The organism is Agromyces sp. NPDC058110 (assembly GCF_042884735.1).
Lineage (GTDB): Bacteria > Actinomycetota > Actinomycetes > Actinomycetales > Microbacteriaceae > Agromyces.
Genome location: NZ_JBHVTI010000002.1, coordinates 111001 through 167218, shown reverse-complemented (window position 1 = coordinate 167218; position 56218 = coordinate 111001). Strand labels below are relative to the sequence as shown.

Sequence of the window (56218 nt, the reverse complement as noted above, 5' to 3'; positions counted from 1 at the left end):
GGTGCTCGCCTGCCTCGTGCGACTCCGCACGCCCGACTACGGGTACGCGCTGCTCGAATCACTGAACGGCCTCGGCATCCTCGTCGACGCGAACACCCTCTACCCGCTGCTGCGGCGCCTCGAGAAGCAGGGGCTGCTCACGAGCGAGTGGAACACCGACGAAGCGAGGCCACGCAAGTTCTACCGCACGAGCCCCACCGGCGACGCCCTCGCAGTCGCCCTCATGACCGACTGGCGCCGCATCGACGACGCCCTCACCGGGCTCACCGGCCCGGCCGCATCGACTGGAGACGCATCATGACCGAGCTCACCGACCGCTACCTGTTCGCGGCGACCCGCAGCCTGCCGGCCGCCCAGCGCGAGGAGCTGTCCCGCGACCTCGCCGAGCGCATCGCCGACACGATCGACGCGCGCATCGAGGCGGGCGCCTCGACACCCGACACCGCGGAGCGCGATGCGCTCGTCGAGCTCGGGCACCCCGCGGCCCTCGCGGCGACGTACAGCGACCGGCCGCTCATGCTGATCGGGCCGCGCTACTACCTCATCTGGAAGCGGCTGCTGGTCTTCCTCGAGTCGTTCGTGCCGGTCACGGTCGCGGCGGTCGCGGCCTTCGGCATGGTCATCGGCGGCGCCGGGTGGGAGGTCATCGGCCAGGCGGTCGGCATCGCCATCACCGTGGCCGTGCAGCTGGCGTTCTGGGTCACGCTCGTGTTCGCGTTCATCGAGCGCTACGGCGCCAGCACGGGCACCGACGTCGACGAGGCCCTGTCGTGGACGCCCGATCAGCTGCCGCAGTTGCCCGAGGTCCGCCGCCCGCACCGGCGCGCCGACCTCATCGCCGCGCTCGTGTGGCTGGCGATCGCCGCGGGGTTCGTCGTCTGGCAGCAGTTCGGCGCCGTGTGGATCGACGGCGAGCGCACCGACGTCCCGCTGCTCGACCCCGCCCTGTGGTCGTTCTGGCTGCCGTACCTCCTGGTGCTGCTCGCGCTCGAGGCCGCGTTCGCCGTGTGGATCTACCGCAGCGACTGGAACTGGGCCAACGCGGCCGTGAACGTCGTGCTGAACGCGGCGTTCGCCATCCCCGCCGTGTGGCTCTTCGTCGAGGGCCGCCTGCTCAGCCCCGAGTTCGTCGAGCTCGTGCAGCCGCACCTCGACGCCGACGCGCAGTGGGTGCTCTCGGTGATCTTCGTCGCCGCGGTCGTCGGGGTCTGCGCGTGGGACTGCATCGACGGCATCATCAAGGCCGCCAAGGGCGGCGGGCGCGGCACGCTCGACTTCCCGGGCAACCGCAGCGTGCGCTCGCAGTCGCAGGTCTGAACGCCGAGCGCGCGACGAGGGGCGGATGCCGCGGCATCCGCCCCTCGTTCCGTGCTCAGGCTCCGGATGCGGGCGACGACGCAGCGCGGCAGTCGACCGACGCGCCGGGCGGGCGCCCGCGGCATCCGGAGTTGTGCCGTGCTCCCTACTTCGGCCCCATGCGGATGGCGCCGTCGAGGCGGATCGTCTCGCCGTTCAGCATCGGGTTCGCGATGATCGAGCGCACGAGGGCCGCGTACTCGGCGGGCGAGCCGAAGCGCGACGGGTGCGGGATCTGGGCGGCGAGCGAGTCCTGGATCTCCTGCGCCATGCCGGCCATCATGGGCGTCTCGAAGATGCCGGGCGCGATCGTGACGACGCGGATGAGCAGCTTCGACAGGTCGCGCGCCAGCGGCAGGGTCATCGCCGCGACGCCGCCCTTCGACGCCGAGTAGGCGGCCTGGCCGATCTGGCCGTCGAACGCGGCGACCGACGCGGTGTTGACGATCACGCCGCGCTCGGCCGTCTCGGGGCCGCCCGGCACCTGGCCGACGGTCGGCTCGGTCTCGGCCATCGCCGCCGCCGCGAGGCGCGTCACGTTGAACGTGCCGATGAGGTTCACGCGGATGGTGCGCTCGAACACGTCGAGCGGCGCGGGTCCCTCTCGCCCGACGGTGCGATTGCCCGTCGCGATGCCCGCGCAGTTCACGGCGACCCGCAACGGTCCCAGAGCGGATGCCACGGCCACGGCCGCCTGCACCTCGGCCTCGTTCGCGACGTCGGCCGCGACGAAGTGCGCGCGATCGCCGAGCTCGGCCGCGGCCTCCTCGCCGCGGGGGCCGGGCAGGTCGACGAGCACGACGGACGCGCCGGCGTCGAGCAGCGTGCGTGCGGTGGCCCGGCCGAGGCCGGAGGCCCCTCCGGTGACGATGGCGGATGCGCCTTCGAGGTGCATGTGTGCTCCGTTCTCCGAGATCGATCGGTCGCGGATGGTCGCCTTCGGGTCGGTGTTCCGACCATTCGCGACCGTTCGACCGTCTCGTCGGGGTGGGTGGTGGGTGGTGGGTGGAACGTTCAGATGCGTTCGATGATCGTGGCGTTGGCCATGCCGCCGCCCTCGCACATCGTCTGCAGGCCGTAGCGGCCGCCGGTGGCCTCGAGCTGGTTCACGAGGGTCGTGAGCAGACGCGTGCCCGACGAGCCGAGCGCGTGGCCGAGGGCGATGGCGCCGCCGCGGGGGTTGAGCTTCGCGGCATCCGCCCCGGTCTCGGCGAGCCAGGCGAGCGGTACCGACGCGAACGCCTCGTTGACCTCGTAGGCGTCGATGTCGTCGTGCGAGAGACCCGCGCGCTCGAGCACCTTCGCGGTCGCCGGGATGACGCCCGTGAGCATGTACAGCGGGTCGCTGCCGACGACCGAGAACGCCCGGAACCGCGCCCGCGGCGTGAGCCCGAGCTGCTCCGCGGCATCCGCGCTCATGATCAGCGCGGCCGACGCGCCGTCGGTGAGCGGTGACGAGTTGCCCGGCGTGATGCGCCAGTCGAGGTCGGGGAACCGCTCGGCGAGCGCGTCGGTGCGGAACGCGGGATTGAGCCCGGCCAGGCCTTCGGCCGTCGTGCCGGCACGCACGGTCTCGTCGGCGAGGCCGTCGACGCCCGGCACGGGCACGACCTCGGTCGCGAATGCGCCCGACTCCCCCGCAGCCGCAGCGAGCGCGTGCGAGCGAGCGGCGTACGCGTCGAGGTCGCCGCGCGAGAAGCCCCACTTCTCGGCGATGAGCTCGGCCGAGACGCCCTGGTTCACGAGCCCTTCGGGGTACCGGCCGGCAAGGCGCGAACCGTACGGGTTCGCGCCCGCCGCGCTCGACCCGAGGGGCACCCGGCTCATCGACTCGACGCCGCACGCGATGACGATGTCGGCCTGGCCCGACATCACGGCCTGCGCGGCGAACGTCGCCGCCTGCTGGCTCGATCCGCACTGGCGGTCGATCGTCGTGCCCGGCACGTGCTCGGGGAACCCGGCGGCCAGCACGGCGTTGCGGGTCACGTTGTACGACTGCTCGGCGACCTGGCTGACGCATCCGCCGATGACGTCGTCGACGAGGCCGGGGTCGAGGTCGTTGCGGTTCACGAGCGTGTCGAGCACGCCCGCGAGCAGGTCGACGGGGTGCACGCCCGAGAGCATGCCGCCCGGCTTGCCGCGCCCGACGGGAGTGCGGATCACATCGACGATGACGGCTTCGGCGCTCATGCGTGCAAGCCTACGTCCGGGCCGACGCGACGACGGATTCCCCGAGGGCGGCTCAGCTCGCGGGCGGTCCTCCAGAACGACGGATGCCGCGGGCCCGACGTGGGCTCGCGGCATCCGCTGCACTTCGAATGCGCCCGGCGGCGCGGCGGATCAGCCGGCTACGAGCTCGGCTGCGGCCTCGGCGTCGCCCAGGTCGAGCGCGGCGTCGAGCGCGGCGAGCACGACGGGCTCGCGCACGGGCAGCACGACCGGGTGGGTGCCGGCCATCTTCTCGATGACGCGCACGACCTGGCACGAGTAGCCGTACTCGTTGTCGTACCAGACGTAGAGCACCGCGTCGGTGCCGTCGGCGATCGTGGCGAGCCCGTCGACGATGCCCGCACGGCTCGACCCCACGAAGTCGGTCGAGACGACCTCGGCCGACTCGATGTAGTCGACCTGCTGGCGCAGCGGCGACGTGAGCGAGACCTGGCGGAGGTAGCGGTTGATCTCGTCCTTCGAGGTGGGGCGATCGAGCTGGAGGTTCAGGATCGCGAGCGACACGTCGGGCGTGGGCACGCGGATCGCCGATCCGGTGAGCTTGCCCGCGAACGAGGGCAGCGCCTTCGCGACGGCCTTGGCCGCACCGGTCTCGGTGATGACCATGTTGAGCGCCGCCGATCGGCCGCGACGGTCGCCCGAGTGGAAGTTGTCGATGAGGTTCTGGTCGTTCGTGAACGAGTGCACGGTCTCGACGTGACCGCGAACGACGCCGTACGCGTCTTCGACGGCCTTCAGCACGGGCGTGATCGCGTTGGTCGTGCACGACGCGGCCGAGAGGATGCGGTCGGATGCCTCGATGTCGCCGTCGTTGATGCCGTGCACGATGTTCTTGAGCGCGCCCTTGCCCGGCGCGGTGAGCAGCACGCGGGCGACGCCCGTCGAGCGGAGGTGCTGCGAGAGCCCCTCCTCGTCGCGCCAGCGGCCCGTGTTGTCGACGACGATCGCGTCGTGGATGCCGTAGGCGGTGTAGTCGATCGCGGCGGGGTCGTTCGCGTGGATCACCTGGATGAGGGTGCCGTTCGCGAGGATCGTGTTGGCATCCTCGTCGACCTCGATGGTGCCCTGGAAGGGGCCGTGCACCGAGTCGCGGCGCAGCAGGCTCGCACGCTTCACGAGGTCGTTCGCCGACCCCTTGCGCACGACGACGGCGCGCAGGCGCAGGCCGTTCGCGTCGCCCGAGTGCGCGATGAGGATGCGGGCGAGCAGGCGTCCGATGCGGCCGAAGCCGTAGAGCACGACGTCGGTGCCCTGGCGTGCGGGGCGGTCGGCGTCGACGAGGACGTCGGCGAGCTCGCCGCGCAGGTAGTCGACGAGCGCGACGCGCTCGCCCTCGGGGGCGGATGCCGCGTAGCCGGTGATGAGGCGCGCGAGATCGAGCGAGGCGGGGCCGGGGGCGATCTCGCGGAGCGCCTCGAGCACCTGCATGGTGTCGACCGGGTCGAGCGCGACGTCGCCGGCCTGGCGGGCGAAGCGGTGCGCCTTCAGCAGCTCGATGGGCGAACGGTTGATGAGGCGGCGGCCGTGGATGGAGGTCACCACCCCGTGGTCGCGGTAGAGGCCGCCGATGAGCGGGATCATCCGCTCGGCGAGCTCCTCTCGGGCGGTCCATCGGGCACGGCTGGCGTCGAATTCGAGGCTCACGGGGCTCTTTCTCGGCCGCGAAGCGGGAGGGCGTCGTCGACCTGGTCGGGCGTGGACGAGCCTGCCGGTGAGCAGCATCGGCCACGGGTCACTTCAGGGGGATGCTTCGATTCTAGGCAACCATGCCTGCGGGCGTGCTGTACGGGGCGGAGACCGGTTCATACCTTCTCTGACGCGATGTATACCGATTCCGAATGCCGGTCACCGGTCAGAGGGCGGGCGCTTCGCCGCCGAGGCGTTCGGCGACCTCGGCGATCCACTCGCGGCTCCAGGCGAGCTCGCCCGAACGGAGCCGGGCGATCAGCCCCTCGACGGCCTCGAGGTCGGCGTCGAGCAGGGCGATGCGGTACCGCTCGTCGAGCTGGAACAGTTCGGGGAGCCCGAGCTCGTCGCCCGCGGCGAGCCCGTCGACGAGCGACGCGCGCTCGACGCCGAGGGCGTCGCGACGCCGCTCGAGCGCGTCGGCGACCTCGTCCGACGGCAGGAGCATCGCGAACGACAGAGCGGCCGTGAAGCCGGCCCGCTCCGAGGTGCCCGCGGAGAGGTAGTCGCGCAGCCACTCGGCGACCGTGGATGCCCCGAGGTCGGTCACCCGGAAGACCGTGCGCTCGGGGCGGCCCGCCTCGCGCTCGACCCGGTCGACGTCGATGAGCCCACTGCGCTGCAGCCGGTCGAGCACGGGGTAGAGCGAGGCGCGAGTGGGGATCGCGACGACCTCGGTCTTGCCGCGCTCCTGGAGGAGCCGGTGGAGGGCGTACGTGTGCAACGGACGCTCGGTGAGCGTCGCGAGCACGACGAGCGCGGTCGGCGACCGGCGGTTCGCGGCGGGCGGCATGACTCCATCATAGTTGCGTCGATGAATAGTTAATGATTGACTATGGGTAATACCCAACCCGACACGATTCCCACCCCCACACGAGCACACGAGACAGCGAAGGACCGACCATGGACGCGATCATCATCGGCGGCGGCGTCGCGGGCGCCGCCGCGGCACTCGCACTGCACCGCGCGGGCATCGAGACCGCCGTCCACGAGGCGAGGCCGACGCCGTCGGACGGCGTCGGCGCGTGGCTGACCCTCGCGGTCAACGGCGTGTCGGTGCTCCACGATCTGGGCGTGCGCCCCCTCACCGGCATCGAGACCCCGCGCATGCGCCTCGGCCTCGGCGACGGCACCGCGCTCACCGACTTCCCGATGGGCGAGGGCACCATGTCGGTGCGGCGCACCGAGCTGTACGGAGCGTTGCTCGAGGCCGTGCACGCCGCGGGCATCCCCGTGCACTACGGCCGCCGCATCGTCGACCTCGACACGACCGACCGCGCGACGACCGTGCGCTTCGCCGACGGCAGCACCGCGGCTGCGGCGCTCGTCGTCGGCGCCGACGGCATCGGCTCTACCGTGCGCAGGCTCATCGACCCGCGCTCGCCGAAGGCCCGCTACCTCGGGCTGCTCAACACGGGCGGCTTCGCTCGCGACGTCGACGTGCCCACCGAGCCGGGCACCATGCACATGATGTTCGGCCGCGACACGTTCTTCTCCTGGCTCGCCTCGGGCGACGGCGAGGTCTGGTGGTTCGCCAACCCGGCCCGGCGCCGAGAGCCCGACCGCACCGAGCTCGCCGGCATCTCCGGCGAGGCCTGGCGCCGCACGCTGCTCGACCTCGTCCGGCGCGACGACCCGGTCGCGACGCGCGTGCTCGAGGCCAGCGAGCCCATCCTGCCCGCCTGGCCGATGTACGACTTCCCTCGGGTGCCCGTGTGGCACCGGGGCACGACCGTGCTCATCGGCGACGCCGCGCACGCCGCGTCGCCCTCCTCAGGGCAGGGCGCGTCGATGGCGCTCGAAGACGGGCTCGCCCTCGGACTGCTCATGGCCGAGGCGGGCGGATCGGCGGCAGGCGGCAGCTCCGGCGCATCGCCGGTGCCCGCCGTGCTCGCCCGCTACGAGGCGCTGCGCCGGCCGCGCGTCGAGCGCGTCATCGCACAGGGCAAGGCGAGCAGCTCGGGCAAGGCGCCCGGTGCGTTCCGCCCCGTGCGCGACGCGATGCTGCGCGCCTACTTCTCGAAGCCGCGCGCCACGACCGACACGGCGTGGCTGTGGGAGTACCGCGTCGCCGAGTCGGTGGCCAGGTCAGGCCGGGTCAGGCCGGCGTGACGTCCTCGACGAACCGGATGTCGTACTCGGCCACGCGCTGGGGCACCCCGTCGAACGCGGCGGCGCGCGCGTCGGAGGCGAGGTAGGTCTGCTCGAGTGCGAGGAACGCCTCCTGGTCGCCCTCGGCGCTCACGGCCCAGACGAACTCGTTCGTCTCGCGCACGCCGTAGGCGAACTCGATCGCGAACCCGGCGGCGGGGCGGACAGACGGCATGGTCGAGTTCCACCACGCGACGAACGCGTCGTACTCCCCGTCGACGAGCGTGTAGCGGCGCAGCTGAATGGTCTTCACCCGTCCATGATGCCGCACGCCGGCGTTGCCCCGGTTCGCCTCGGCTCGCTAGCGTGCAGACCATGCCCGAACCCCGACGAAGCCGACGCCCCGACCCCGCGGCATCCGCCCTGCTCCGCCTCGGTGCGGTGATGCTCGCGGTCGCCGTTCCGGCCGTGCTCGTCGGGTGCACGCCCCTGCCGACCGGTCTCACTCCGTCGATCGAGGTGACCGAGCTCGGCGGGCCGTTCGAGCCGCTCGGCATCCGCGTGGTCGGTCTCGCGCCCGGGGCGAGCGTGACCCTGCACACCTCGAGCGACATCGCCTACGTTCCGCACGAGTCGACGGCGGTCTTCACGGCGGACGCCGCGGGCGTGATCGACCTCGCCCGCGACGTGCCGACCGACGGCGCCTGGACCGTCGCCGACGCGATGGCTCCCATGTACATGTTCGGCGACGGCACCGTGACGACCGCGTTCCAGGAGTACGACCGCGAGCACACGGTCGAGCTCGAGGTGCTCGAGGGCTCGGTCGACGACAACGCCGGCGGTGACGCGTCGGGCGTCGTCATCGCCTCGACGAGCGTCGTGCGCGGCGCCCCCGAGGGCGCGTTCGACATCGTCACGGCCCCGGATGCCGGCACGTCGGCGTTCTTCGCCACCCCCGGCGACCTCGACCCGGGCGACGCCCGCCCCGCGCTGCTCGTCATGGGCGGCAGCGAGGGCGGCAGCGAGAGCGCCAGGCTGCTCGCGATGCAACTCGCCGGATTCGGATACCCGGCCCTCGCGATCAGTCTCTTCGGTTCGCCCGGTCAGTCCGACGAACTGTCGGAGGTGCCGCTCGACCCGGCGCTCGCCGCGCTCGACTGGCTGCGGGCGCAGCCCGGCGTCGACCCCGACCGCGTCACCCCGTTCGGCGTCTCGCGCGGCGGCGAAGTCGCCCTCTGGCTCGCGGCGACGCAGCCCGACCTCGTGCGCGGCGCGATCATGCCCGTCGGTGCCGGTGAGCTGTTCTGCGGGTACCCCGACGTCACGCGCTCGGCGTGGACCCTCGGCAGCGAACCGCTGCCGTGCACGACCGCGGTGTCGGGCGAGCCGCCCGCGGCATCCGTCATCGACGTCTCGACCATCGACGGGCCGGTCGTGCTCGCGTGCGGCACCGCCGACGCCGTATGGCCGTCGTGCCCGCTCCAGGAGCGCACGCTCGAGCGCCTCGAGGCCGCGGGCGTCGAGACGCACGCCGTCGAAGGCGAGGGCGCGAGCCACTTCGTGGCACTGAACCCGTACCTGCCGTACTTCGAGGGCACGGATGCCGCGGCCGACTCCTCGGCGCGGGCCGCGTTCTGGACGTCCGTGGTGGAGGCGCTCGGGCCGGCCGTCTGACCGCGCGGTCGGACGAGGCCCCCGCACCGGTCGTATACTCGTCACGTCCAGGCGCGACGAACGCGCCGGTGCTCGCAAAAGGGGCACGAAGCCCGGTCGGCATCGCCGCCGGCCGCGCGAGACATATACGGAATCCGCATCGCATCCGTCCGTCTCGAAAGGCTCCGTCATGCCCTCGACCCCTGCACCCACCTCCGTCTCCGCGCACGTCGCCCACGCGCTCGCCACCCACGTCGACCACGTCTTCGGCGTGATGGGCAACGGCAACGCCTGGTTTCTCGACGCGCTCGAGCGCTCGACCGAGGCCGTCTTCACGGCGGTGCGGCACGAGGCGGGCGGCGTCGTCGCCGCCGACACCCACTTCCGCGCCTCCGGACGCATCGCGGCGGCCACGGCGACGTACGGCGCGGGGTTCACGAACACGCTGACCGCCCTCGCCGAGGCCGCGCAGGCGCACGTGCCGCTCGTGCTCGTGGTGGGCGACGAGCCGACCTCAGGCCCCCGCCCATGGGACGTCGACCAGATCGCGCTCGCGTCGGCGGTCGGCGCGCGCACCTACACGGTCGGGCGAACGGATGCCGCGGCCACGACGGTCATCGCCATCGAGCACGCCCTGTCGTACCGCGTGCCGGTCGTGCTCGCGATCCCCTACGACGTCGCCGCGATCGAGGCGGGCCCGGTGCAGGACGCGCCGGAGCTGCGCCTGCCGACGCCGCTCGCCCCGCGCGGCGAGTTCGCGGGCGGCACGATCACCGAGCTCGCGTCGGCCCTCGCCGGTGCGAGCCGCCCGTTCCTGCTCGCCGGTCGCGGCGCCTGGCTCGCCGACGCCGGCGAGGCGCTCGGCGAGCTCGCCGACGCGACGGGCGCGGTCACCGCATCGACGGCGCTCGGCCGCGGCGTGTTCCCCGACGCCACGTACGACCTCGGGGTCACGGGCGGCTTCGGCGCCGAGGGCGCCATGGCCCTCGTGCGCGAGGCCGACGTCGCGGTCGTGTTCGGCGCGTCGCTCAACCAGTTCACGATGCGGTTCGGCGAGCTGTTCGCGCCCGGCACCCGGGTGTTCCAGGTCGACGTGGCGCCTGCGGCGACGCATCCGCACGTCGCCGGGTTCGTGCGGGGCGACGCCGGCCTCGTGGCCCGCGCGATCGTCGACGAGCTGGAGGCGCAGGGTGCCGAAGCATCCGGCTGGCGCGAGTCGATCGACGCGGCGGCCCTGCGCGAGCAGCCGGTCGCGCCGAACGCCGACGGCCTCGCCGACGACGGCCGCCTCGACCCGCGCGCGGTCGCACGCCGCATCGGCGAACTGCTGCCAGAGGACCGCGTCGTCGTCAGCGACGGCGGGCACTTCATCGGCTGGGCGAACATGTACTGGCCGGTCGCCTCCCCCGATCGCATGATCATGGTCGGCACGGCGTTCCAGTCGATCGGGCTCGGGTTCCCGAGCGTGCCGGGCGCCGCCGCAGCGAACCCCGACGCGACGATCGTGCTCACGACGGGCGACGGCGGCGGCCTCATGGCGCTCGCCGACCTCGAGTCCGCCGTGCGCTCGGCGGGTGGCCGGGGCCTCGCCGTGGTGTGGAACGACGCCGCCTACGGCGCGGAGGTCAACCTCTACGGCCTCAAGGGTCTCGCACGCGAGCCCATGCTCATCCCCCAGGTCGACTTCGCGGGCCTCGCGGCGGCGGTCGGCGCCGAGGGCGTCGCCGTGCGCTCGCTCGCCGACCTCGACGCGCTCGCCCGCTGGGCCGCGACGCCCGTCGCCGAGCGCCCGTTCCTGCTGCTGGACTGCCGCATCTCGGGCACCGTGGTCGCTCCGTACCAGGAGGAGATCATCCGCGTGAACAGCTGAGCGGATGCCTCGGGGCGGGCGCCCACGCTCCGCGGCAGCCGGCCGACCCGGCGCGGGCCCTGCTTCGACTCATGAAGCCGCGCCCGCGGCATCCGTCGGGCTCAGCAGCGCGGCCACGCGCAGGAAGCGGATGAACACCGCGATCCATCCGAAGATGAGTGCGAACACGATGATCTCGAACGCCGTGAGCGTGAAGTAGCCGACGGCGAACAGCACGACCGACGCGATCATCGCGCCCGCGAAGATCCACGCCGACACGAAGTACGTGCGGGGCATGCCCCGCAGCAGCCAGCGACCGCCGAACAGCAGCACCAAGAACACGAGCGCCATGCCCGACGCCGAGAGGTTGTGCAGCACCAGGTGCAGGTCGACCGGGAAGATGCCGACGCACGCGAGCATGACGCCCATCACCACGAACAGCGTCGGCACGACGCGCACGTTCGGCGTGTGCTCCTCGCCGCGCTTGGCGGCGAGCACCCGCAGGTCGCGAGCGACGTAGACCGCGAAGGTCGTCACGAGCAGGCCGGCGCAGATGAGCGTGCCGTTGAAGACCCAGCTCGAGAGGTCGTCGTAGGTGCCGAGCTGGCTGAAGTGGTACGTCCACCACTCGGGGTCGGGAGTCGTGACCATGGCCGTGAGCGTGCCGATCGCGATGAACGACAGCATCAGCGACGACATGCGCTGCGTCGTGGTCTGCGCGGCCGACAGGTACGAGATGTACGCCGAGAGCCCGATCGTCACGGCCGAGAGCACGACCGCCCAGAAGTTCGACAGCGGCAGGCCGATGAACCCGAGCGAGAGCACGCGGAAGAGGGCGAGCACCCCGACCAGGGCCAACGCCCCGTGCGCGACCGACACCGACACCGCGTTGACCGAGAAGGTCCACGAGGGCAGCGTGCGTCGCCACTGCTGCTCGGGCAGCGAGCGCGCACGCCAGTACGAGACGGCGGATGCCGCGGCGGCCACGATGCCCGCCGCGATCGCGGCCCACGTGCCGAGCGAGTCGCCCTGGCCCGCGAGCGTCAGCACGGGCACGACCAGCGCGATGACGAGCCCGTAGAGCGCACCGCCCGCGCCAGCGCCGAGGGCGGCGAACACGGCCTCGGATTCGCTGCGTCTCGACGGCCGCGCCGGACCCGGCGTCTCGGCCGATTGGGAGATCGTCTCGGTCATGTCGGCCCCCTCTTCGGCTGAAAACTACACCCGGACGGATGCCGTGCCAAGACCCCGCGCGGCGGCCGTCGGCCATGTCTCCGGATCGCTGGCAGACTGCTCGACGTGACCGTCGAGTTCGAGTGCCGCACGTTCGTGCCGGCGTCCCCGCAGCAGGCATTCGACCGGGCACGGAGCATCGACCTGCACGTGACCTCGATGTCGCGTTCGCGCGAGCAGGCGATCGGCGGGGTCACGTCGGGCCTCATCGGCCTCGGCGAGGAGGTGACCTGGCGCGCCACGCACTTCGGCATCTCCTTCCGCATGACGAGCCGGATCACCACGATGCACGAGCCGCAGTCGTTCACCGATGAGCAGGTGCGCGGCCCGTTCGCGGAGTTCCGGCACGAGCACGGGTTCGCGGCGCAGGGCGACGGCACGCTCATGACCGACCGCGTGCGGTTCCGTGCACCCCTCGGGCCGCTCGGACGGCTGGCCGAGCTCGTGCTCGGCCCGTACCTCGAACGGCTGATCGCCCGGCGCAACGCGCAGCTCGCCGCGATCGGCGACGCGTAGGGGCGGGGCGTCGCAGCAGGGCGTCGCAGCGGGGCGTCGCAGCGGCACGTCGCGGCGGCACGGCCGGCACCGCCCTGCGCGCTTCGACGTGGCATCGTATACGATTCACTCGTCCCTCGATGAAGTGGAGTACCAGTGCTCGACCAGCCCCAGATCGACGCGATCGCCGACGAACTCGTCGCCGCCGACCGCGACCGCACCACCGTGCCGCTGCTCACCGCACGGCACCCCGGCATGACCGTCGAAGACGCCTACGCCGTGCAGCGCGTGTGGTCCGAACGCCGCATCGCTGCGGGCGCACGGCTCGTGGGCCGCAAGATCGGCCTCACCTCGAAGGTCATGCAGGTCGCGACGGGCATCACGGAACCCGACTACGGCGTGATCCTCGACGATATGGTCATCGAGTCGGGCGCCTCGGTCGAGTTCGACCGCTTCTCGAACGTGCGCATCGAGGTCGAGCTCGCGTTCGTGCTCGCGAACCCCCTCGAGGGCCCGAACACCACGATCTTCGACGTGCTCGACGCGACCGCCTACGTGGTGCCGGCGCTCGAGATCCTGAACTCGCACATCGAGCTGCAGGGCCGCACCATCGTCGACACCATCAGCGACAACGCCGCGATGGGCGCGATGGTGCTCGGCGGCCGACCGGTCAAGGTCGACGCGGTCGACCTCCGCTGGATCGGCGCGCTGCTCTCGCGCAACCAGACCATCGAGGAGTCCGGTGTCGCGGCCGCGGTGCTCGGCCACCCCGCCATGGGCGTCGCCTGGCTGGCGAACAAGCTCGCCGCGCACGGCCAGGCGCTCGGCGCGGGCGAGATCATCCTCGCCGGGTCGTTCACCCGCCCCATGTGGGTCGAGCGCGGCGACACCGTGCACGCCGACTACGGACAGTTGGGAACCGTGACATGCCGATTCGAATGACGCTCCCGCCGACGCTCGCCGAGCGCATCGCGGCATCCGACCGGCCCCTCTTCGGCGCCTGGTCGTCGGGCGGCAGCGCCGTCAACGCCGAGATCGTCGCCGGCTCCGGTCTCGACGTCGTGCTGGTCGACGCCGAGCACTCCCCCATCGGCCTCGAGTCGGTGCTCGCGCAGCTGCAGGCCGTGGCCGCTTACCCGGTCGCGCCGCTCGTGCGCGTGCAGTACGGCGACACCGTGACCATCAAGCAGTTCCTCGACCTCGGCGTTCAGAACCTGCTCGTGCCCATGTGCGACAGCGCCGCGCAGGCCGAGGAGATCGTGCGGGCCGTGCACTACCCGCCGCGCGGCGTGCGGGGCGTGGGCAGCGCGCTCGCCCGCTCGGCCAGGTGGAACCGCGTCGAGGACTACCTCGCACAGGCGTCGTCGACCATCTCGCTGTTCGTGCAGATCGAGTCGGCGACGGCCGCGGCCGACGTCGAGGCGATCCTCGCGGTCGACGGCGTCGACGGCGTGTTCTTCGGGCCCGCCGACCTGGCCGCGTCGATGGGGCTCATCGGCCAGCAGGAGCATCCGGATGTCGTCGCCGCCGTGCTGCGCGGCATCGCCGCCGCCCGCGCCGCGGGCAAGCCCGCCGCCGTGAACGCGTTCGTGCCCTCCGCCGCCGACCGCTACGTCGAGGCCGGGGCGTCGTTCGTCGTCGTCGGAGCGGATGTCGCGCTGCTCGCCCGGGCGACCGAAGCCCTCGCCGACCGGTACATCGGGTCGCCCGACGACACATCCGCCGACTCCGCGCCGCGCGCGAGCTATTGACCGGGCCGAGCGCGGGCACGCCCCGAGGCACGCCACGCCACGCCCCCGACCCACCCACCCCGACCCGCCATGCCCCTACCCCGGAACGATCCCGGAAGTCAGGAACTCGTACGCACCTCAGGCCAGAACCACTCCGAACGTCCTGAGCCCCCGCCGTTCGCCTGAATCCCGCCCTTGCACAACCCGCCAGATCGTATATCATTTGGAATATCACGAGACGAGGACGTCAATGACCACCGATGACACCGCCACCCCGGGCGCCGACGGAGTCTCCCCCCGCAGCACCCCCGGCAGCACTCCCGGCAGCACCCCGGGCACCACGCGCACCGCTGCACCCGGCGCCACCCCCGGCAAGATCATCGCCGTGCACCTCAACTACCCGTCGAGGGCCGCACAGCGCGGCCGCACGCCCGCCCAGCCCAGCTACTTCTTCAAGCCCGCGTCGTCGCTCGCGGGCACGGGCGGCACCATCGAGCGCCCCGCCGGCACCGAACTGCTCGCGTTCGAGGGCGAGATCGCGATCGTCATCGGCGAGCGCGCCCGCCACATCTCCCCCGCCGACGGCTGGCGGCACGTGGCATCGGTCACCGCGGCGAACGACTTCGGCGTCTACGACCTGCGCGCCGCCGACAAGGGCTCGAACGTGCGCAACAAGGGCGGCGACGGCTTCACGCCGCTCGGCCCCTCGCTCATCCCCGCGAGCGTCGCCGGCGAACACGGCTGGCGCGTGCGCACCTGGGTCAACGGCGCCCTCGTGCAGGAGGACACCAGCGAAACCCTGCTCTTCCCGTTCGGCCGACTCGTCGCCGACCTCTCGCAGCACTTCGCGCTCGAACCTGGCGACGTGATCCTCACGGGCACGCCCGCAGGCTCCAGCGTCGTCGTGCCGGGCGACGTCGTCGAGGTCGAGGTCGACGCACCGGATGCCGCGGGGTCGCCCTCGAGCGGACGCCTCGTCACGACCGTGACCCAGGGCGACGTGCCCTTCGGCGACTTCGGCACCAAGCCGAAGCTCGACGACGCGCAGCGCATCGAGGCCTGGGGCAGCGAGGCCGAGCACGCCGCGGCCGTCGCCGCCGGCAAGGCGAGCCCGCTCGACGCGCCACGCGCCGCGACCACCCCCGCCACTGACGCCCCAGCCACTGACGCCCCGGCCGCGAACACCCCTGCCGACGCGCCCGCCGCGGACGCGGCATCCGCCTCGCCCCTGACCGACGAACTGCGTGAGACGATCTCCGGCGTCGCCGTCGCGACCCTCTCGGTCGCGCTCCGCAAGCGCGGCTACCACGACATCTTCATCGAGGGCGTGCACGCCAACCACCCGGGCGACCGCATCGTCGGGCTCGCGAAGACGCTGCGGTTCATCCCGTTCCGCCCCGACCTGTTCGCCTCGCACGGCGGCGGGTTCAACGCGCAGAAGGTCGCGTTCGACACGGTCTCCCCCGGCGAGGTGCTCGTCGTCGAGGCCCGCGGCGAGCGCGGCACCGGAACCGTGGGCGACGTGCTCGCACTCCGCGCGCAGGTGCGCGGCGCCGCCGGCATCGTGACCGACGGCGGCGTGCGCGACTTCGAGGCCGTGGCGGAGTTCGACATCCCCGTGTTCTCGCAGGGCCCGCACCCGAGCGTGCTCGGCCGCCGCCACGTGCCGTGGGAGGTCGACGTCACGATCGCCTGCGGCGGGGCGGCCGTGCAGCCCGGCGACGTCATCGTGGGCGACGGCGACGGCGTCATCGTCATCCCGCCGCACCTGCTCGAGGAGGTCGTCGCCGAGGCCGCCGCGCAGGAGGCCGAAGACGCGTGGGTCGCCGCACGCGTGGGCGAAGGGGCATCCGTCGACGGGCTCTTCCCGATGAACGCCGCGTGGCGCGCGCGGTACGACGCCGAGCGCAGCGACGCCGCCGCCGGAGCAGGGCGAGCGGATGCCGCATCCGCACCCTCATCGCAGGCAGGCGCCCGATGAGCGGCGAGAGCAAGTCGCAGAAGGCGTACCGCTTCATCCGCGAGCGCATCGACGACGGACGCTACGTGCCGGGCTACCGCCTCGTGCTCGGCCAGATCGCGGGCGAGCTCGACATGAGCGTCGTGCCCGTGCGCGAGGCGATCCGCCGCCTCGAAGCCGAGGGGCTCGTGACCTTCGAGCGCAACGTCGGCGCGCAGGTCGCGCTCATCAAGGAGACCGAGTACCTGCACACCATGCAGACGCTCGCGCTCGTCGAAGGCGCGGCGACCGCGCTGTCGGCGCCGACGCTCACGCCCGACCACCTGCGTCGTGCGCGCGAGGTGAACGAGCGCATGCGGCAGACCCTCGACGACTTCGACCCGGTGCGGTTCACCTCGCTCAACCTCGAGTTCCACGCGGTGCTGTTCGAGGAGTGCCCGAACCCGCACATCCTCGACCTCGTGCACCGCGGCTGGAACCGCATGAAGGTGCTGCGCGACTCGTCGTTCAGCTTCGTGCCGGGTCGAGCGCACGAGTCCGTGGCCGAGCACGAACGCATCCTCGACTTGATCGCCGACGGCGCCGACGCGCTCGACATCGAGCTGTGCGCCCGCGCGCACCGCACCGCCACGCTCGACGCCGTGCTCGCCTACCAGGCCGACCACAAGCATCCGGCGCCTTCCGCCGCCGCGACCGAACCGGCCGCCGCGACCGCCTGACCTCGCCCGACCACCCTCCGAACGGAAGATCCACGATGACCGACACCACCGCGACCGACACCGCACGCGACGCAGTCCACGTGCCCGAGGGCCTGCCCGACCGCATCCGCCACTACATCGACGGCGAGTTCGTCGACTCGGTCGACGGCGACACGTTCGAGGTGCTCAACCCGGTCACGAACGAGACCTACGTGCACGCCGCCGCCGGCAAGAAGGCCGACGTCGACCTCGCCGTCGCCGCCGCGCGACGCGCCTTCACCGAGGGCCCGTGGCCGAAGATGCTGCCCCGCGAGCGCTCGCGCGTGCTGCACCGGATCGCCGACATCGTCGAGTCGCGCGACGCCCGCCTCGCCGAGCTCGAATCGTTCGACTCGGGCCTGCCGATCACCCAGGCGCTCGGCCAGGCCCGCCGCGCGGCCGAGAACTTCCGCTTCTTCGCCGACCTGATCGTCGCCCAGTCCGACGACGCGTTCAAGGTGCCGGGCAAGCAGATGAACTACGTGAACCGCAAGCCCATCGGCGTCGCGGGCCTCATCACGCCGTGGAACACGCCGTTCATGCTCGAGTCGTGGAAGCTCGGCCCCGCGCTCGCGACCGGCAACACCGTCGTGCTGAAGCCCGCCGAGTTCACGCCCCTGTCGGCCTCGCTCTGGGCCGGCATCTTCGAGGAGGCGGGCCTGCCGAAGGGCGTGTTCAACCTCGTCAACGGCCTCGGCGAAGACGCCGGCGACGCGCTCGTGAAGCACCCCGACGTGCCGCTCATCTCATTCACGGGCGAGAGCTCGACCGGCCAGCTCATCTTCGGCAACGCCGCGCCCTTCCTCAAGGGCCTCTCGATGGAGCTCGGCGGCAAGAGCCCGGCGATCGTGTTCGCCGACGCCGACCTCGACACCGCGATCGACGCCTGCATCTTCGGCGTGTTCTCGCTGAACGGCGAGCGCTGCACCGCGGGGTCGCGCATCCTCGTGCAGCGCGACGTGTACGACGAGTTCGTCGAGCGCTACGCCGCGCAGGCCTCGCGCGTGATCGTGGGGCACCCCCACGACCCGAAGACCGAGGTCGGCGCCCTCGTGCACCCCGAGCACTACGACAAGGTGATGAGCTACGTCGAGCTCGGCAAGACCGAAGGCCGTCTCGTCGCCGGCGGCGGTCGCCCCGAGGGCTTCCCGACCGGCAACTACGTCGCCCCGACGGTGTTCGCGGATGTCTCGCCCGACGCCCGCATCTTCCAGGAGGAGATCTTCGGCCCGGTCGTCGCGATCACGCCGTTCGACACCGACGAGGAGGCGCTCGAGCTCGCGAACAACACGAAGTACGGACTCGCCGCCTACGTCTGGACCAACGACCTGCGCCGCGGCCACAACTTCGCCCAGGCCGTCGAGGCGGGCATGGTGTGGCTGAACTCCAACAACGTGCGCGACCTGCGAACCCCGTTCGGCGGCGTCAAGGCCTCGGGCCTCGGCCACGAGGGCGGCTATCGCTCGATCGACTTCTACACCGACCAGCAGAGCGTGCACATCACGCTCGGCGCACCGCACAACCCGACCTTCGGCAAGGCGTGAGCCGCGGCATCCGCCCCGCTCCTGCCCCACCCGGCCGCACCCGCTTCACGCACTCGCACCGCCGCACGACCCACGCAAGGACGCTGACATGACCAACCGCGACGACATGACCCTGACCTCGTCGGGCTTCTACGTCTCCCAAGAGGCCCCGATCGAGACCTCCAACCCCTTGCCGACGCCCACCTCGCCCGCGCCCGACATCCTGCGCTGCGCGTACATGGAGCTCGTCGTCACCGATCTCGCCGCCTCGCGCGAGTTCTACGTCGACGTGCTCGGCCTCTACGTCACCGAGGAGAGCGACGAGGCGATCTACCTGCGCTCGACCGAGGAGTTCATCCACCACAACCTCGTGCTGCGCCTCGGCCCCGTCGCCGCGGTCGCCGCGTTCTCGTACCGCGTGCGCACGCCCGAGGACCTCGACCTCGCGGTCGCGTTCTACACGGAGCTCGGATGCCGCGTCGAACGCCGCCCCGACGGCTTCACCAAGGGCATCGGCGACTCGGTGCGCGTTGAAGACCCGCTGGGATTCCCCTACGAGTTCTTCTACCAGGTCGACCACGTCGAGCGGATGTCGTGGCGCTACGACCTGCACGTGCCCGGCGAGCTCGTGCGCCTCGACCACTTCAACCAGGTGACGCCCGACGTGCCGCGTGCCGTGAAGTACATGCAGGACCTGGGGTTCCGCGTGACGGAGGACATCCAGGACGAGGAGGGCACCGTCTACGCGGCGTGGATGCGCCGCAAGCCCACCGTGCACGACACCGCCATGACCGGCGGCAACGGCCCGCGCATGCACCACGTCTGCTTCGCCACGCACGAGAAGCACAACATCCTCGCGATCTGCGACAAGCTCGGCGCCCTGCGCCGCTCCGACGCGATCGAGCGCGGCCCGGGCCGCCACGGCGTCTCGAACGCGTTCTACCTCTACCTCCGCGACCCCGATGGCCACCGCGTCGAGGTCTACACGCAGGACTACTACACGGGCGACCCCGACAACCCCGTCGTCACCTGGGACGTGCACGACAACCAGCGCCGCGACTGGTGGGGCAACCCGGTCGTGCCCTCCTGGTACACGGATGCCTCCCTCGTGCTCGATCTCGACGGCAACCCGCAGCCCGTGGTCGACCGCACCGACGACTCAGAGATGGAGGTCACGATCGGAGCCGACGGCTTCTCGTACACGCGCCACGGCGACGAGGAGAAGGGCTTCAAGCTCGGCAACACCCTGTAGGCATTGGCCGCGGGCGCTCCACCGTTCCCGCCCCTCGCCCCTTGGGAGGGCGCGTTGGCAATTCAGGATGCCTCGGCGACTCGCCTGTGCGGTCGCCCGAGTCATCGGCGTGCCACCGGTTCATCCTGAATTCGCCACGCCGGCTGATTCCCATTCGCCCACCAGTGATCACCACGCCGGACGTGCATGCGGATCGCATCGAACACCTCCTCCCAGCATTCGAGCACCTGCCGGTGACTGAACGAGAGGTGGACGTACCCGACGCTCTTCAGCCATGCCCAGCGTGAGCGGTCGCGGTCGAACGACCCCGGCCCGGAATGCGGCCCCTCACCGTCGACCTCGAACACGAGCCGGTCACCGATGAGCAGATCGGCGGAGTACCCGCCCACGAGAGGCACCTGGGCCCGCACCGGCATTCCGGCCGCCGCGAGACGTTCGCGCGCGACCGTCTCGCCGACTGCTTGGCTGCCGGTGATCGAACGCTCTGCGACCAGGCGCGCACGGATGCTCACGCGAGCGAGCAGGTCTCGGAAGGCCCCGTCTTCGAGGAGCTGCGGGCGATCGGGGCGCCACTCGACGCGCTCGCGTGCCGAGTCGAGGATGCAGAGCGCTTCCAGCGCAGGCAGGCAATCCAGCACGTGCTCGAGGCAGCGCGACACCGAGACGATGGCACCCCCGGTTCGGGTCTCGAGCTCCCAATGCATCCGCACCGCCGAATTCGGCAGGCTGAGCGGCAGGCCCGTTGCCGGATGCCGAAGCCTCGCGGAGTTCGAGGGCACCTCGACGTGCAGGTCCGACGGTGGGCTGAGCACCCGGAGCCCGTGCAAGCGCGCGGCGGACACGCACGTCAACCGGCCGCCGACGCGCACGGCGCCCTTGAGTTCGGTTGCGAGGCGCGGGTCGCAGTAGACCCCACGGCGCAGCCGCTCGATCTCTCCACGGTCGACTGCGGCGGCGATTCGGCGTTCGGTGAACCCGGCCCGCACGAGGTCGGCTGTGGAAGCGACGCCGCCGGTGAGTCCGGTCAGCCGGCGCAGCTCGCTCATCGACACATCGTGAACGGGAATTGAGCGTCACGGCTCGGGTTCCAGTCGGTGAACGTGCCCGCATGGACGGCGAGGGGGTGGTGAGGACGAGTCCCGCGTCGGGAGTTCAGGATGCACCGGCAACGCGCCGTCGAGATGCCGAGTCCGCTCGGCGGGTCGCCGATGCGTCCTGAGTTGCCCGCACGCGATCAGCGCGGAGGGTCAAGCCCGGCGCGCGCAGGGTCAAGGCCCCGGCGCCTCGCCCTGCCTACCGTGGAGTCCCGACTCGATGTGGAGGAACCATGGACAGCCCGACCCCCGTGCTCGAGCAGACGCACGACGACCTGCTCGCCGAGATCACGCCGCAGGAGGGCGAGCGTCGCGACATCCTCGACCCGGCGAACGGCGAGGTGATCGGGCAGGCGCCCGTGCACTCGGTCGACGACCTCGAGGCCGCCGTCGCCCGTGCGAAGGCCGCGCAGCCCGCCTGGGCCGCGCTCGGTCATGAGCGCCGCATCGAGCTGCTCATGCAGGCCGCCGACGCGATCGACGCCGAGGCGGAGGCGCTCGCCCGCATCCTCTCGCGCGAGCAGGGAAAGCCGCTGAACGGCCCCAACGCGCGCTTCGAGGTCGGTGCGGCGTCCGGATGGCTGCGCGCCGCCGCCACGACCCCGCTCGAGGCCGAGGTCGTCTTCGACGACGGCGAGGTGCACGCCGAGCTGCACTACCGCCCGATCGGCGTCGTCGGCGCGATCGGCCCGTGGAACTGGCCGCAGATGATCACCGTCTGGCAGGTCGGCCCGGCGCTGCGCATGGGCAACACCGTCGTCGTGAAGCCCTCGGAGTACACGCCGCTCAGCGTGCTGGCGCTCATCGCGGTCATCAACCGCGTGCTGCCCGAGGGCGTGGTCGAGATCGTCACGGGCGGCCGCGACGTCGGCGCCGCACTCGCCTCGCACCCGGCGATCGGCAAGGTCATGTTCACCGGGTCGACGGCCACGGGCAAGGCGATCATCCGCAGCTCGGCCGACACCGTCAAGCGACTCACGCTCGAGCTCGGCGGCAACGACGCGGGCATCGTGCTGCCCGACGTCGATCCGAAGGCGATCGCCGAGGGCCTCTTCTGGGGCGCGTTCATCAACACGGGGCAGACCTGCGCCGCGCTCAAGCGGCTCTACGTGCACGACCACGTGTACGACGCGGTGTGCGAGGCCCTGGTCGAGGTCGCCGGAGCCATGTCGATGGGCGTCGGACTCGACGAGGGCAACGTGCTCGGCCCGTTGCAGAACCGCCAGCAGTTCGACATCGTCGACCGTCTCGTCGAGGCGGCCAAGGATTCCGGCGCCCGGGTGCTGCTCGGCGGGGAGCCCGACCGCACGCAGGTCGGCAACTTCTACCCGACCACGCTCGTCGCCGACATCGACAACGCGAACCCGCTCGTGCAGGAGGAGCAGTTCGGCCCCGCGCTGCCGATCATCCGCTACCACGACGTCGACGAGGCGATCGCGCTCGCCAACGACGTCGAGGTCGGTCTCGGGGCCTCGGTGTGGTCGAACGACCGCGACGAGGCGCGCCGGGTCGCCGCGCGCATCGAGGCCGGCACGGTGTGGATCAACTCGCACGGCACGATCCACCCCATGGTGCCGTTCGGCGGGGCCAAGCAGTCGGGGTACGGGCTCGAGTTCGGCGTCGAAGGGCTGAAGGCACTGGGAGTGCCGCAGGTCATCAACGGCTGACCCGGGGGGGGTCGGCGATCGGGGGAACAGCACCGATCCGATGGGGTGCCGACGGGCCGGGGGCGATCACGCTCCCGGCCCGTCGTCGTCGCACGCGTATCGTGGTCGGAGACCGCACCGCCGCATGGCACGAGAGGGGATCATGCCGAAGATCGTCGACCACGACGAGCGTCGACTCGAGATCGTGCACGCGACCTGGAAGCTCATCGCCGAGAAGGGCTTCCGCGCCACGACCATGCGCGAGATCGCGAAGGCGTCGGGCGTGGCCAACGGCGGGCTCGTCCCGTACTTCCGCAACAAGGAGGAGTTGATCGGGGCGACGTTCGAGCACGTCTTCGCGGCCACCAACTCGCGGTTCGCCGCCGTGCGCGCCGATCTCGAGGGGCTCCCGGCGCTGCGCGAGCTGATGCTGCAGATCTTCCCGCTCGACCAGGAGCGGGTGCTCGAGGCGCGCATCGTCATCCCGTTCTGGGAGTACGCGGCCAACGAGCCCGACCTGCTCGCGCTGCACGAGCGCACGATGGACCAGTGGCGCGTCGAGCTCGGCGACCATCTCTCCGACGCCAGGCGGCTCGGGCAGGTGCGGGCCGACGTCGACGTGCCCGTCGCGGTCGACCACCTCATGACCATGGTCGATGGCGTGCAGGTGATCGCCGTGGTGCTGCCGACCAGCGCCGACCCCGAGCGCCTCACGCGCATGCTCGACGGGTACCTCGACCTGCTGCGCTGATCACGGCCGGTCGCGTCCGCTCGGCCGCACCCGGCGGCTCCGTCCGGGCGACGAGCGAGTGCGACGGCGCTGTTCGACCAGCTCACAACGCCGCGCGTTCGGCCGCGGTGACTCCGGCACGACCGCGAGGACGAGGGCGGATGCCGCAGCCGTGACATCCGCCCTCGTGAGCCGTCAGCCCGGGGTCAGTGCCCGTGACCGGCGCAGGTGCACGAACCGGCCTCGCAGCGGCATCCGCCGGCCTCGTGCCCCGAGTGACCCGCGTGCCCCTCGTGCTCCGCCGCCGAGCCCGTGTGGCAGGCGGCCGTGCCGAGCGCGACCGACGACGGCACGTTCAGCGTGGGGTTGCGGCCGAAGAACCCGTACGGCTTGAGCGTGAACTTCGCGGTGTCGACCGGCATCACCGGCCAGTCCTCGACGCGTGGGAAGTGCGTCGGCCCGAACGTGTGCCAGAGCACGATGTCCTCGCCGTCGATGGAGCGGTCGGCCTCGGTGTAGCGCGGCAGGCCGTCGCCGCCCGGATTCTGGTTGACGAGGTCGCCGGCCGGGTAGCGCTCGGCTCGGTCGTACCGCGTGACCCAGAGGTGCTTGCGCGTGAAGCCGGCGCGCCGGGCGATGACCGATTCGGGGTCGGCGAGCAGCGTCGGCGAGCCCTGCGCGATGAGCTCGTAGCCGACGGGTCGGCCGAGCCGGTTCTGCTTCTCGGTGTTCACGATGTGCCAGGTGCGCCCGGCCACGGGGTCGGCGTCGCGGGCGCTCTCGGCCTCGGTGCGCAGGCGTGTACTGCGCTTCGTGAATGCGTTGCCGTACGCGTTGCCCTCGCCCATGGGCACGCGCGCGGCGTCGACCTCGTCGACCGCGTTGGCGAGGCCGTCGACCATCATGTCGAGGCGCGCGCTGAACAGGTGCTGGTGGTACGGCGCCCCGAGTCCGGGTGCGACCTCGCTGGCGTGATCGCCCGCCCGGGCATCGAACGCCGAGGTGAAGAGCACGCCCGTGAGCTTCGCCTCGCACTCGATCGTGCCGTCGAGGTACAGGTACCAGTAGAAGCCGTAGTCGTAGTTGCCGACGGTGGTGAAGAAGCTGATCACGAGGCGGCGCTGGCGTCGCACCTCGTTCGAGCCCGTGTAGATGTCGGTGTGCTTCCAGAGGGTTCCGTAGTCCTCCTCGTGCATGCAGATCGCGTCGGGGATGACCCGCGGGTGCCCGAATTCGTCGGCGATGGTCGCGTCGAAGTAGCGGATCTCGCCGAGGCAGTCGCAGCCGAGGCGCAGCGAGTTCGCGTAGCGGCCGAAGACGTACTCGCCGGTGTCGAAGTAGTTCTGCCAGAACCGCGAGGGCGACGGGTCGCCGTAGGGCACCACCATCTCGGCGATCGACGCCCGGTAGACGATGTCGCGCTCGGCGCCGCCCTGGTCGGCGTCGACGTAGCGGATGCGGCGCAGCACGAGCCCCTCTCGGGCGTCGAAGGCGAGCGAGAACCGCCAGTTCGCCCAGGACACCTCGTCGCCCGTGACGGTGAAGCTCGGGCCCTCCGGCTGGCTGATCTCGATGGGCTTCAGCGTGTCGAGCGGTGCGCCCTGCACGGCGGGGTCGTCGAAGTTGCCGCCCTCGGCCGGGATGTCGTAGACGCGGTGGTCGACGAGCTCGAACATGCGCCCCTCGATCATGTCGACGTACGCGCAGAGGCCGTCGACGGGGTGCGCCCAGCAGTGGTCCTGCTCGTGCTCGCGCATGAAGGCGAGCACGCGGATGACGCGGCGGCCCGTCTCGGCCTCGAAGCCGTAGTTGCCGGCCGAGAGCGGCGCGAGGGCGACCTGCTCGTGCGTGATGCCGCGCTTGGCGAGGGCGTCGTGCCACTCGGGCTCGGCGGCGAGCAGGTCGTAGATCGCCTCGAACTCGACGTCGAGGATCGGCACATGACCGTTCGCGCCGTCGATCGCCTCGTGCGAGAGCACCGCGCGATCGGTGACCGAGATGCGGAGGTCGGCCGACGCACCGGTCGATCGGTCGAGCACGAGCGCCCGCACGATGCGCGGCAGTTCGACGCCCGCGAGCACGTCGGCCTTGGCCGGCTCGTCGAGCCCGAGGTAGACGAAGCGGGTGTGCTCGCCGATGAGGCCGGACTCGTTCAGGATGTCGCGGGCCGCGTCGATCTCGGCCGCGTCGAGACCGCGCAGCGGGTCGGTCGAGACGGGCTCCGGCACCTCTTCGGGCCGCCGGCCGATCGAGTGGAGCGTGGACGTCGATGTCATGTTGCACCTTTTTTCTCTACGTTTGTCGAGTAATATAACCGCACGCACCGGAACAGGGAAGATTCGGAAGACGAATGGTCGAGATCACGCACGGCGTCATGCTCCTCGGGGCAACGGCGGGAACGGCCGCTGCGCTGGCTCCCGGCCGCCGCGTGCGCGCGCTCGACGCCGTCGCCGGCGTCGTCATGGCCGCCGCGATGCTCGACTCGGCGTTCACGCACGTGCTCCCGGGCCTCGGCTGGGCGGTCGCGCTCGTCGCGACGGGCATCGCCGTCGGCATCCGCGCCCGCCGCGACATCCGTCGGCCGGAGCCGCTGCCACGATGCGGCCGCCCGCTCGCCGACCTGCACCACGCCCTCGCCCTCATCGCGACCGGATGGCTCATGGCCGGAGCCGGCGCGGGCGCCGGCCTCGGCACGGGCGTCGGCGCCGGCGCATCCGCTTCCGCTGCGTCCGCCGCCCCCACCGCGCTCGCCGCCACAGCCGCGCATCACGCCGGCCCGGTGCTCCCGCTCCAGGCGACGGCCGTGCTCGCCGTCGTCGCGCTCGGCACGTACGTGGCGATCCGCGCCGCGAGATCGGGCCGGGCGGCGCTCCGACACGGCACCATGGCGGCGGGCATGTCGCTCATGCTCGCCGCCATGGCCGCACCCGCGACGGTCGTCGCGTTCGGCTGGTGACCGACCGGCGCGACCGTCGCGGCCGACGCCGTCGCCGCGCACGGGTCAGAACCCGCGGCGCCCCTCGACCTCGACCATGTCGGCCTCGGCCTCCTCGATGCCGTGCCCGATGCGGGCGTACAGCTCGGGGTTCCGCTTGCGGATCGCGAAGCCCCAGATCACGCCGACCACGCCCGGAACGATGAGCAGGGCGGGGAGCACGAACGTGACGGGCGTCGTCTCGGCCTGGCCGAGCAGCACGTTGAAGTTCGCGACGATCAGCACGAACACCGTGAAGAGCACGACGGCCGAGACGAGCGGCGCGATGAACGTCGACCACACGCCGAGCCCCCGGCGGTCGCGGCGGAAGAAGCCGATGACCGAGATCGCGATGATGCACATGAGCAGCACGAGGCCCATGGCGCCCGTGTTCGTGAGCCACGTGAACATCGTGAGCACGGGGTAGAGGAACTCGGTCGGGGCGAAGTCGTTCTTGAGACCCATGACCTCGCCGGCGAACACGAAGCCGAGGGTGACGACGAGCGCGATGACCGTCTGCGCGACCGAGCCCGCCCACGGCGCACGCGACACCGCGCGGACCGAGCCGAGGCTCCGGTGCAGCACGCCCTCACGGCCCAGCGAGTAGAGATACCGCGCGACCGCGTTGTGGAACGACTGCAGCGCGGCGAACAGGCTCGTGAGGAACAAGACCTGCATGAGGTCGCTGATGATGACGGGCGCGTGCTCGCCCATGAACACGAACATGAGGTCGGGGCCGTAGGTCGCCGACGCCTCGGCGATCTGCGACGGGCCGATGCCGACGGTGAACGCCCACGCGCTGAACGCGTAGAACACCCCGATGATCGCCACGGCCGCGTAGGTCGCGCGGGCGACGGTGCGCTTGGCGTCCTTCGACTCCTCGCCGTAGATGGCGGCCGACTCGAAGCCCATGAAGGCGGCGATGCCGAACGACAGCACAGCGCCGACGCCGGGCACGAACAGGTTCGAGAGCTCGAGGCCGGCCGTGCTCACACCCTCGGGCGCGACACCGAACGAGACGATGTCGAACACGAGCACCGCGAGGAACTCGAGCGCCACCAGGATGCCGAGCACCTTCGCCGACAGGTCGACGCGGTTGACGCCCAGCACCGCCACGACGGCGATGCACACGAGGATCCACAGCCACCACGGCGTCGCGATGCCGAGCTTCGCCTCGAGGAACATCGACATCTGGAACCCGAACAGGCCGTAGATGCCGACCTGCATGGCGTTGTAGGCGACGAGCGCCACGAGCGAGGCGCCGACGCCGAACGGCCGACCGATGCCCTGGGCGATGTAGGCGTAGAACGCGCCGGCGTTGGTCACGTACCGGCTCATGGCGGCGTAGCCGACGGCGAACACGGCGAGCGCGGCCGCGAGCACGATGAACCCGATCGGCACGCCGATCACGCCGGTGACGGCGAAGGTCGTGGTGACGCCGCCCGCGACCACCGTGAGCGGTGCGGAGGCCGCGATGATCATCAGGGTGACGGATGGCACGCCGAGGCGGCGTCGGCCGAGGCCGCCGCTCTGCTGCGGCGGGGAGGTCGTCGTTGCGGTCATGGCTGGGGGTTCCTTATCCGACGGGAGCGAGCCACGGCGGCATCGCCCGGGTGCGCCTCATGATTCCCGTGCGGCGCCGCTGCGCCTTGTCGCAGAGCGTAGGGCGGTTGACCCCGAACGCAGTCTCGCGCTGTCGAATTTGCCTCAACAGGCGTAGAGTCTCCCCACTCGGACGTCGACGTCCGTTCCCCCAGAGATGAGGTGCATGCCCGTGCTCCGCGAACCGGTGCGCTCCGCTCCGCTCGACACTGCGGCCCTGCCGCTCGGCTTCGGCGAGTTCAGCTCGCTCGTCTCCCGGTCGTTCGTGCCGCTGCAGGTGCGCTCCGACCATCAGGACTCGTTCCGCGGCGAGATCCGCGCCTCGACCCACGACGACGTGCACCTCTCGGTCGTCACGGCCGACGGCCACGAGATCCACCGCACCCCCGAGCTCGTCGCCAGGTCGAGCCACCGCTGCTTCAAGGTGGGCCTGCAGCTGGCGGGCACCGGCCTGCTCATCCAGGACGACCGCGAGGCGGTGCTGCGCCCCGGCGACCTCACGGTGTACGACACCGACTCGCCCTACACGCTCGTGTTCGAGGAGGGCTTCAGCACGCTCGTGCTCATGGTGCCCCACCGCGTGCTCGAACTGCCCACCGACGCGGTTCGCGGCATGACGGCCGCCACGATCGACGGCGGCGACGGACTCGCGCGCGTCGTGACCCGATTCCTCGGCGAGCTCGCGGGCGACCTGACGCAGCTCGACGGACCGATCGGCGGCCGCCTCGCCCGCAACGCGGTCGACCTCGTCGCCACGCTCTACGCGCGCGAGCTCGACATCGTGCGCGATGCCGACCGACCGCACCGCGCGATGCTCCGACGCGTGCAGGCCTATATCGACGCGCATCTCGGCGACCCCGACCTCGCACCCGGCAGCATCGCGGCGGCCTCGTTCATCTCGACGAGACACCTGCACGCGCTCTTCCACGAGGAGGGGCTCACGGTCTCGACGTTCATCAGGTCACGCCGGCTCGATCGCTGCCGACGTGAACTCGCCGATCCGCTGACCGCGCATCGTCCGATCGGCCAGGTCGCCACCAAGTGGGGCTTCGCGGATGCCGCGCACTTCAGCCGTGCGTTCCGCGCCGAGTTCGGCGAACCGCCGAGCGCCTTCCGCGCACGGACGATCGCCGCCTGAGGCACGGCGCGGCCGAGGTCGACCCCGTTGCGTCGGACTGCCGGGAATTCAGGCGGGCTCTGATGCGCCCGAGTCGACGATCTCGGCCCCCGCGTGCCCGAGCTCGGCGAGCGCGGCGGCCGACGACTCCGCCGCGACGCCCGCGACGAGCGAGGTGAGCACGCGCACGTGCTGACCGTGCTCGAGGGCGTCCAGCGCCGAGGCGCGCACGCAGTAGTCGGTGGCGATGCCCACGACGTCGACGTCGGTGACCCCGTGCGCGGTGAGCACCTCGCCAATGGTCGCGCCCGCGTCATCCGTGCCCTCGAAGATCGAGTAGGCGGGCACGCCCTGCCCCTTGCGGATGTGCACGTCGATCTCGTCGACGGCGAGCGCCGGGTGGTATTCGGCGCCGTCGGTGCCGGCGACGCAGTGCGCCGGCCATGTGTCGACGAAGTCGGGCTCGGCGTCGGTCGCGAAGTGCCCGCCGTTGTCGTTCTCGGCCGAGTGCCAGTCGCGGGATGCCACGACGAGCGCGTAGTCGTCGCGGTGCGCCTCGAGGTGCCGGGTGATGCCGGCCGCGACGGCCGCTCCCCCGTCGACGCCGAGCGCGCCGCCCTCGGTGAAGTCGTTCTGCACGTCGATGATGAACAGGGCCCGGGTCATGGCTCACTCCTGCCGGTCGGATGGTCCCATTCTTCCAGCACCGTCGTGCTTCCGGCACCGTCACGACGCGGCATCCGGATGCCGCTGGGCGGGCGTCGTGCGTCCGCCGACCGCGCCGCGGCTAGGCGTTCGAGAGGTCGTCGCCGCAGAGGAAGAACCCGGTGGTGAGCGTGTCGATGGCCTGCTTGGCCTCGTCGGTGACGTCGCCGAGCGCGTAGATCGCGAACGTGAGCGTCGAGCCGTCCTGCGCGCGGATCACTCCGGAGAGCGTGTAGCCGCTGTTGATCCAGCCGGTCTTGGCCGACACCGCGCCCGCCGCGACGGAGTTGTCGCCCGCGAACCGGTCGCTGTACGAGAGCGAGCCGCGCTCGCCCGACACGGGCAGCCCGTCCATGAGCACGCCGAGGTTGCCCTCACGGGCGTTGATCTTGATGAACAGCTGCGTGAGGTACGACGGCGGCACGGCGTTGTCGTCGCTCAGGCCCGAGCCATCGACGACGTGGATGCCGGTCGTGTCGATGCCGTACGACGACAGCCCCTGCAGCACGCCGGCGTTGATCGCGTCGAACGTGTTGCCCGAGCCGGTCTGGATCGCGACGAGGCGGGCGAGCATCTCGGCGACGGTGTTGTCGGAGACGACGAGCGCCTTGTCGACGAGCTGCGCGACCGTGGGCGACTGCACCGCGCCGAGCTGCTGCGCGCCGGCGGGCGCCGTGCCGCGCTCGATCACCGCGATGCCGCCGAGCTGGTCGGCGAACGCCTGGCCCGCGCGGCCGATCGGGTCGGTGCTGCGCCACGAGGTGTTCGCCGACGGGTCGTCGCGGTCGCCGTCGACCTGCAGGGCCGTGATGTTCGACATGTAGCCGTCATCGCGCTCGACGGTGTCCCAGCTGGCCTGGTACTCGTCGCCGCCGAAGTAGCCCGCGTCGAGGATCAGCTTCGTGAGCGGCGGGTTCGACGGGTCGGCCGCCCACGCGGCCTGCACCTGCGCGGCGAGGTCGTCGAGGTGCGCGGCGCCCGGGTACACGGTCTCGGTGCCGCTCGGGGTGCGCGAGAGCGTCACGTCGCCCCCGCCGACGAGCACGGCGGATCCGGGCTCCGCGCCCTTCAGGACCGTCGTCGTGGTGCGGTAGTCGGGGCCGAGCACGTCGAGGGCCGCCGCCGAGGTGAGCACCTTCATGACGCTCGCCGTGCGCGACGGGGTGTCGCCGCCGCGGTCGTAGAGCACTTCGCCGGTGGCGGCGTTGCGCACCTGCGCCTGCAGGTTCGCCAGGCGCGGGTCGGCGGCGCGATCTGCGACCGAGCAGGTGCGGATCTTGGTGTCGATCGCGCTCGGCGCCGCGAGTGCGGCCGGCACCGGTCGGCCCGGCTCCTCGGTCGGCGTCGGGGTCGGCGTCTCGGTCACGAGTGCGACCGGCGTCGCGCTCCGGGGGCCCAGGCTCGCGCCGGCGAACACCGCGCCCGCCCCGAGCAGGGCGAACGCCACGATGCCCGCGGTCACCGAGAGGGCGCGCTTGTGCTTCCTTGCGAACACCCGCACCGACGCGCCACGGCCGGCTGGTGCGGTGACGGATGCCGCAGTGGCGGCGGATGCCGCGGCGACGGATGCCGGTGCGGTCACGGATACCGTGGCGTCGCCGTCGTGCGGAGCGGACGAATCGGCCCCGGCACCTGCGGCCACGAGGAGCTCGGTCGGATGCTCGGGCCGGTCGAGGAGCTCGGTCTGCTCGCCCGCATCGCCCGTCGTATCGCCGTTCGCGTCCGCGGCGTCGAGGAGCTCGGTCAGCTGTTCGGAGTCGGGCACGGACTCCGACACGGGGTCGATCGCAGGCTCCGATCCGGCACCGGCATCGACGTCCGAGCCGGGGTCGGCCGCGGCATCCGGGACCTCGATCGACTCGGTGCCGGCGGGTTCGGCGGGTCGTTCGTTCGGCTCGTCGAGACCCGAGAGGTCGCCGACGGAATCGGGCTCGCCCGTGGCATCCGTCTCGTCGGTCATCCGGGCAGCCTACGCGCCGCACCAGACCGAACCCTGATCACAGCCCGAAAATCCCCTGAATGACCGACGACCGGCCGGCGCCGGGAGGCCGGGATCACCAGCCCGGCGCGCACCGATCGCACGGCGCACCGGTCGCTCACTCGCCCGGGTAGCGCAGCCCGATCTGCTCGCGGATGAGGTCGAGCGTGCCCATGATCGCGACGGTCTCGTCGATCGTGAGCAGGTCGCCGCCGAGTGTGCCGGCCGCGACCAGCCGCTCGACCGCCTCGGCCTGGAAGTGCATGCCGCGCCCGACGACCTCGGATGCGTACGACTCGAGCACCGTGCCGTCGTGCGACACCACGCGGAAGGTGGTCGGCGTGTACCAGACCGCGTCGATGTCGATGCGGGCCTCGGTGCCGAGCACGGTCGCCGTGTTCGGGCCGCGGGTGTCGCTCGCCGAGAGGCTCGACGCCACTCGACCTCCGTCGTAGCCGAACACGGTCGCGATCTGCGCGTCGGCGCCGGTGCTCTTGAACGTCGCGGTGCTCTGCACGGTCACGGGCGCGCCGAAGAGATCCCACGCGAACGACACCGGGTAGATGCCGAGGTCGAGCAGCGCCCCGCCGCCGAGCTCGAGCGAGTTGATGCGGTGCCCGGGGTCGTCGGAGAGCTTCTGCGTGTGGTCGGCGATGAGCGTGCGCACCTCGCCGAGCGTGCCGGCGGCGATGATCTCACGCAGGCGCACCATGTGCGGCAGGTAGCGGGTCCACATGGCCTCGAGCGCGAGCAGGCCCCGCTCGGCGGCGAGGTCGGCGATCTCGCGCGCCTCCGCCGCGTTGAGGGCGAACGGCTTCTCGACGAGCACGTGCTTGCCGGCCTCGAGCACGAGCCTGGCGTTCTCGGCGTGCACGGGGTGCGGCGTCGAGACGTAGATCACGTCGACCTCGGGATCGGCGACGAGCGCCTCGTAGCTGCCGTGCGCGTTCGGGATGCCGAACTCCGCCGCGAACGCGTCGGCGCCCGCCTGCGAGCGCGACCCGACCGCCTGCACGGTGAACCCGTTCAGCTTCAGGTCGTTGGTGAAGGAGTGGGCGATGCCGCCCGTCGCGAGAATGCCCCAGCGCAGTCGTTCCGTCATGCGTGCCAGCCTAGCGACGCGCGCCGACGGCCGGACAGCGGATGCCTCGGGCGTCGGCAATGCATCTCCGCTGTCGCCCGATCAGCGATACGAGCAGCTGAGATCGCGACACCCGCAGGGGTAGTAGTTGCCCTCGGCATCGACGATGACGATGCACGGATCAGCCACGGGCGGCGCGGGTTCGGTCTCCTCGTACGCGGACTCCTCCCAGGCGGCTTGCTCGGCTGCGAGCTGCTCCGCCGCGAGTTGCTCCGCCGCGAGCCGGGCCGCCTCATCGGCCGCGGCCTGTGCGGCGGCGGCTTCGGCGGCGAGTCGCGCAGCCTCGGCCGCCTCGGCCTCGATGCGAGCCCGTTCGGCGACCGCCGCCTCGGCCTCCTGCTCGGTCGCGAGTCCGTTCGTGTACGGGATGGCGGTCAGGTCGACGGTGACCGCGGTCGGCGTCGGCTGCGCGGCGGCCGGCGGTTCCTGACCGCCGATGACGGCAGGCGCGACGAAGGCGACCGTGCCGAGGGCCAGTGCCGCCACGATCGTCGTCGCGGCGATCCTCGCCGCTCGTTTCTGCATGACCACGATCCTAGGCAACGATCGTCGCGGGCTGGAACGCGGGCGGGCACGTTCGCCGGGCGGCCGCCCGAGGCATCCGCTCGCCCTCGATCGTGACGAGCGGTGCTCGGATCAGTGCCCCGGAGTGCCGAGTTCGATGAGCAGCACGCCGCCGACGATGAGCGCGACACCCGCGCCCATGACCCATGTGAACTGCTCGCGGAAGAGCAGCCTGCCGGCGAGCGCGGTGAGCACGACGCCGACCGCGGTCCACACGCCGTAGGCGACCCCGACCTGCATGCCCTGCGCGAGCGTCGCCGCGAGCAGCACGAACGACGACAGGTAGCCGACGACGATCGGGACGATCCAGAGCCGGCGCCGTCGCGTGGCATGAGTGGCCATGCGCAGCGACAGCGTCGCACCGACCTCGCTCAGGATCGCGAACGCCAGCAGCACCCAGCTCATGCGCGCTCCTCACCCGCGGGCGCGGCTGCAGGGGCGGATGCCTCGGCGCGCCGCGCGGCCTGCTGCGACCCGAGCTCGACCAGCAGCACGCCCGCCGCGACGAGGCCGATGCCCACGAGCATGGTCGGCGTGAGCGGGTCGCCGAACAGCGCCCACGCGAGCACCGCCGTCAGGGCGACGCCCGTCGCACCCCAGATGCCGTAGGCCACGCCGAGCGGCACGCCCATGCGCAGCACCTGCGAGAGCAGCAGGAAAGATCCGGCGTACCCGACGACCACGACCGCGTAGAGCCACGGATGCCGCTTCGCGGCGTCGAGGCTGAGCGTCGCCGTCACCTCGAGCAGGATGGTCGCGGCGAGGACCGCCCAAGCGCCTGCCCGTGGCATCCGACCTCCTTCTCCGGTGGCGCGATCCTCTCACGGCACCGGACGGGTGCTCGAGTGCCGACGCGGCGAACGGTCAGTCGAACGTGACGCGCAGCATGACATCGGCCGAAGCGCCCTTGCCCCGGGGCCGGATGATCGCGTGCGCCAGCGTGTACGTGAACCCGTAGCGGCGACGCAGGAGCCCTTGCAGGCGCGTCGCCTCGGCGACCTCGGTGACGATCTCGGCCGAGCCTGCGGACTCGGGCGCACCTGCCCGCACACGACCGCGCATGTCGCACGGCGCGACGGTCACTCGGGCGTCACGACGCAGTCGCTTCAGCTTGCCGGTTCCCGCTGGCGTCTGCACGACGATGCGGTCGCCGTCGAGCGCGAACCAGACCGGCGTCGGCACGGGCGTTCCGTCCTTGCGAAAGGTCGTGAGCGAGACGTACTTGCCCGCCGTGACGTCGTCGAACACCGTCATCGCCCACTCCGTTCGGATACGGCGAAGGCCCGGACACTGTCCGGGCCTTCGAGTGGAGCCGCCTGTGGGAATCGAACCCACGACCTTCTCATTACGAGTGAGATGCTCTGCCGACTGAGCTAAGGCGGCGTGCTGAGACCGGACCTTGCGGTACCGATCGGCACGAGAGTCCATGTTACCGGATGTCTGGAGCTCTCTTGACCACTCTCAACAGCCGGTGCCGTCCGCCGGCACCGTGCCGTCGACGAGGTAGGCCTCGACGGCGTCGTTCACGCAGTCGTTGGACTTGTTGTAGGCCGTGTGCCCCTCGCCCTCGTAGCTCACGAGCACCCCGCTCTCGAGCTGGTCCGCGAGCGCGACGGCCCACTTGTACGGGGTCGCAGGGTCGTTGGTGGTGCCGATGACGACGATTGGCGCGGCCCCCTCGGCGTGGATCGGCGCGCGTTCGGCACCGGGCTGCACGGGCCACGTGATGCAGCCGAGGTCGCCGTACCCGAAGTAGGGGCCGATGAGCGGGGCTGCGGCGCTGATCTCGGCCGCCTTCTCGCGCATGACCTGCACGTCGGACTGGTAGGTGTAGTCGAGGCAGTTGATCGCGAGGAACGACTCGGTCGAGTTGTCGTTGTAGGTGCCGTCGGCGTTGCGGCCGTAGTAGCCGTCGGCGAACGACAGCGCCGCGTCGGCGTCGCCGAGCATCACCGCGTCGAACATCTGGCTGAGGTACGGCCAAGAGTCGGCGCTGTACAGCGGGTACACGATGGCCGTGACGAGCGTGTCGGCGCCGACCTCGCGGCCGTCGGTGCCGCGCATCGGGCTCGCGTCGACCGAGGCCAGCAGGCGCGAGATCTCGTCCATCGCGGCGTCGACGCTGCCGGTGAACGGGCAGTCGGTGCCTGCGAGGCAGTCTGCGAGGTAGGCCCGCAGCGCCGATTCGAAGCCGACGGCCTGCTCGCGCGAGACGTCCTCCTCCTGTGCGGCCGGGTCGATGGCGCCGTCGAGCACGAGACGGCCGACCCGGTCGGGGAACAGCCCCGCGTAGGTCGCGCCGAGGAACGTGCCGTAGGAGTAGCCCAGGTAGTTGAGCTGCTCGTCGCCGAGGGCCGCGCGCAGCATGTCGAGGTCGCGCGCCGCGCTCACGGTGTCGACCTCGCCGATGAGGTCGCCGGTGTTGTCGCCGCATGCGGTGGCGAACGCGGACTTCACCTCGCCCGTGTTGGCGATCCATTCGTCGCTGCCTCGTTCGCCCGGAACGATGCCGAACAGGTACTGGTCCATGTCGGCGGGGTCGTAACAGGCGACCGCCGACGACCTTCCGACGCCGCGCGGGTCGAACCCGACCACGTCGAAGCGCTGCTGCAGCGGCTCGCCCACGGCGTAGTCGAGCGAGTCCTTGACGAAGTCGTAGCCCGAACCGCCCGGGCCGCCCGGGTTCACGAGCAGCGAGCCGATGCGTTCGCCCGATGCGCGGTGCCGCACGAGCGCGAGCTCGATCTCGCCGTCGGCGGGCGATTCCCAGTCGAGCGGGGCCTTGGCCGTGGCGCAGTCGAATTCGCCGCCGCAGTTCTCCCACGCGAGCACCTGGCCGTAGTAGGGCTCCAGCTCGGCCGAGACGTCTTCGCCGGTCGGCGTCGACTCGGAGGTCTGCGGCTTCAGGAACGACGGCACGCACCCGGTGAGCACGAGCAGCGCCACGAGACCCGCGGCGATCCCGGCGGCGCGGCCCGCACGGCCGGGTCGACGGCGCGCTCGCCGCTTCGACGTCGGGTCGGTCGATGTCACGGTCATGCAGCCCCTCGTTCGGATTCGGGTCGGCGGATGGCGGTCACGAGCATGGCCTCGAGCGCGAGCGCGGGCGCCACGTTGCCCTCGATGCGCTCGCGCGCCTCCTGGATGGCGTCGAGCGTCGCAAGGGTGCGCATCGGAGCGACGGATGCCGCGGCACGTCGCAGTTCGTCGGAGAGCTCGCGGTTGACGAGCTCGACGTCGGCCTCGAGCTGCAGCAGCAGCACGTCGCGGTAGAGCGAGGTGAGGTCGACGAGGATGCGGTCGATGCCGTCGCGGAGGCTCCTCGTCGCGCGACGCTTCTGGTCGTCTTCGAGGGCCTTGATCTGGGGGCGGAGCGCCGCGGGCACGGCCTGCCCCGGCGCGATGCCGAGCGAGTGCAGCGCATGCTCGCGCTCCTCGGCATCGCGCAGCGCGGTGATCGCCTTGGCGTCGTCGCCGGCGATCTCGAGGAACCGGGCCGCGGTCGACACCGCGGTCGCCGCCGACCGCACCTGGAGCGCGAGCCGCAGCGTCTCTTCACGTCGCCGACGCGCGTCTTCGCTCGTGGCGAGGCGATGGGCCATGCCGATGTGGCTCTGGGCCTCCCGAGCGGAGCGCTCGGCCAGCACGGGGTCGACGCCGTCGCGACGCACGAGCAGGTCGGCGACATCCGCGACGCTCGGCATCAGCAGCCGCACCGACCGCACGCGCGAGCGGATCGTCGGGATGAGGTCGGCCTCGCTCGGCGCGCACAGGATCCAGACCGTGCGCTCGGGCGGCTCCTCGAGCTCCTTCAGCAGGAAGTTCGAGGTCTGCTCGGTCATGCGGTCGGCGTCTTCGACGATGATCACGCGATGACGGCCGATCGACGGCGCGTAGTGCGAGCGCTTGACGATGTCGCGCACGTCGTCGCGCTTGATGATCACGCCCTCGGTCGCGAGCACGTGCAGGTCGGGGTGGCTGCGCGCCTCGACCTGGATGCGGGTCGCGTCGTCGCCGTCGGGCCGACCGGAGATGAGCGCCACCGCGAACGCGTACGCGAGGTTGGAACGGCCCGAGCCCGGAGGCCCCGTGATGAGCCACGAGTGCGTCATCTGCTGCGACGAGGCTCCGCCCGAGCGGTCTCCGGATGCCTCGGCCGCCGACCTGAAGACGGCGATCGCCTGCTCCTGGCCGGTCAGTTCGCTCCACACGCTCACGGATTCACGCTACCTTCCGCTGACGACATCCGCCCGCCCGCTGCGAGCTCCGGATGCCGCGGGGCCGCCGATCGGGCGCCCGGTCGACGCCCCGCCGTGCACGGCCCGCTCAGAGCAGGCCGGAGACCCGTGCGCGGATGAGCGCCTGGATCTCGTCGACGGGTGCCGATGCGTCGAGCACGAGGAACCGATCGGGCTCCGCAGCGGCGAGGCCGAGGTAGGCCGCGCGCACGCGGTCGTGGAACTCGGACGCCTCGGCCTCCAACCGGTCGTAGCGGGTGCGCGCGCCGTCGAGCCGTGCCCGCGCGGTCGTCGGATCGAGGTCGAGCAGCACCGTGAGTTCGGGCGAGAGGCCGTCGGTCGCCCACTCCGAGAGGGAGCGCACCGCCTCGGGCTCGAGCACCCGGCCGGCGCCCTGGTAGGCGACCGACGAATCGATGTAGCGGTCCTGCAGCACGACCGCTCCGCGATCGAGCGCCGGGCGCACGAGGGTCGCGACGTGGTGCGCGCGGTCGGCCGCATAGAGCAGCGCCTCGGCGCGCGGGGCGATGTCGCCGCGGTGGTGCAGCACGATCTCGCGCACCTCCACGCCGACCTCGGTGCCGCCGGGTTCGCGCGTGCGCACGACCTCCCGACCCTGCTCGCCGAGCCAGCCGGCGAGCAGTTCGGCCTGGGTGGTCTTGCCGGTGCCGTCACCGCCCTCGAGCGTGATGAAGACGCCGCGCGTCACGCCTCGCTCGGCTTCGTCGTCGCCTTGCGCGTCGCGGGCTTCTTCGCCGCAGTCGCGGCCGTCTTGGCGGCCGTGGTCTTCGCGGCCGTGGTCTTCGCCGCGGTCGTCTTCGCGGTCGTGGCCTTGGCCGCCGGCTTCTTCGCGGCGGGCTTCTTCGCGGGCGCCTTCTTCGCCCGCGGAGCCGCCGGCCCCTTGTCGCGCTTGATCTGCAGCAGTTCGACGGCGCGCTCGAAGGTGATCTCCTCGACCGACTCGGCGCGCGGGATCGTCGCGTTCGTCGTGCCGTCGGTGACATAGGGGCCGAAGCGGCCGTCCTTCACCTTGATGGGCTTGCCGCTCACCGGGTCTTCGGCGAACTCCTTGAGCGCGCTCGAGGCGCGGCGCGCCCCGTACTTGGGCTGGGCGAGCAGTTCGAGCGCGCCGGGGAGGTCGAGGTCGAAGATCGCGTCCTCGCTCGGAAGCGTGCGCGTCTCGACGCCCTTCTTGAGGTACGGGCCGTAGCGACCGTTCTGCGCGGTGATCTCCTCGCCCGACTCGGGGTCGAGGCCGACGATGCGCGGCAGGTCGAGCAGCTTCAGGGCGGTCTCGAGGTCGACCTCCTCGATCTGCATGCTCTTGAAGAGCGAGGCGGTGCGCGGCTTGACCGCCGCGGGCTTCTTGGCGCCCCGCTTGGGTTTCGCGGGCTCGAGGACCTCGCCGGTGGCCGGGTCGACGGACGCCTCCGGTGCGGGCGCCTCCGGCTCGAGCTCGGTGACGTACGGACCGAACCGCCCGTCCTTCACGACGATCTGCTTGCCGTTCTCGGGGTTGGCTCCGAGCACGCGATCGGTCTGGACCGGCGCGTCGATGAGCTCTCGAGCCTTCTCGGGCGTGAGCTCGTCGGGCGCGAGCCCTTCGGGCAGGTTCACGCGTCGGGGCGTCGCGTCGGGCGCGGCATCCGCCTCGACGACCTCGAGATACGGTCCGTAGCGGCCGATGCGCAGCGTCACGCCGTCGGCGATGGGCATCGAGTTGATCTCGCGGGCGTCGATGTCGCCGAGGTTGTCGACGACCTGGCGCAGGCCCCGGTGCGTGTCGTTGCCGAAGTAGAACCCGTTCAGCCAGTCGACCCGGTCGGCCTCGCCCGAGGCGATACGGTCGAGGTCGTCCTCCATCTCGGCGGTGAAGTCGTACTGCACGAGGTCGCCGAAGTGCTCCTCGAGCAGGCGCACCACCGAGAAGGCGATCCAGCTCGGCACGAGCGCCTGGCCGCGCTGGGTGACGTACCCGCGGTCGAGGATGGTCGAGATGATCGAGGCGAACGTCGACGGACGGCCGATGCCGAGCTCCTCGAGGCGCTTCACGAGGCTCGCCTCGGTGTAGCGCGGCAGGGGGCTGGTCTCGTGCCCCTTGGCCTCGAGCGTCTCGAGCGAGATCTCCTGGCCCTCCTTGAGCGGCGGGAGCTTCGCCTCGCCCGACGCCTCGTCGGCGTTGCGCTCCTCGTCGCGACCCTCTTCGTAGGCCGCGCGGAAGCCGGGGAACGTGATCACGGTGCCGCTCGCGGTGAACTCGGCGACCGTGCCGCCGACCGCGGCCGTCGCGCCCTCGGGCGTCGCGGCATCGGCGGCGGTCGGACCGATCTCGATGGTCACGGTCGCGGTCTGACCCTTGGCGTCGGACATCTGCGAGGCGACCGTGCGCTTCCAGATGAGGTCGTAGAGGTCGAACTCGCGGCCGCGGAGCGATCCCTGCAGCGACGACGGCGTGCGGAACACCTCGCCCGACGGGCGGATCGCCTCGTGAGCCTCCTGCGCGTTCTTCGACTTGCCGGCGTAGACGCGCGGGGCCGACGGCACCGAGTCGGCGCCGTAGAGCGCGGTCGCCTGCGCCCGTGCCGCGTCGATCGCCTGCTTCGAGAGCGAGACCGAGTCGGTTCGCATATAGGTGATGTAGCCGTTCTCGTACAACGACTGCGCGACCCGCATGGTGTCCTTGGCCGAGAGTCGGAGCTTGCGGCCGGCCTCCTGCTGCAGGGTCGACGTCGTGAACGGGGCCGACGGGCGGCGGGTCCACGGCTTCTGCTCGACCTTCGAGACGACGCGGCGCACGCCCTCGGCGCTCAGCGCCTCGACCAGCGCGTTCGCGGTCGCCTCGTCGATCACCGCGGCCTTCGACTTGAGCTTGCCCAGGTCGTCGAAGTCGCGCCCGGCGGCGATGCGCTCGCCGCCCAGGCGCACGAGCTTCGCGTCGAACGCGGATCCGGATGCCACGGGCGCGAAGCGCCCCAGGAGGTCCCAGTACGAGGCCGACACGAAGGCGAGTCGCTCGCGCTCGCGGTCGACGACGAGGCGGGTGGCCGCGGACTGCACGCGACCCGCGGAGAGTCCGGGGCCAACCTTGCGCCAGAGCACGGGCGAGACCTCGTACCCGTACAGGCGGTCGAGGATCCGTCGGGTCTCCTGGGCGTCGACGAGCGCGGTGTCGAGCTCGCGGGTGTTGTCCTTCGCCTTCTGGATCGCGTCCTTGGTGATCTCGTGGAAGACCATGCGGCGCACGGGGATCTTGGGCTTCAGCTCCTGGAGCAGGTGCCACGCGATGGCCTCGCCCTCGCGGTCCTCATCGGTTGCGAGCAGGAGTTCGTCGGCGTTCTTCAGCGCCCGCTTGAGTTCGGCGACCGTCTTCTTCTTCGAGTCGGACACCACGTAATAGGGCTCGAAGCCGTTGTCGACGTCGACCGAGAACTTGCCCAGGCCGCCCTTCTTGAGCTCGGCGGGCAGGTTCTTGGGCTCGACGAGGTCGCGGATGTGGCCCACCGACGAGAGCACCTCGTAGCCGTCGCCCAAGTACTGGGCGATCGACTTCATCTTGGTCGGCGACTCGACGATGACCAGTTTCTTCGCGCCTGACACCAGACTCCTCTTGTAATTCCGTGATGGAGATCGCACGCGGACCGCGCCCCCGAGCGGTGTGCCGCCGAACGGCTTCGATCGCCGCTCGACAAGCCACACCATACACATAGAGACCGGGAGCGCACCGAATTCCGATCCGGGCGATCGGGCTTCGGATGCGGCGCGTCGACCCCTTGCGATCCTGCGCGACCGGAGGACAATCGAAGTATGGAAACCTCAACGACGAGCTCCTACACCGCGAAACTGATCGATGGTCCGCTCGAGGGCAAGACGGTCGCGACCGCCTTCCTCGACTCGGGCGAGCCACGTCCGCGGCTCGAGCTGAACGCAGAGCACGGCAAGCGCTACGTCTACGGCCGTGGGGCCGGGCTGGAGTTCGCCGCAGAGAACGACGACCGACCGTCGGCCGTCGAATACCGCTTCCTCGAGACCGTCTTCGACTGAATCGCCCCGCCGGCAGGGCGGCGTGACGACGATGGCCGGGGTCCGTCGCCGCCGTCACGTGCTCCCCGGCGGACCGGCGCGGGCCGATGCGGTCGCATCGAACCCGGGTATGCGTCCGGGCACGACGATGGTGACCCGGCTGACGGCGCCGTCGAGTTCGCACGACACGAGCCGTGCGCCCGCGCGCCGGGCGGCCAGGTCGGCGACCTCGCACGGCAGGCCCACCACCGCCCCGCTCGCGGCGTCGGCCGCGGCGAGCGCAGCCGCATCGGCCGTGGTCGCCGCGCGCCTGGCATCGACGTAGCCCGCGGCGACGCCGAGCACGAGGGTCGTGAGCAGCACGACGGCCGACACCAAGGCCAGCGCCACGACGGATGCCGCACCCCGATCGGCCCTAGCGCCGGTCATCACCGACCGCCCGACATGGCGCAGGCCTCGCTCGTCAGTCGGACGAGCGAGAGCAGACCCCCGCCCGAAGCCGAGAGCGTCACGCAGGTGAACGTTCCGTCGTCGCTGGAGGCGAGTTCGGCCCGACCCGCGATGCGGCTCGCGATGCCCGACGCGAAGTCGACGCCCTCGCCTCGCCCGAGGGCGCGGGCGGCGGCGGCCGCGGCATCCGTCAACCGCACCTGCTGGGTCACGAGGTGCACCGAGGCGAGGCAGAAGGCCAGCACGAGCATGATCGCGGGCAGCGCGACGGCGAACTCGGCCGTCACGCTGCCCCGATCATCGTCAGCCGACCGTGAGCGCATTCCGCACGAGGTCGGTGAGGATGCCGCGCACCTCGTCGCCGCGCAGGATGACGACGAGCAGGCCCGCGAAGCCGACCGCCGCCATGGTCGCGACGGCGTATTCCGCGGTTGCGGCTCCGCGCTCGCCCGCGAGGCGTGCACGCGCGCGTCGCAGCAGCGAACGGCGCGACCGCGTGTCGGGCGCGGTCGACTCCGATGCGCGGTCGGAGATGTCGCCGCCGCCGGCGTTCGCCGCCGTGGTGAGGGTGTCGGGCATGGATGGTTCCTTTCGGTGGGGCCGGAGGTCCGGCATTCGGCGGCACGAGTCGATGGGGTCACGCGGCGCCCAGGGTGCCGGTGACGACCGAGATGAGCAGCGGGGCGACGCCGAGCAGCACGAACGCCGGCAGCACGCACAGGCCGAGCGGCAGCATGAGCCGCACGCCGAGCGCTGCGCCCCGGGTCGCCGCGTCGGTGCGGGCGATGCGCCGCCCGCGCTGCGCCTCGGCGCGCAGGAGTTCGGCCAGCGGGGCGCCGGCCCGCTCGGCGAGGCGCACGGTCTCGTCGAGGCGCGCAGCGGCAGCGGCACGCCCGGCCTCGATGGCTCGCCCTGCCGCTCCGGGGGCGGATGCCGCGCCGCGAGCCCGAGCGAGGGCCGACCCGGGCTCGCCATCGGCGCCGAGCCCGTGCGCGTGCATCGCCGAGTCGACGGCGGCGCGCGCCCGATCGACCGATGCTCCCCCGGCCATGCCGATCGCGAGGAGCTCGAGCTCGAGGCCGGCCCCGTCGTCGAAGGCCGCCGCACGTTCGGCGAGTGCGCGGCTCCAGCGCAGTGCGATCCAGAGGAAGGCGAGCCCGACGAGCAGGCACACGAGCCCGATCGGGCTGCCGAGCAACACGGCCGCGGTGTCGAAGCCGAGCACCGAACCGAACCCGAGGGCGACGAGCGGCAGGGCGAGCACCATCCGAGCGCTCGCGGCCGGACCGGCGAGGGACGTTCGCACCTCGCGGCGCACCTGCGCCTCGTCGCGCATGGCCGATGCGAGGTCTCGCAGGCTCGTCGTGAGCGGCGATCCTGCGGTGCTCGCGACCTGCCAGGCCGCCGCGAGCACCGCCCACCCGCCCGACTCGGGGAGCTCGGTGCTGGCCCTCCCGATCGCCTCGGCGATCGGGAGGCCCCGCTCACCCGCCTCCGCCGCCGCGACGAGCACCGGGTCGGCTTCGCCGGACTCGGCGAGATGGCGCCACGCCGCGGACGCCGGCACCCCGGCGGCGAGCAGCACCGCCAGCCGCTCGACGATGCCGGCGACGTGGTCGACGCCGGCCGCGGCATCGGGCCTCCTGCGGAGCCAGGGCACACGCGCACGGACGGCCTCGACCGCGCGCGAGACGAGGTCGACCACGCTGTCGAGCACGCCGCCGGACGACGACGCCGGGACGCGCGCGGTCATGCGACGCGCCCGACGCGCTCGATCGCGAGCGCCCCGTCGACCAGCCGGAACCGCCCGAGCCCGGCGACCCTGCGCCGGCCGTCGGACCGTTCGAGGTGCACGACCAGGTCGAACGCGCTGGCGGCCTGCCGCGCGACGGCCTCGGGCGAGAGCCCGGCCCCGGCGCCGAGCGCCTCGAGCCGCGCGGCGACGTCGTCGAGCGAGTTCGCGTGCAGGGTGCCCGCTCCGCCGTCGTGGCCGGTGTTCAGCGCCCCGAGCAGTTCGCGCAACTCGGGGCCGCGGCACTCCCCGACCACCAGCCGGTCGGGGCGCATGCGCAGCGCCTCGCGCAGCAGCGCGTCGAGGCCGATGCGCCCTGAGCCCTCGATGTTCGGCTGCCTGGCCTCGAGCGCGACCACGTGCGGGTGCCCGATCTGCAGCTCGGCCACGTCTTCGATGACCACGATGCGCTCCGAGGCGGGCGCCTCGGCCAGCAGTGCCGCGAGCAGGGTGGTCTTGCCGGTGCCGCCCGCGCCCGTGATCAGCAGGTTCTCGCGGTCGCGCACTGCCGAGCGCAGCACGGACTCGTCATCGGCCGAGAGCATGCCCGATCGCGCGAGCCCGTCGAGCCGGATGCCGCCCGCGCGCGGGATGCGGATCGACAGCAGCGTTCCCGTGGCCGAGACCGGCGGAAGCACGGCGTGCACCCGGATGCCGCGGCCGAGCCGCACGTCGACGGCGGGCGTCGCCTCGTCGATGTGGCGGCCTCCGCGAGCGATGAGCTGCACGGCGAGCGCGCGCACCTCCGCCTCGTCGGCGGCCCAGCCCGGCTCTCGCTCGGGGCCGGCGCCGCGATCGATCCAGAGCCCGGTCGAGCCGTTGAGGAAGAGATCGGTGACGTCGCCGGATGCCGCGAATCGGGCGAGCGGTCCGAGCACCCCGAAGTCGTGGTCGACCTCGTACTGCTCGAGGCCGACCGGCGTGTCGCGCCGAGGCTCGATGCCCGGGAGCCCGCCGTCCGGAGCGACTGCGGGACCGGTGGAACCGGCATGGACCGGAATCGGGCGCGGCGCCTGCGGGCCGAACGGATCGATCGCGGGCTCGACCTCGTCGAACCCGGTGCGGAGCAGTTGGGACGCGGACTGCGACGGCTGCTGCGGCTGCTGCTGCCACGAGGGGCTGGCGACGAACGGAGCGACGGACATGACACCGACCGTACGAATCGACGGCCCGCCCGCGGCATCGGTTCTGCTGCGAAAACGGAAAGAGCCTCCCCCACGCCGTTGTGGAGGAGGACTCGATCGTGCAGCACCGCTCGAGAGCGGCACCCCTTAACGAAAGGGGGCGGCACCCATTGGGGGGAACAGGTGCCGCCTCGGCAGCGCAAGGATTGGGGGGAATCACAGGCGCTGCAGGCCACGAAAACGAATGTTCGGGCGGTATTCAGCATAGAGCCTGCGGATGCATTCGCAAGTACTTTTTGTCCTCATTTGTGCGGACACACAGTTTTCTCTGCGCAAAGGCACAGTAACGCTCGATTGTCCACAACGGAAGGCCGTATGACGCACCTCGTCATGCACGAAGTCGTGGGTCCCTCACGTGGCGGGTAGGGTGCTCTTGGGGCAGGCGACCCACCGATGATCCATATCGCGAAGGAGCGACTGAAGAACCATGACCGTTCAGATCGATCACGCGCTCGAGGAGATCAGGCGATTCCGCCCGAGCCCCGAGTTCGCCGCCAATGCCGTCGCCGATGCGGGCCTCTACGAGGCCGCGCAGGCCGACCGACTCGGCTTCTGGGCCGAGCAGTCGCGCGAGCTGCTGCACTGGGACAAGCCCTTCACCAAGACCCTCGATTGGACCAACCCGCCGTTCGCGAAGTGGTTCGAAGACGGCGAACTGAACGTCGCCGTCAACTGCCTCGACCGCCATGTCGAGGCCGGCAACGGCGACCGCGTCGCCCTGCACTGGGTCGGCGAGCCGGGCGACACCCGCGACATCACGTACGCCGAGCTGACCGACGAGGTCAAGCGCGCCGCGAACGTGCTCTCCGACCTCGGCGTCGGCTCCGGCGACCGCGTCGCCATCTACCTGCCGATGATCCCCGAGGCCGTCGTCTCGATGCTGGCCGTCGCCCGCATCGGCGCGATCCACTCGGTCGTGTTCGGCGGGTTCAGCGCTGACAGCCTCGCGTCGCGCATCGACGACGCCGAGGCATCCCTCGTCATCACCGCCGACGGCGGATACCGCAAGGGCAAGGTGTTCCCGCTGAAGCCCGTCGTCGACGACGCGCTCACGAAGTCGGTCGGCAGCAGCGTGCGCAACGTGCTCGTCGTCAAGCGCGGCGACAACGAGGTCGAGTGGAACGCGGAGCGCGACCTCTGGTGGCACGACACGGTGGCGAACGCGTCGAGCGAGCACGAGGCGCAGAGCTTCGAGGCCGAGCACCCGCTGTTCATCCTCTACACCTCGGGCACCACCGGAAAGCCCAAGGGCATCCTGCACACGAGCGGCGGGTACCTGACGCAGGCCGCGTTCACGCACAAGAACGTGTTCGACCTGCACCCCGAGACCGACGTGTACTGGTGCACGGCCGACGTGGGCTGGATCACCGGGCACTCGTACGTCGTCTACGGCCCCCTCGCGAACGGCGCCACGCAGGTGCTCTACGAGGGCACGCCCGACACGCCGCACCCCGGGCGCTGGTGGGAGATCGTCGAGCAGTACAAGGTCTCGATCCTGTACACGGCGCCCACCGCCATCCGCTCGTTCATGAAGCTCGGCCGGCAGATCCCGCACGCGTTCAACCTGCGTTCGCTGCGGCTGCTCGGCTCGGTCGGCGAGCCCATCAACCCCGAGGCCTGGATCTGGTACCGCCACGTCATCGGCGGCGGCTCGATCCCGGTCGTCGACACGTGGTGGCAGACCGAGACCGGCGCGATCATGATCTCGGCCCTGCCCGGCGTCACCGACCTCAAGCCCGGCAGCGCGCAGGTCGCGGTGCCCGGCATCACGATCGACATCCTCGCCGACGACGGCACCCCCGTCGAAGGCGAAGACGGCGGGCTCCTCGTCATCACCGAGCCGTGGCCGTCGATGCTCCGGGGCATCTGGGGCGACCCAGAGCGCTTCAAGGAGACGTACTGGGAGAAGTTCGGCGACAAGTACTTCGCGGGCGACGGTGCGCGACGCGATGCCGATGGCGACATCTGGCTGCTCGGCCGCGTCGACGACGTCATGAACGTGTCGGGCCACCGGCTCTCGACGGCCGAGATCGAGTCCTCGCTCGTCGCCCACCCCTGGACCGCCGAGGCGGCCGTCGTGGGCGCCGCCGACGAGACCACCGGCCAGGCCGTCGTCGCGTTCGTGATCCTCAAGGCCAGCCAGGCCGCGCAGGTCACCGACGTCGCCGCCGCGAGCGAAGAGCTGCGCAAGCACGTCGCGGGTCAGATCGGCGCGATCGCCCGCCCGCGTCAGGTGTTCATCGTCAACGAGCTGCCGAAGACCCGCTCGGGCAAGATCATGCGCCGCCTGCTGCGCGACCTCGCCGAGGGCCGCGAGGTCGGCGACACCACGACGCTGGCCGACACCTCGATCATGCAGGTCATCAGCGACCAGGTGAAGTAGACCCGGTACTTCAGACGAAGACGACGGATGCCGCGGCGGGAGCGATCCCGGCGCGGCATCCGTCGTTCTGAGCGGGCGTGCACACCGCCGCGGAGCCCGCTCAGGCGCGGGCGGCCTCGGCGCGCGCCTCGACGCCCAGGTCGGGCTGGTCGACGAAGATGCCGTCGACGCCGGTGGAGAGCACCTCGCCGAAGGCACCGTGCCAGTCCCCCCACGTGCTCTTGCCCTTGCCCCGGCGGAACCGGGCGGGCAGGAACTTGTTCTCAGGGCGGAGCGTCCACGTGAAGACGGTCAGGCCCGCCGCGTGCGCGGCCTCCACGAGCGCCGAACCGCGCAGGGGGGTTTCGACGGCCGACCCGGCGGAGCGCGAGGCGGCCCCGCCGCGCCCGCCCGCGGCATCCGCGTCGAGCAGCCGCGGCACGCCGACGCTCACGCCGTCGAACCGGCCTACGAGCGCCCGCAGTCCCGTTGCGGTCACGAAGGAGTCGTACGTGGGCGCCGCAGCGCCATCGGTGCGCACCAGATCGGCAGGCGAGCCGGAGTTCTCGACGAGGAGCACCTTCGGGCCACGGATGCCTCGGGCTGCGAGCTCGTCGAGCACGGTGGGCTCGAACGCCTCCATGATGAGGCGGTCGCCGCCGCCGCCCCAGCCCGCCGCGTCGAGCTCGGCCGCGAAGAGTTCGTCGAGCGGCAGCCCGATGCCCGCGAAGTACGACGCGTGCTTGAACTCGGCGACCATGCGCAGGGTGCGCCCGCGCTCGTCGGCGGCCCGGTCGATGATCTGGAACAGGTCGCGCAGCCGGATCACCGGGTAGCGGCCGTCGAAGCTCGCGCTCGACCCGCGCAGCGCCCCGAGCCGCTCGGTCGCCCGCAGCGTCGAGAGCTCGGCCCACGTGAAGTCCTCGGTGAACCAGCCGGTGAGGGGTGCGCCGTCGATCTCGCGGGTGGTGCGCCGCCCGGCGAACTCGGGGCGGGAGGCGACATCCGTCGTTCCGGAGATCTCGTTCTCGTGGCGCAGCACGAGCACGCCGTCGCGCGTGGCCACGAGGTCGGGCTCGACGGCGTCGGCGCCGAGCGCGAAGGCGAGTTCGTAGGCCGACCTGGTGTGCTCGGGGCGGTAGCCCGAGGCGCCTCGATGGCCGATGACGAGCGGATGCGGCCGGTACCCGGACTCCGAGGGGTGCGACATGCGCCTCAGCGTATCCGTCGTGAGGATGAGATCCGCTCCGCCGTGGGTGAACTCTCGGCGTGATCACGGCATTCTCGACTAGATTGAAATGAGCACCGGATCCCGCATCCGACCCTTCCCCCGCACCGACGACAGCCGAAAGCAGAGGAACACCCCATGGCTCTCGACAATCCCGCCTTCTCGCGGAGTTCCGCCTTCTCTTCGCAGGGAGCCCAGGCCGTCGCACAAGACGTCTCGGCGCAGCAGCTGCAGGAGATGTACAACCAGCCCGCCACGCTGCCCGACCGCGAGGTCATGACCTACGAGAACACCATCGCGAAGACGGTCGGCGCGTTCGCCGTGCTCATCGTCGCCGCCGCCGTCAGCTGGCAGCTCACGCCCGCGATGCCGTGGCTCTTCTGGGTCGGCTCGATCGTGGGCTTCGTGCTCGCCCTCGTCAACATCTTCAAGAAGGAGCCGTCGCCCGCGCTCATCCTCGCGTACGCGGCCGCGCAGGGCATCTTCGTCGGCGGCATCTCGGTCATCTACGAGACGCAGTGGTCGGGCATCATCGCGCAGGCCGTCATCGGCACGCTCGCCGTCGTCGGCGTGACCCTCGCGCTCTTCGCGAGCGGCAAGGTGCGCGCCTCGAAGAAGGCCACGAAGATCTTCCTGATCGCGATGGTCGGCTATCTCGTCTTCTCGCTCGTCAACATGATCCTCGTGTGGACCGGCCTCAACAGCGACCCGTGGGGCCTCTACGGCGCCGAGATCGCGGGCATCCCGCTCGGCCTCGTCATCGGGGTCCTCGTCGTCATCATGGCCGCGTACTCGCTGGTGCTCGACTTCGACGCGATCCAGCAGGGCGTGCGCAACCGCGCCCCGAAGAAGTACGGCTGGACCGGCGCCTTCGGCATCATGGTCACCGTCATCTGGCTCTACCTCGAGATCCTGCGCTTCCTCGCCATCGCGCGCGACTGACCGCAGCACTCGAACGAGAACGGGCCGCTCCCTTCCTGGGAGCGGCCCGTTCCGCGTTTCCGGCCATCGACCGGGTGTCGGACGCGCGATGTCGCGCAGATCGTCGTCATCGCCCACGCGTGCGGTCGATTCGCGCGACATCACGGGCGATTGAGGCCGCGGGCCGTCCGCGCGTCGCGTCAGCTCGTGCCCAGCTTGGCGAGCGCCCCCGAGATCGCCTCGGCCGAGGCGTGCAGCTTCGCGTCTTCATCGGCCGAGAACGGCGTGCCCGCGACAGGAACCGGGCCGGCGGCACCGACGATCGACGGCACCGACATCGCGACCCCCGAGATGCCGCGATAGCCGTCGAGCACGGTGCTGACCGGGAGCACGGCGCGCTCGTCGCGCAGCAGCCCCTCGACGATGCGGGCGCCCGACAGGCCGATCGCGTAGTTCGTCGCCCCCTTGCCGGCGATGACCTTGTAGGCGGCGTCGCGCACGTCGACGGCGATGCGATCGAGCTCCTCGGTCGTGATCGGCTCGTCGGCCTCCCATTCGAGCAGCGGCACCGGCCCGATCGTGGCGCTCGACCAGAGCGGGAATTCCGTGTCGCCGTGCTCGCCGACGATGTGGGCGTGCACGCTCGACGTCGAGACCCCGAGCCGACGCCCGAGCAGCCAGCGCAGGCGCGCCGTGTCGAGCACGGTGCCCGACCCGAACACGCGCGTGCTCGGCAGACCCGTGATCTGCTGGGCCACGACCGTCAGCACGTCGACCGGATTGGTGACGAGCACGATGGTCGCATCGGGGGCACGCTCGACGAGCGGGGGCAGCAGGCTCTCGAGGATGCGCACGTTCGTCGCGAGCAGGTCCATGCGGGTCTGGCCGGGCTGCTGCTTGGCGCCCGCCGTGATGACGATGACGTCGCTCCCCTCGGCGACCGCGAGATCGTCGCCGCCGCCGATGCTCGACTCGGTGAACGGCGTGCCGTGCGCGAGATCGAGCACCTCGGCCTCGACCTTGGCGGTCGCGATGTCGTAGAGGGCGACCTCGTTCGCCGAGCCGCGGATCAGCGCGGCGTAGGCGAGGCTCGAGCCGACGCTGCCAGCGCCGACGACGGTCAGTTTGGTTCCCCGGTTCGCAGTCACGCTGCCATACTCCCGAGGCCGCGACGACAGCGTCAAGCACCGCCGGTGCACTCGCAGGGCACTCCCGGAAAGACGAAGGGCGCCGACCCAGCGGTCGGCGCCCTTCGCGTGTCAGGGAGCGATCACTCCCACTCGATGGTTCCCGGCGGCTTCGACGTGACGTCGAGCACGACCCGGTTGACCTCGGCGACCTCGTTGGTGATGCGGTTCGAGATCTTCGCGAGCACGTCGTAGGGCAGGCGGGTCCAGTCGGCCGTCATCGCGTCTTCGGACGAGACGGGGCGCAGCACGATGGGGTGGCCGTAGGTGCGGCCGTCACCCTGCACGCCCACCGATCGCACGTCGGCGAGGAGCACCACGGGGCACTGCCAGATCTCGGCGTCGAGGCCTGCGGCGCTCAGCTCGGCGCGCGCGATCGCATCGGCCTGGCGGAGCAGATCGAGACGATCACGGGTGACCTCGCCCACGATGCGGATTCCGAGGCCTGGCCCCGGAAACGGCTGGCGGCCGACGATCTCTTCAGGCAGGCCGAGTTCACGGCCGATGGCACGCACCTCGTCCTTGAAGAGGGTGCGCAGCGGCTCGACCAGTTCGAACTGCAGGTCTTCGGGCAGGCCGCCCACGTTGTGGTGGCTCTTGATGTTCGCGGTGCCGCTGCCGCCGCCCGACTCGACCACGTCGGGGTAGAGCGTGCCCTGCACGAGGAACTTGATCGGCTGCCCGTCGGCCGCTGCCTCGGCGATCAGGTCGCGCTCGGCCTGCTCGAACGCGCGGATGAACTCGCGGCCGATGATCTTGCGCTTCTGCTCGGGATCGGTGACCCCGGCGAGCGCGTCGAGGAACGTGTCGACCGCGTCGATCGTCACCAGGCGCACGCCGGTGGCGGCCACGTAGTCCTGCTGCACCTGCTCGCGCTCGCCCTGGCGGAGCAGCCCGTGGTCGACGAACACGGCGGTCAGCTGGTCGCCGACGGCCTGCTGCACGAGGGCGGTCGAGACGGCGGAGTCGACGCCGCCAGAGAGCGCCGAGATGACCCGCGCCGAGCCGACCTGTTCGCGAATGCGCGCGACCTGCTCGGCGATGACGTTGCCGGAGTTCCAGTCGGCGGGGATGCCGGCGGCGCGGTGCAGGAAGTTCTCGATGACGCCCTGGCCGTACTCGGAGTGCTTGACCTCGGGGTGCCACTGCACGCCGTAGAAGCCCTGCTCGTCGTTCGCGAACGCGGCGACGGGCGTGGTGGCGGTCGACGCGAGCACCTCGAAGCCCTCGGGGGCGACCGCGACGGAGTCGCCGTGGCTCATCCACGTGATCTGGTGCTCGGGCTGGCCGCCGAGCAGCTGGTTGTCGTCGGTGCGCAGCGTGGTCTCGGTCGAGCCGTATTCGCGGTGGCCGGTGTGCGCGACCTCGCCGCCGAGCTGCTGCGCCATGACCTGGAACCCGTAGCAGATGCCGAGGGTGGGCACGCCGAGCTGCAGGATGCCCTCGTCGAGCGAGGGGGCGCCCTCTTCGTAGACCGACGACGGGCCGCCCGAGAGCACGATGCCGATCGGGTTGCGGGCACGCACCTCTTCGGCGGTGATCGTGTGCGGCACGATCTCGGAGTAGACGGATGCCTCGCGCACGCGTCGTGCGATCAGCTGCGCGTACTGCGCGCCGAAATCGACGACGAGGACTGGGCGCTGCTCGGTGGGCTGGTCGGTCACTGCTGGGCCTCCACTGGGTCGGCTTCGGATGCGGATGCGGCTGTTGCGGCGGCTTCGGCCTCACGGGCCTCGCGCGAGTCGAGGTATCCAGTCACCTCGCGGGCGATGCGCACCTCGAGGAAGAACGACAGGAACGGGATGATGCCGCCGAGGGCGATGAGCAGGAACTTCGTGAACGGCCAGCGCATCAGGCTCCAGAGACGGAAGTCGCTGAAGAGGTAGAGCACGTAGAACCAGCCGTGCGCGATGAGGATGCCCGTCGACAGGTTGGCGCCCTCGCCCGTGGAGACGAGCCCGGCGGGCGTCTCGACGACGGGCGCGAAGGTGAGGAAGCCGGCCGGACCGAACCCGAAGAGCTCGTAGTGGAACACGTACTTCAGGATCATCTCGGCGCAGAGCAGCAGCAGCATCACGCCGGTGATGACCGACGTGACCTTGTAGAGCTTCAGCGCCCCGCGAATGCGCGGCAGATCGGCGGATTTCGGCTCGAGGGGCATGAGATCAGTCTACGTGGCGCGCGACGGTGAAAGTCCCGAGAGCATGCGGCGGAGCGCGTCGACGGCCTCGTCGATGCCGCGGGCGGGGTCGGGTGCCTCGGCATTGGCCAGCGCGACCTCGTTGAGCGCCCCCGACAGGAGCGACGTGACGGCCGCCAGCCCGCGGGTCTCGATGACGCCGGCCTCGGCGAGTTCCTCGACGCCCTCGGCGAGCAGACGGGCGCTCGTCTGGAGGTCGCCCTCGCGCCAGCCTCCCCAGCCGAGGACCGCGGGGCCGTCGACGAGCAGGATGCGGCGGACCTCCGGCGCCAGGCTCGCCACGAGGAACGCACGGCAGCCGGCGAGGAACCGGTCCGTCAGCTGCTCGCGGTCGCCGTCACCCGCGCCGCGGTCGCCCGCGCCATCGCCATCGCCATCGCCATCGCCGGATGCGGCAACGTCGACGGCATCGGCGACCTCGGCCTGCGCGCGCTCGACGACCGCGCGGAACAGGCCCTCCTTGCTGCCGAAGTGGTGGTAGAGCGCACCGCGGGTGAGTCCGGCCTCTGCGACGAGGTCCTCGAGCGCGACACCGGCATAGCCCTGCTCGGCGAACCGGCGCGTCGCGATCCGCACGATCTCGGCGCGGGTGCGCTCCCGCTGTTCGGCCTTGGTCGCCATCGTGCCTCCCCGGGTCTTGACATGCACACTGTATGTCAACGACACTCAGATACATACAGACTGTACGTATCTGAAAGGAATCGGGCACATGCTTCGCAGTTGCTATCCCGTCCTCGGCACCACCGACGTCGCCGCGAGCGCGGCCTTCTACCGCGAGCACTTCGGCTTCGAGACCTCGTTCGCATCCGACTGGTACGTGAGCCTCAGACACCCCGCATCGGGCGACGAGCTCGCGCTCCTCGACGCGGCGCATCCCTCGGTGCCGGAGGGCCATCGCGAGCCCGCTCGCGGAGTGCTCGTGAACCTCGAACTCGACGACGTCGACGCGGTCGCCGCCCGCCTCGACGAGGCCGGCGTGCCGGTCGTGCAAGCGCTCCGCAGCGAGCCGTTCGGCCAGCGGCACGTGATCGTTCGCGACCCGGGCGGCGTGCTCGTCGACGTGATCACCGAGATCCCGCCGGCGGCGGAGTTCGCGGAGGCGTTCAGTCCCGCGTCGTGACGCCCGTCGCCTCCGCGGTCGCGGCCGCCGCCTCCTCGGCCTCCTGCTCCTCGCGCTCGACCGCGTCGCGCACGAGCCGGTACCAGAGATAGACCGCGAAGCCCGCGAACACCGCCCACTCGACGGCGTAGAAGACGTTCAGCCAGTTGAGCTCGAACGTCTGCTCGGGCGCGGGCGAGGCGATCGCCTCGAGGCCGGGGGCGGCATCGGTCGTCGTGACGTAGCCGAAGTAGACGGGGCGATCGTCGTAGTCGGCCCAGACGTTGATGAGCTGCGCGACCGCGACGGTCGTCATCGCGAACGGGTCGCCGTCTTCGTCGGGTGCGACCGGCGCCTCGCTCGGCAGGAAGCGCCCGACGATCTGCGCCTCGGCGCCCGCGCCTGCCGCGACGTCGGCGTCGAACGCGTCGGCGGCCGCCTGCGCGGCCCCACTGTCGGCCGCCCAGCCGAGGGCCACGGGCAGGCCGCCGGCCGCGGCATCCGTCACCTCGAGATGGGCGACCACCCAGTAGCCGGCGACGCCGTGATTCAGGCGCCCCTCGACGAGCACGGTGTCACCCGGCACGTACATGCCCCGCACCTCGACGCGCTGCGCCGTCGCGATCTGCTCGGTCGGCGAGTCGGGCTGCACGAGGTCGCCGATCGGCAGCACGTCTTCGGTGGCGCGTTCGACGGTCGTCGACTGCTCGACGGCGCGCTCGATCTGCCACTGCCCGAGCAGCGCGAAGGCCGCGGCGACGGCCAGGGCGAAGAGGAGCGCGAGCACCCAACGGGGGCGCAGCATCATCTGGAGCATCAGTTCCCGATGCCTCGCTCGTGGTCGGCGGACTGGGCTTCGGGCATGCAGTCGAGTCTACGTGGCGCTGCCTGAGAGCCAGGACGTCTGCAGCAGGCACGACCGGCGTGATCACGGCGTCGCGGGGCCCCGCGCCGCACCCTCGGTGCTGCACGACGGCCGCCCGTGGTGCGGTGCCCGCCCCGGGCACCGCACCGCAGGCTCAGTCGACCTTGACGATGTCGGGGGCGCCGAGACGCACGCGATCGGCCGACTCGTCGTCGGGCTGCAGCTGGGACTCGCGCTCGGCGACGACGCGCTCGAGGTACCGCTCGACCTCGAGCTGCTCGCGCTCGGCGTCCCAGCCGAGCACGCCCGCCATGAGCTTCGCCGCGACCGGCGCGGCCGAGACCCCGCGGTCCCACGCCTCGATCGAGATGCGCGTGCGACGGGCGAGCACGTCGTCGAGGTGCAGGGCGCCCTCGTGGGATGCCGCGTACACGACCTCCGCCGCGAGGTAGTCGTCGGCGCCCGGCAGCGGCTCGCCGAGCGAGGCATCCGACCTGATCAGGTCGAGCAGCTCGTCGGTCATCGTGCCGTAGCGGTTCAGCAGGTGCTCGATGCGCACCTTGTGCACGTCGAACGCACGCGCGATCTTCGCCCGCTTGTTCCACGCGGCCTGGTACCCCTCGGCGCCGAGCAGCGCGATGTCCTGCGTCGCCGAGGCCGGCACCCGCCCGTCGAGCGCGTCGGCGGCCGCGTCGATCGCGTCTTTCGCCATGATGCGGTAGGTGGTCCACTTGCCGCCGGCCACCACCACGAGGCCGGGCACCGTGTGCGCGACGATGTGCTCGCGCGAGAGCTTCGACGTCTGGTCGCTCTCGCCCGCGAGGAGGGGCCGCAGGCCGGCGAACACGCCCTCGACGTCTTCACGGGTCAGCGGAATGGCCAGCACCCCGTTCACGTGCTCGAGCAGGTAGTCGATGTCGGCGGCCGTCGCCGCCGGGTGCGCCTTGTCGAGGTTCCAGTCGGTGTCGGTCGTGCCGATGAGCCAGTGCCGACCCCACGGGATGATGAACAGCACGCTCTTCTCGGTGCGGAAGATCATGCCCATCGCCGACTGGATGCGGTCGCGCGGCACCACGAGGTGGATGCCCTTCGAGGCGCGCACCTTGAACGTGCCGCGCTCGCCCACCATGCGCTGGGTGTCGTCGGTCCACACGCCCGTCGCGTTCACGACCTGCTTCGCTCGGATCTCGAAGTGCTCGTCGTTCTGCAGGTCGTGCGCCTTCACGCCGACCACGCGCTCGCCGACCTTGATGAACCCCTCGACCTTGACGCGCGAGGCGACGTGCGCGCCGTACGACGACGCCGTGCGCGCGAGGGATGCCACGTA

The 56218-nt window shown here is 71.5% G+C and carries 52 protein-coding genes and 1 tRNA gene (2 of these 53 running past the window's edge); 20 read left to right on the top strand and 33 right to left on the bottom strand.

The window, feature by feature from the left end:
- Both ACFVS8_RS05415 and ACFVS8_RS05410 read left to right on the top strand, forming a co-directional pair.
- A protein-coding gene (locus tag ACFVS8_RS05415) for a PadR family transcriptional regulator (protein ID WP_387058591.1) crosses the window boundary here: on the top strand, positions 1-301 show its 3' portion. Its footprint begins 56 nt before the window's first position; 301 of the gene's 357 nt are visible here — the last part of the coding sequence; the start codon falls outside the window, past its left edge; its stop codon occupies positions 299-301.
- Positions 298-1317, top strand: coding sequence for a permease prefix domain 1-containing protein (locus ACFVS8_RS05410; RefSeq protein WP_387058589.1), 1020 nt, complete (start codon positions 298-300; stop codon positions 1315-1317). The genes ACFVS8_RS05415 and ACFVS8_RS05410 overlap by 4 nt, the downstream gene beginning before the upstream one ends.
- Positions 1318-1462: 145 nt before the next feature.
- Here the strand turns inward: ACFVS8_RS05410 and ACFVS8_RS05405 are convergent, their stop codons facing one another.
- The 4 genes from ACFVS8_RS05405 to ACFVS8_RS05390 all read right to left on the bottom strand — a co-directional run bounded on the left by ACFVS8_RS05405 (position 1463) and on the right by ACFVS8_RS05390 (position 6064).
- Positions 1463-2251: an SDR family NAD(P)-dependent oxidoreductase gene (locus ACFVS8_RS05405; protein ID WP_387058587.1), complete on the bottom strand. Its 789-nt coding sequence runs from the start codon at positions 2249-2251 to the stop codon at positions 1463-1465.
- A gap of 119 nt (positions 2252-2370) precedes the next feature.
- Positions 2371-3546, bottom strand: a complete 1176-nt coding sequence (locus ACFVS8_RS05400; protein WP_387058584.1) for a thiolase family protein — start codon at positions 3544-3546, stop codon at positions 2371-2373.
- Between the two features lie 150 nt (positions 3547-3696).
- Positions 3697-5229, bottom strand: a complete 1533-nt coding sequence (locus tag ACFVS8_RS05395; protein WP_387058581.1) for a glyceraldehyde-3-phosphate dehydrogenase — start codon at positions 5227-5229, stop codon at positions 3697-3699.
- A 208-nt stretch (positions 5230-5437) separates the two neighbouring features.
- Complete coding sequence (locus tag ACFVS8_RS05390; RefSeq protein WP_387058578.1) at positions 5438-6064, bottom strand: PadR family transcriptional regulator; 627 nt, start codon at positions 6062-6064, stop codon at positions 5438-5440.
- Between the two features lie 110 nt (positions 6065-6174).
- On the opposite strand from ACFVS8_RS05390, the gene ACFVS8_RS05385 reads away from it, so the two are divergent.
- Complete coding sequence (locus tag ACFVS8_RS05385) at positions 6175-7383, top strand: FAD-dependent oxidoreductase (protein WP_387058576.1); 1209 nt, start codon at positions 6175-6177, stop codon at positions 7381-7383.
- On the opposite strand, the gene ACFVS8_RS05380 is transcribed toward ACFVS8_RS05385, so the two are convergent.
- Positions 7370-7675 (bottom strand): hypothetical protein, encoded by a 306-nt coding sequence (locus ACFVS8_RS05380; RefSeq protein ID WP_387058573.1) that lies wholly within the window; start codon positions 7673-7675, stop codon positions 7370-7372. The genes ACFVS8_RS05385 and ACFVS8_RS05380 overlap by 14 nt on opposite strands.
- Positions 7676-7737: 62 nt before the next feature.
- Here ACFVS8_RS05380 and ACFVS8_RS05375 point away from each other — a divergent pair, with 62 nt between their 5' ends.
- Positions 7738-9036, top strand: a complete 1299-nt coding sequence (locus ACFVS8_RS05375; protein ID WP_387058570.1) for an acyl-CoA thioesterase/BAAT N-terminal domain-containing protein — start codon at positions 7738-7740, stop codon at positions 9034-9036.
- A 169-nt stretch (positions 9037-9205) separates the two neighbouring features.
- Positions 9206-10885, top strand: a complete 1680-nt coding sequence (locus tag ACFVS8_RS05370) for a thiamine pyrophosphate-binding protein (RefSeq protein ID WP_387058567.1) — start codon at positions 9206-9208, stop codon at positions 10883-10885.
- A gap of 69 nt (positions 10886-10954) precedes the next feature.
- Here the strand turns inward: ACFVS8_RS05370 and ACFVS8_RS05365 are convergent, their stop codons facing one another.
- Positions 10955-12058 (bottom strand): DUF998 domain-containing protein, encoded by a 1104-nt coding sequence (locus ACFVS8_RS05365; protein WP_387058565.1) that lies wholly within the window; start codon positions 12056-12058, stop codon positions 10955-10957.
- Between the two features lie 105 nt (positions 12059-12163).
- Here ACFVS8_RS05365 and ACFVS8_RS05360 point away from each other — a divergent pair, with 105 nt between their 5' ends.
- From ACFVS8_RS05360 to hpaD, 7 genes are all read left to right on the top strand, one after another.
- Positions 12164-12613, top strand: coding sequence for an SRPBCC family protein (locus tag ACFVS8_RS05360; RefSeq protein WP_387058563.1), 450 nt, complete (start codon positions 12164-12166; stop codon positions 12611-12613).
- A gap of 135 nt (positions 12614-12748) precedes the next feature.
- Positions 12749-13534 (top strand): 2-oxo-hept-4-ene-1,7-dioate hydratase, encoded by a 786-nt coding sequence (hpaH, locus tag ACFVS8_RS05355; protein WP_387058560.1) that lies wholly within the window; start codon positions 12749-12751, stop codon positions 13532-13534.
- Positions 13519-14343 carry an HpcH/HpaI aldolase/citrate lyase family protein gene (locus tag ACFVS8_RS05350; RefSeq protein ID WP_387058557.1) on the top strand — a complete coding sequence of 275 codons (825 nt, stop codon included), beginning with the start codon at positions 13519-13521 and terminating at the stop codon, positions 14341-14343. Before hpaH ends, ACFVS8_RS05350 begins: the two co-directional genes overlap by 16 nt.
- Positions 14344-14572: 229 nt before the next feature.
- Positions 14573-16303, top strand: coding sequence for a fumarylacetoacetate hydrolase family protein (locus ACFVS8_RS05345; RefSeq protein ID WP_387058554.1), 1731 nt, complete (start codon positions 14573-14575; stop codon positions 16301-16303).
- Positions 16300-17001, top strand: coding sequence for a GntR family transcriptional regulator (locus ACFVS8_RS05340; RefSeq protein WP_387058551.1), 702 nt, complete (start codon positions 16300-16302; stop codon positions 16999-17001). Before ACFVS8_RS05345 ends, ACFVS8_RS05340 begins: the two co-directional genes overlap by 4 nt.
- 35 nt (positions 17002-17036) lie before the next feature.
- A complete protein-coding gene (gene hpaE / locus ACFVS8_RS05335) occupies positions 17037-18563 on the top strand; it encodes a 5-carboxymethyl-2-hydroxymuconate semialdehyde dehydrogenase (RefSeq protein WP_387058548.1) in 1527 nt (508 codons plus the stop codon).
- Between the two features lie 88 nt (positions 18564-18651).
- Entirely contained in the window at positions 18652-19794 is a 1143-nt protein-coding gene (gene hpaD, locus ACFVS8_RS05330) for a 3,4-dihydroxyphenylacetate 2,3-dioxygenase (protein WP_387058545.1), read from the top strand.
- Positions 19795-19895: 101 nt separating this feature from the next.
- Here hpaD and ACFVS8_RS05325 read toward each other — a convergent pair whose 3' ends face one another.
- Positions 19896-20840, bottom strand: coding sequence for a type IV toxin-antitoxin system AbiEi family antitoxin domain-containing protein (locus tag ACFVS8_RS05325; RefSeq protein ID WP_387058542.1), 945 nt, complete (start codon positions 20838-20840; stop codon positions 19896-19898).
- A 281-nt stretch (positions 20841-21121) separates the two neighbouring features.
- Between ACFVS8_RS05325 and ACFVS8_RS05320 the strand changes: the two genes are divergently transcribed.
- Together ACFVS8_RS05320 and ACFVS8_RS05315 are read left to right on the top strand one after the other, a co-directional pair.
- Positions 21122-22555 carry an aldehyde dehydrogenase family protein gene (locus ACFVS8_RS05320; RefSeq protein ID WP_387058539.1) on the top strand — a complete coding sequence of 478 codons (1434 nt, stop codon included), beginning with the start codon at positions 21122-21124 and terminating at the stop codon, positions 22553-22555.
- A gap of 142 nt (positions 22556-22697) precedes the next feature.
- A complete protein-coding gene (locus ACFVS8_RS05315) occupies positions 22698-23285 on the top strand; it encodes a TetR/AcrR family transcriptional regulator (RefSeq protein WP_387058536.1) in 588 nt (195 codons plus the stop codon).
- A gap of 185 nt (positions 23286-23470) precedes the next feature.
- Here ACFVS8_RS05315 and ACFVS8_RS05310 read toward each other — a convergent pair whose 3' ends face one another.
- Entirely contained in the window at positions 23471-25540 is a 2070-nt protein-coding gene (locus ACFVS8_RS05310; protein ID WP_387058534.1) for a primary-amine oxidase, read from the bottom strand.
- A 74-nt stretch (positions 25541-25614) separates the two neighbouring features.
- Between ACFVS8_RS05310 and ACFVS8_RS05305 the strand changes: the two genes are divergently transcribed.
- The gene (locus ACFVS8_RS05305) at positions 25615-26220 is read left to right on the top strand and encodes a hypothetical protein (RefSeq protein WP_387058532.1); all 606 of its coding nucleotides are present in this window, start codon (positions 25615-25617) and stop codon (positions 26218-26220) included.
- Positions 26221-26265: 45 nt separating this feature from the next.
- On the opposite strand, the gene ACFVS8_RS05300 is transcribed toward ACFVS8_RS05305, so the two are convergent.
- A complete protein-coding gene (locus ACFVS8_RS05300) occupies positions 26266-27801 on the bottom strand; it encodes an APC family permease (RefSeq protein ID WP_387058529.1) in 1536 nt (511 codons plus the stop codon).
- A gap of 205 nt (positions 27802-28006) precedes the next feature.
- Between ACFVS8_RS05300 and ACFVS8_RS05295 the strand changes: the two genes are divergently transcribed.
- Positions 28007-28978: a helix-turn-helix domain-containing protein gene (locus ACFVS8_RS05295; RefSeq protein WP_387058526.1), complete on the top strand. Its 972-nt coding sequence runs from the start codon at positions 28007-28009 to the stop codon at positions 28976-28978.
- A 48-nt stretch (positions 28979-29026) separates the two neighbouring features.
- Here ACFVS8_RS05295 and ACFVS8_RS05290 read toward each other — a convergent pair whose 3' ends face one another.
- The 12 genes from ACFVS8_RS05290 to topA all read right to left on the bottom strand — a co-directional run bounded on the left by ACFVS8_RS05290 (position 29027) and on the right by topA (position 41180).
- The gene (locus tag ACFVS8_RS05290; protein WP_387058523.1) at positions 29027-29623 is read right to left on the bottom strand and encodes an isochorismatase family protein; all 597 of its coding nucleotides are present in this window, start codon (positions 29621-29623) and stop codon (positions 29027-29029) included.
- A gap of 121 nt (positions 29624-29744) precedes the next feature.
- Positions 29745-31622, bottom strand: a complete 1878-nt coding sequence (locus ACFVS8_RS05285) for a D-alanyl-D-alanine carboxypeptidase (RefSeq protein WP_387058521.1) — start codon at positions 31620-31622, stop codon at positions 29745-29747.
- A gap of 136 nt (positions 31623-31758) precedes the next feature.
- Entirely contained in the window at positions 31759-32742 is a 984-nt protein-coding gene (locus tag ACFVS8_RS05280) for a Gfo/Idh/MocA family protein (protein WP_387058518.1), read from the bottom strand.
- Positions 32743-32823: 81 nt separating this feature from the next.
- The gene (locus ACFVS8_RS05275; protein ID WP_387058515.1) at positions 32824-33306 is read right to left on the bottom strand and encodes a hypothetical protein; all 483 of its coding nucleotides are present in this window, start codon (positions 33304-33306) and stop codon (positions 32824-32826) included.
- A 111-nt stretch (positions 33307-33417) separates the two neighbouring features.
- Positions 33418-33750 carry a DMT family transporter gene (locus ACFVS8_RS05270; protein WP_387058512.1) on the bottom strand — a complete coding sequence of 111 codons (333 nt, stop codon included), beginning with the start codon at positions 33748-33750 and terminating at the stop codon, positions 33418-33420.
- Complete coding sequence (locus tag ACFVS8_RS05265) at positions 33747-34136, bottom strand: DMT family transporter (RefSeq protein WP_387058509.1); 390 nt, start codon at positions 34134-34136, stop codon at positions 33747-33749. The genes ACFVS8_RS05270 and ACFVS8_RS05265 overlap by 4 nt, the downstream gene beginning before the upstream one ends.
- A gap of 73 nt (positions 34137-34209) precedes the next feature.
- Positions 34210-34599: a PPOX class F420-dependent oxidoreductase gene (locus ACFVS8_RS05260; RefSeq protein ID WP_387058506.1), complete on the bottom strand. Its 390-nt coding sequence runs from the start codon at positions 34597-34599 to the stop codon at positions 34210-34212.
- Positions 34600-34652: 53 nt separating this feature from the next.
- Positions 34653-34728 (bottom strand) — tRNA-Thr (locus tag ACFVS8_RS05255).
- Positions 34729-34806: 78 nt separating this feature from the next.
- Positions 34807-36384, bottom strand: a complete 1578-nt coding sequence (locus ACFVS8_RS05250) for an alpha/beta hydrolase (protein WP_387058504.1) — start codon at positions 36382-36384, stop codon at positions 34807-34809.
- The gene (locus ACFVS8_RS05245; RefSeq protein WP_387058501.1) at positions 36381-37562 is read right to left on the bottom strand and encodes a DNA polymerase III subunit delta'; all 1182 of its coding nucleotides are present in this window, start codon (positions 37560-37562) and stop codon (positions 36381-36383) included. The genes ACFVS8_RS05250 and ACFVS8_RS05245 overlap by 4 nt, the downstream gene beginning before the upstream one ends.
- A gap of 109 nt (positions 37563-37671) precedes the next feature.
- Positions 37672-38292: a dTMP kinase gene (gene tmk, locus ACFVS8_RS05240; protein WP_387058499.1), complete on the bottom strand. Its 621-nt coding sequence runs from the start codon at positions 38290-38292 to the stop codon at positions 37672-37674.
- Entirely contained in the window at positions 38289-41180 is a 2892-nt protein-coding gene (gene topA, locus ACFVS8_RS05235; protein ID WP_387058497.1) for a type I DNA topoisomerase, read from the bottom strand. The genes tmk and topA overlap by 4 nt, the downstream gene beginning before the upstream one ends.
- A 207-nt stretch (positions 41181-41387) precedes the next feature.
- On the opposite strand from topA, the gene ACFVS8_RS05230 reads away from it, so the two are divergent.
- The gene (locus tag ACFVS8_RS05230) at positions 41388-41624 is read left to right on the top strand and encodes a hypothetical protein (RefSeq protein ID WP_387058495.1); all 237 of its coding nucleotides are present in this window, start codon (positions 41388-41390) and stop codon (positions 41622-41624) included.
- Between the two features lie 54 nt (positions 41625-41678).
- On the opposite strand, the gene ACFVS8_RS05225 is transcribed toward ACFVS8_RS05230, so the two are convergent.
- From ACFVS8_RS05225 to ACFVS8_RS05205, 5 genes are all read right to left on the bottom strand, one after another.
- Positions 41679-42032, bottom strand: coding sequence for an Rv3654c family TadE-like protein (locus ACFVS8_RS05225; protein WP_387058492.1), 354 nt, complete (start codon positions 42030-42032; stop codon positions 41679-41681).
- A complete protein-coding gene (locus ACFVS8_RS05220) occupies positions 42032-42340 on the bottom strand; it encodes a TadE family type IV pilus minor pilin (RefSeq protein ID WP_387058489.1) in 309 nt (102 codons plus the stop codon). Before ACFVS8_RS05220 ends, ACFVS8_RS05225 begins: the two co-directional genes overlap by 1 nt.
- A 16-nt stretch (positions 42341-42356) precedes the next feature.
- Positions 42357-42533 (bottom strand): DUF4244 domain-containing protein, encoded by a 177-nt coding sequence (locus tag ACFVS8_RS05215; RefSeq protein WP_387059735.1) that lies wholly within the window; start codon positions 42531-42533, stop codon positions 42357-42359.
- A 157-nt stretch (positions 42534-42690) separates the two neighbouring features.
- Complete coding sequence (locus ACFVS8_RS05210) at positions 42691-43806, bottom strand: type II secretion system F family protein (protein WP_387058486.1); 1116 nt, start codon at positions 43804-43806, stop codon at positions 42691-42693.
- The gene (locus tag ACFVS8_RS05205; protein ID WP_387058483.1) at positions 43803-44990 is read right to left on the bottom strand and encodes a TadA family conjugal transfer-associated ATPase; all 1188 of its coding nucleotides are present in this window, start codon (positions 44988-44990) and stop codon (positions 43803-43805) included. Before ACFVS8_RS05205 ends, ACFVS8_RS05210 begins: the two co-directional genes overlap by 4 nt.
- A gap of 466 nt (positions 44991-45456) precedes the next feature.
- Between ACFVS8_RS05205 and acs the strand changes: the two genes are divergently transcribed.
- Positions 45457-47412 carry an acetate--CoA ligase gene (gene acs / locus ACFVS8_RS05200; RefSeq protein WP_387058480.1) on the top strand — a complete coding sequence of 652 codons (1956 nt, stop codon included), beginning with the start codon at positions 45457-45459 and terminating at the stop codon, positions 47410-47412.
- 100 nt (positions 47413-47512) lie between these two features.
- On the opposite strand, the gene ACFVS8_RS05195 is transcribed toward acs, so the two are convergent.
- Entirely contained in the window at positions 47513-48601 is a 1089-nt protein-coding gene (locus ACFVS8_RS05195) for a glycerophosphodiester phosphodiesterase family protein (protein WP_387058477.1), read from the bottom strand.
- 156 nt (positions 48602-48757) lie between these two features.
- Between ACFVS8_RS05195 and ACFVS8_RS05190 the strand changes: the two genes are divergently transcribed.
- On the top strand, positions 48758-49561 hold the full coding sequence (locus ACFVS8_RS05190) for a Bax inhibitor-1/YccA family protein (protein WP_387058474.1): 804 nt from the start codon (positions 48758-48760) through the stop codon (positions 49559-49561).
- Positions 49562-49740: 179 nt separating this feature from the next.
- Here ACFVS8_RS05190 and ACFVS8_RS05185 read toward each other — a convergent pair whose 3' ends face one another.
- From ACFVS8_RS05185 to ACFVS8_RS05170, 4 genes are all read right to left on the bottom strand, one after another.
- Positions 49741-50688, bottom strand: coding sequence for an L-lactate dehydrogenase (locus ACFVS8_RS05185; protein WP_387058471.1), 948 nt, complete (start codon positions 50686-50688; stop codon positions 49741-49743).
- A gap of 122 nt (positions 50689-50810) precedes the next feature.
- Positions 50811-52391 (bottom strand): glutamine-hydrolyzing GMP synthase, encoded by a 1581-nt coding sequence (guaA, locus tag ACFVS8_RS05180; protein WP_387058468.1) that lies wholly within the window; start codon positions 52389-52391, stop codon positions 50811-50813.
- The gene (locus ACFVS8_RS05175; protein WP_387058465.1) at positions 52388-52888 is read right to left on the bottom strand and encodes a DUF3817 domain-containing protein; all 501 of its coding nucleotides are present in this window, start codon (positions 52886-52888) and stop codon (positions 52388-52390) included. Before ACFVS8_RS05175 ends, guaA begins: the two co-directional genes overlap by 4 nt.
- Positions 52889-52897: 9 nt before the next feature.
- Positions 52898-53548, bottom strand: coding sequence for a TetR/AcrR family transcriptional regulator (locus tag ACFVS8_RS05170; protein ID WP_387058462.1), 651 nt, complete (start codon positions 53546-53548; stop codon positions 52898-52900).
- A gap of 88 nt (positions 53549-53636) precedes the next feature.
- On the opposite strand from ACFVS8_RS05170, the gene ACFVS8_RS05165 reads away from it, so the two are divergent.
- Complete coding sequence (locus ACFVS8_RS05165) at positions 53637-54047, top strand: VOC family protein (RefSeq protein WP_387058459.1); 411 nt, start codon at positions 53637-53639, stop codon at positions 54045-54047.
- On the opposite strand, the gene ACFVS8_RS05160 is transcribed toward ACFVS8_RS05165, so the two are convergent.
- Both ACFVS8_RS05160 and ACFVS8_RS05155 read right to left on the bottom strand, forming a co-directional pair.
- Positions 54031-54831 (bottom strand): SURF1 family cytochrome oxidase biogenesis protein, encoded by an 801-nt coding sequence (locus tag ACFVS8_RS05160; RefSeq protein ID WP_387058457.1) that lies wholly within the window; start codon positions 54829-54831, stop codon positions 54031-54033. The two genes, ACFVS8_RS05165 and ACFVS8_RS05160, sit on opposite strands and share 17 nt — an antisense overlap.
- A 214-nt stretch (positions 54832-55045) precedes the next feature.
- Positions 55046-56218, bottom strand: partial view of a glycerol-3-phosphate dehydrogenase/oxidase gene (locus ACFVS8_RS05155; RefSeq protein ID WP_387058455.1) — the 3' portion only. Its footprint extends 621 nt past the window's final position; only the last 1173 of its 1794 coding nucleotides appear in the window; its start codon lies off the right edge, out of view — the gene reads right to left on this strand; its stop codon occupies positions 55046-55048.

Coding starts and splice junctions, on each gene's coding strand:
- ACFVS8_RS05195 (WP_387058477.1), bottom strand. CDS start 48,601: ATGTCGCACCCCTCGGAGTCCGGGTACCGGCCGCATCCGCTCGTCATC.
- ACFVS8_RS05280 (WP_387058518.1), bottom strand. CDS start 32,742: ATGACGGAACGACTGCGCTGGGGCATTCTCGCGACGGGCGGCATCGCC.
- ACFVS8_RS05300 (WP_387058529.1), bottom strand. CDS start 27,801: ATGACCGCAACGACGACCTCCCCGCCGCAGCAGAGCGGCGGCCTCGGC.
- ACFVS8_RS05250 (WP_387058504.1), bottom strand. CDS start 36,384: ATGACCGTGACATCGACCGACCCGACGTCGAAGCGGCGAGCGCGCCGT.
- ACFVS8_RS05160 (WP_387058457.1), bottom strand. CDS start 54,831: ATGCTGCGCCCCCGTTGGGTGCTCGCGCTCCTCTTCGCCCTGGCCGTC.
- ACFVS8_RS05190 (WP_387058474.1), top strand. CDS start 48,758: ATGGCTCTCGACAATCCCGCCTTCTCGCGGAGTTCCGCCTTCTCTTCG.
- ACFVS8_RS05370 (WP_387058567.1), top strand. CDS start 9,206: ATGCCCTCGACCCCTGCACCCACCTCCGTCTCCGCGCACGTCGCCCAC.
- ACFVS8_RS05205 (WP_387058483.1), bottom strand. CDS start 44,990: ATGTCCGTCGCTCCGTTCGTCGCCAGCCCCTCGTGGCAGCAGCAGCCG.
- ACFVS8_RS05285 (WP_387058521.1), bottom strand. CDS start 31,622: ATGACCGACGAGACGGATGCCACGGGCGAGCCCGATTCCGTCGGCGAC.
- ACFVS8_RS05275 (WP_387058515.1), bottom strand. CDS start 33,306: ATGCAGAAACGAGCGGCGAGGATCGCCGCGACGACGATCGTGGCGGCA.
- ACFVS8_RS05400 (WP_387058584.1), bottom strand. CDS start 3,546: ATGAGCGCCGAAGCCGTCATCGTCGATGTGATCCGCACTCCCGTCGGG.
- ACFVS8_RS05260 (WP_387058506.1), bottom strand. CDS start 34,599: ATGACGGTGTTCGACGACGTCACGGCGGGCAAGTACGTCTCGCTCACG.
- hpaE (WP_387058548.1), top strand. CDS start 17,037: ATGACCGACACCACCGCGACCGACACCGCACGCGACGCAGTCCACGTG.
- ACFVS8_RS05405 (WP_387058587.1), bottom strand. CDS start 2,251: ATGCACCTCGAAGGCGCATCCGCCATCGTCACCGGAGGGGCCTCCGGC.
- ACFVS8_RS05175 (WP_387058465.1), bottom strand. CDS start 52,888: ATGCCCCTCGAGCCGAAATCCGCCGATCTGCCGCGCATTCGCGGGGCG.
- ACFVS8_RS05365 (WP_387058565.1), bottom strand. CDS start 12,058: ATGACCGAGACGATCTCCCAATCGGCCGAGACGCCGGGTCCGGCGCGG.
- ACFVS8_RS05290 (WP_387058523.1), bottom strand. CDS start 29,623: ATGACCCGGGCCCTGTTCATCATCGACGTGCAGAACGACTTCACCGAG.
- ACFVS8_RS05230 (WP_387058495.1), top strand. CDS start 41,388: ATGGAAACCTCAACGACGAGCTCCTACACCGCGAAACTGATCGATGGT.
- ACFVS8_RS05320 (WP_387058539.1), top strand. CDS start 21,122: ATGGACAGCCCGACCCCCGTGCTCGAGCAGACGCACGACGACCTGCTC.
- ACFVS8_RS05390 (WP_387058578.1), bottom strand. CDS start 6,064: ATGCCGCCCGCCGCGAACCGCCGGTCGCCGACCGCGCTCGTCGTGCTC.
- ACFVS8_RS05315 (WP_387058536.1), top strand. CDS start 22,698: ATGCCGAAGATCGTCGACCACGACGAGCGTCGACTCGAGATCGTGCAC.
- acs (WP_387058480.1), top strand. CDS start 45,457: ATGACCGTTCAGATCGATCACGCGCTCGAGGAGATCAGGCGATTCCGC.
- ACFVS8_RS05325 (WP_387058542.1), bottom strand. CDS start 20,840: ATGAGCGAGCTGCGCCGGCTGACCGGACTCACCGGCGGCGTCGCTTCC.
- ACFVS8_RS05310 (WP_387058534.1), bottom strand. CDS start 25,540: ATGACATCGACGTCCACGCTCCACTCGATCGGCCGGCGGCCCGAAGAG.
- ACFVS8_RS05350 (WP_387058557.1), top strand. CDS start 13,519: ATGCCGATTCGAATGACGCTCCCGCCGACGCTCGCCGAGCGCATCGCG.
- ACFVS8_RS05340 (WP_387058551.1), top strand. CDS start 16,300: ATGAGCGGCGAGAGCAAGTCGCAGAAGGCGTACCGCTTCATCCGCGAG.
- ACFVS8_RS05410 (WP_387058589.1), top strand. CDS start 298: ATGACCGAGCTCACCGACCGCTACCTGTTCGCGGCGACCCGCAGCCTG.
- ACFVS8_RS05225 (WP_387058492.1), bottom strand. CDS start 42,032: ATGACCGGCGCTAGGGCCGATCGGGGTGCGGCATCCGTCGTGGCGCTG.
- hpaD (WP_387058545.1), top strand. CDS start 18,652: ATGACCAACCGCGACGACATGACCCTGACCTCGTCGGGCTTCTACGTC.
- ACFVS8_RS05210 (WP_387058486.1), bottom strand. CDS start 43,806: ATGACCGCGCGCGTCCCGGCGTCGTCGTCCGGCGGCGTGCTCGACAGC.
- ACFVS8_RS05295 (WP_387058526.1), top strand. CDS start 28,007: ATGCCCGTGCTCCGCGAACCGGTGCGCTCCGCTCCGCTCGACACTGCG.
- ACFVS8_RS05375 (WP_387058570.1), top strand. CDS start 7,738: ATGCCCGAACCCCGACGAAGCCGACGCCCCGACCCCGCGGCATCCGCC.
- ACFVS8_RS05265 (WP_387058509.1), bottom strand. CDS start 34,136: ATGCCACGGGCAGGCGCTTGGGCGGTCCTCGCCGCGACCATCCTGCTC.
- ACFVS8_RS05270 (WP_387058512.1), bottom strand. CDS start 33,750: ATGAGCTGGGTGCTGCTGGCGTTCGCGATCCTGAGCGAGGTCGGTGCG.
- ACFVS8_RS05165 (WP_387058459.1), top strand. CDS start 53,637: ATGCTTCGCAGTTGCTATCCCGTCCTCGGCACCACCGACGTCGCCGCG.
- ACFVS8_RS05305 (WP_387058532.1), top strand. CDS start 25,615: ATGGTCGAGATCACGCACGGCGTCATGCTCCTCGGGGCAACGGCGGGA.
- ACFVS8_RS05170 (WP_387058462.1), bottom strand. CDS start 53,548: ATGGCGACCAAGGCCGAACAGCGGGAGCGCACCCGCGCCGAGATCGTG.
- ACFVS8_RS05385 (WP_387058576.1), top strand. CDS start 6,175: ATGGACGCGATCATCATCGGCGGCGGCGTCGCGGGCGCCGCCGCGGCA.
- ACFVS8_RS05345 (WP_387058554.1), top strand. CDS start 14,573: ATGACCACCGATGACACCGCCACCCCGGGCGCCGACGGAGTCTCCCCC.